Here is a 57,671-nt window from a genome sequence, read left to right on the forward strand (position 1 = left end):
GCCCCGGCCGGTCGCCCCGCCCGGCGACGGCCAGGCGGCGTTGTTCGACGCGCTGCCCGGTCCGCCGACCGTGGGGCTCGATGCGCTGGTACGCGTCTACGCCGACCAGCAGGACCGGATCGGGGCGATCGAGCAGGCCGGCCGGTTCCGACTGCTCACCGCAGCCGAGTCGGCCGGGGCACTGGTCGCCGTCGAGATGGCCGCCAGTGGACTGCCCTGGCGTGGCGACGTGCACGACGAGATCCTGCTCGACCTGTTGGGCGAGCCGTCGCCGGTGGGTGGGCCGCCGCGCCGGCTGGCCGACCTCGCCGTACGGATCGCCGAGGCGTTCGGCCTGCGGCAACTGCACGCCGACTCACCGGCCGAGGTGCTGCGCGCCTTCGCCCGCGCCGGGATCGAACTGCCCAACACCCGTAGCTGGGTGCTGCGCGAGGTGGATCATCCGGCGGTGCCGTTGCTGCTGGAGTACAAGGAGCTCTACCGCATCTGGACGGCGCATGGTTGGGCCTGGCGGGATGCCTGGGTCAGGGCCGGGCGGTTCCGGCCGGAGTACGTCCCCGGCGGGGTGGTCTCCGGCCGCTGGGCGACCCGGGGTGGCGGGGCGTTGCAGATTCCGAAGGTGATCCGGCGGGCGGTGGTGGCCGATCCGGGCTGGCGGTTCGTGGTGGCCGATGCCGGCCAGTTGGAGCCCCGGGTGCTGGCGGCCGTCTCCGGTGACGCCAGGCTGGCCGCCGCCGGCAGCACCGGTGATCTCTATGCGGCGCTGGCCAGGGACGCCTTCGGCGGTGACCGGGCCCGCGCCAAGCTGGCCCTGCTCGGGGCGATGTACGGCCAGACCGGTGGTGCCGCGATCCCGGCCCTCGCGGCCTTGCGTCGCAGCTACCCGGTCGCCTTCGACTACGTCGAGGCGGCTGCCCGTACCGGCGAGGGCGGTGGGCTGGTGCGTTCCTGGCTGGGGCGTACCTGCCCGCCGGCCTCGGTCGGATTCGGTGACCCGACCGGGGAGGGGGCCGACGTCGAGGTCGATGCGGCCAACGGGCCGTACGGGGCGCGGGCCAGGTCGGCGGCCCGGGCACGGGGTCGGTTCACCCGGAACTTCGTCATCCAGGCCACTGCCGCCGAGTGGGCGCTGGCGCTGCTGGCCACCCTGCGTGGGGTGCTGGCCGACAGCGCGGCGGAGCTGGTGTTCTTCCAGCACGACGAGGTCGTGGTGCACTGTCCCGAGGAGCAGGCCGAGCAGGTGGCCGGGCTGGTCACCGAGGCCGCCGTGCGCGCGGGCCGGCTGCTGTTCGGTGCCACCCAGGTGCGGTTTCCGCTCGACGTCTCGGTGGTCGACTGCTACGCCGATGCGACATAACGGACTAAATCGCTGCAATTGCCGACACCCCAGGCCGGAGCCGATCGTTGGGTCCGGTGTGCGTACGACGGGTTCGGCGCGACGCCTCCGCGTCCCGGACCGCGACCGGGACCGGACCGCGACCGCGACCGGGACCGGACCGCGACCGGGACCGGACCGGACCGGACCAGCCGGATCCGAACGCACCCTGTTCACCATCGGGCCGATCATCGGCCCGGTGGGGTGGTCCGACACCACGATGGGGGTGACACAACTGAGCCGCATTGCAGGAATGATCATCGCCGCGGGTGGGGGACGTCGCATCGGCGGCCCCGAGGCGTTGCTGCACCAGGGCGAGAAGCCACTGGTGAACCGGGTGCTGGGCACCATGCGCAAGGCTGGCTGCACACCACTCGTGGTGGTGCTCGGAGCTGCCGCCGACCAGGTGCGCCAGACCGCCGATCTGAGTGACGCGACCGTCGTCGTCAACCGGTCCTGGGGGACCGGCATCGGATCGTCGATGCGCAAGGGCCTCGACGCCCTCCGGGATCCGAGCATCGAGGCCGTCGTCGTGGTGCCGGTGGACATGCCGGGACTGAGTGTGGCGGCGATCCGACGGGTGACCGCGTTGCCCTATCCGGACGTACTGGTCTGCGCGACCTACGACGGGCTGCGTGGCTATCCGATGCTCTTCGGCCGGCGGCACTGGGCCGGCATCGCGACCCTGGCCAACGCAGACGTTGGGGCCCGGCCGTACCTGTTGGCCCACAAGAAGCAGATCGTCGACATCGCCTGTGACACGGTCGCCGACGGATGCCGGGTGGACACCCCCGAGTTGATGGCGCTGTGGGGGCTGAGCGTCCCGCCGCAGCGGGTCGGGGTGTGACCCGGGGCGCTAACGTGGCGTCGTGTCAGACACCGGGCTCATTCTCGTCGTCATCGTCTCCGTTGTGGTCGGTCTGCTGATCGGGGCCCTGTTCCGACGTCCCGGTCGGGACGTCAACCTCGTACCACCGGACCTGTCCGCCGGCCGGCCGGCGGCGGACCCGGCCGCTTCGGGAGTCGTGGCCGGTCAGGGCGTTCCTGCCGATCAGCGGACGCTGGCCGACGAGGTCGTGGCCCTGCTGCGGGCGGGTAGGAAGATCCAGGCGGTGAAGGTGGTCCGGGAGCGGACCGACCTGTCACTGCGGGAGGCGAAGGACGCCGTCGAGGAGATCGAACGGCACGGCCCGCAGGCGTCGTACGGGCTCGCGAAGATGCCGTCCCGGTCCGCCGACCGGCCCGGCAAGACGGCCCTGCCCCTACTGCCGCCCGACGTGGCGGACCAGGCACGGGTACTGGCGCAGCGGGGCCGGAAGATCGAAGCGATCAAGCTGGTGCGGCAGCACACCGGACTCGGCCTGCGAGAGGCCAAGGAAGCGGTGGAGCGGCTCTAACAGACTGCCTGTGCCGGCCGACGGACCCGGCTGGCACAGGCAGCGGCGGGCTCAGATTTCGATGTCGAACCGGCGCAGTACGGACGGGGCCAGCAACCCGGCCGCCGACAGTACCGACAGGGCGGTGAAGACGCTGCGCAGCACGAGCACCTCGACCTTGCCGCCGACCTTGACCGCGTACTTGTTCGGTATGCCGATCATGCGCCACATCCGCCGGCCGATCGGGATCGGCCAGAGGATCGGCACCCCGGCACTGGTCACCATGTCGCCGAGGATGTGCACGATGCAACCCACCCCGACCGCGAGGCCGAGCATCGGGTAACCCCGGTCGTCAGGCAGGTGCAGGTAGGTGAAGTAGGCCGCCACCAGGGACACGAGGGTGACGATCACCCAGCCGGCCCGCTTGGCCCACTCGTCGAACAGGCCACGCAGGGCCAAGCCGATCATGAAGAACAGGATGCCGATGACCGCCCACTTGCCGTACGCGGCGCACAGGGCCGTGGTGCCCCAGCCGACCAGCACGGTGAACGGGATGGTGTGGGTGAGCGTACGGTGTCCGTTGTTACGGTGTGGATCCTTGCTCAACTTCGTGGCGTGATAGACCCCGAGCGAGATCTTCTCCATCACCTCGGCGATGAACAGCGACACCACCCCGAAGGTACGGGCTACCGTCGCCCCGCCCTGGTTGCGTGTCACCTTGCCGGACAGGTCGAGATCGGGGAAGAGCGCCCCACCCGCGCAGACCGCGGTGCCGACAGCGATCATCAGTGGCGACTGCTCGTAGCCGGCAAAGTAGTCCAGCGCCAGGGATCCGGTAAGCCACACCGCGGCACCGGACAGCGCATGGGATGGCCCCATCATCGTCGTTCATCCTCCCCAAGATCTTTCCCGCAGGCTACGCCACTTTGTCAGAGTGGCCGGCTTCGGGCAATCAGCCACGCGTCCACAGTGGATGTCGGTGTCGTGACGCTGGGAAACCGCTCCTCCTCACGACGTCGTGGGCCGGAAACTCTGCCTGAGCATCGGCAGGTACGCACGATTGACCTGCCAGTCGAACTCCCTGGTCAGCCAGGACACGGCGTACGCACGGGTCGCGGAGGTGCTGAACAACAGGCGTACGGTGTGCACCGGCTCGCCCCGGGCACCGGTCCACCGGCATTCCCACTCCGCGCCGCCCCGGTAGAAGTCGATCGGCGTGATACCGATCTGCTGGTAGTCGGACATGCCGCCGCCAGCTCTGACCCGTCGCTCTTCGTCGTGCCAGTAACGGACGGCATCGTTCGCGTCGTCGGCCGGTGGTACGGATGCGTCGACACTCAGCACCCGGGCCCCCTCCGGTTCCTGGAAACAGGTGGTGGTCCCATCGGTGAAGCGCAACCAGCCAGCCGGCACCGCGATCCGGAACCCGCCCGCCGGATCCGTGTACCAGGTCCAGCCGGACACCAGGGCGAACCGCTCGCCGGGAGGAGGCGGTACGGAGGCGACCGGGGTGGCCGCAGCCGGGCCGGTCGGTGCCGTACAGGCGAACGGCCCGGGTCGACGGGCACTTGTCGTCGGCTGTCGGCCGGACGCAGTCGGATCGGGGCCGGGGCTGTCCCGGCCGCCGACCGTTCCAGCGGGGCGGTCCAGGTTGGCCGGGGTGCCGCCGTCGGCTGTGCCGTCCCGCTCCGTGCCGACGGGCGGCGTCGGGTCGTGCCACCCGCCGATGTGGACCGCCACGCCGAGCCCGAGGGCCAGGCCGGCGACCGGCATCAGGGCACCGGCGAGCCACCTCGTACCCCGGGACCGGCCCTGCGGTGACGGGCCGGTCGGCGGCGACGCGGTCACCGAGCCCGCTGTCCCGGTGGGTACCTCGTCCGTGGTGGCAGGCAGCTCTTCGAGATCCGGTACGCCATCGGCGAAGCTGGCCGAGAGTACGCGTAGCTCGTCGAACACGCTGATGCTGAGTGACCGGTGGCTGTCGGGACTGGTCGACACGTCAGGAACCGTCACTGAGGGTGGTCCGGTGGCCGGGCCGGACGGGGGCGGCCCGACGACTTCGCGCAGGAGACGTTCGACCTGGCCGGTGGCGAGGCGTCGCCGAGGGTCGCGGTGCAGCAGACCGGCCAGGACCGGCCGCAGCGGCCCGGCCAGTCGCATCGGATCCGGACCCTCGGTGGCCAGCGCGGTCAGGGTCGCCATAGCGGTGGGACGGGCATAGGGGGCGCGTCCCTCGACCGCGGTGTACAGGGTCGCCCCCAGCGACCAGAGGTCACTCTGCACGCTGGACGAGCCGTCAGCGGCTCGTTCGGGCGCGACGTACTGCGGGGAACCGAGCACCAGGCCGGGGCGGGTGGTGGCCCCGTCACCGCCGTCGAACTTGGCGAGTCCGAAGTCGGTGAGCACCACCCGGCCGTCGTCGGCTACCAGCACGTTGTGTGGCTTGACGTCGCGATGCAGCACCCCGGCGGAGTGCGCGGCGCGCAGCGCGGCGAGGACGGCCAACCCGATCTCAGCCGTACGCCGTGGCGGCAGTGGACCGGTGGAGGTGACAACCTGGTGCAGTGACCGGGATCGGACGTACTCCATGACGATCCACGACTTGTCGTCGGCATGCACCACGTCGTAGATCTGAACGACGTTCGGATGGCTGAGTCGGGCCGCCGTACGGGCCTCCCGTAGGGTCGCCAGATTCAGCTCGTCACGTTCGGATTCGGTCAGCCAGTCCGGTGGTCGGAGCTCCTTGACCGCGACATCGCGGTGCAGCATTTCGTCGCGGGCCAGCCAGACCCGTCCCATGCCACCGCTGCCGACCTGGTGTAGCAGCCGGTAACGCCTGGCGATCAGCACCTGGTGCACGGCCACGATCCCCCATCCGGCATACACGATAGTCAGTGGGGTGGTCAGTAAGGAAGCGCTCCGATTATCGCTTTCTGCATTGAAAGGTGTTATCGGTGCGGGAAAGGTCCATCGCGGTCGCCGAAGCGAACCCGGATTCGCGTTCCGGCCCGGTACGGCATCCGACCAGGTCGGACATCGTACGATTTGCTGATGGTGGGGTTCGCGCACGAGCACGGTGTGTGCGCGCCCATCGTCCCGGTCGCCTGCCTGACCTCGACGCCGGCCGAGGTCTTCACCATTCCGGGAACTGGCAACCCCGCCACTGGTACGCGAAACTGTCCACCGCCTGGTGGGAGTGCGACCTGCCCGGTCGTACGGAGTAGTCGAACTCGTCCGTCGCTCCCGTACGCCGCGCAGGTATCTTGGACCGGTGGCCAGCCGTCGTCACCGTGCGTGGGTGACGGTCCGGCGGGTGTCGAGCCACGCGATCAGGGCGGTGCGTACCCGGGGCGAACGTACGGCTTTCCCACGACGTCTGGCGCGTAGCTGGTCGACGAGCCACGCCGGGGCGGCGGCCTGCTCGATGGCCCGGGTCTTGTCGAGCAGCGCGCCGTTGCGCAACGCGTAGCGACCACGGGCCATCGAGGTGAGGCTGAGGTCCGCGACGACCGGGTTCAGCCACAGCCACGGCCGTCGGGCCGCCCAGGCCCAGTAACCGGTGAGTTCGGCCCGGGCCGCCTCACGTACGTCGTCATCGCTCATCGCCGGAAGGATGTCGTGCGGTGAGCGGCCGAAAACGGCGTATCCATGCCGTACCAGCTCGGCCCGGGTGATCCCGGAAAGAACACGATGGGTGAGTTGTCGGTGGGTCCATGTCGGATGCTTCGTGCGGCCGTCGAGGATCTGGGAATTGTCGACGTAGACGCATCCGAGGTCGAGGCCCGAGCCGACTCCGTCGTCAAGGTGACGGTGCAGGTCCGTGAGCACGGTCAGCCGAGCCGCATCGACCGGGTCGTCGACGATCGCGACCAGGTCGAGATCACTGATGCCGGGGACGTAGTCACCCGTTGCCAACGATCCCGCCACGAGTAGGTCGGTGACCCAGCCGAGCGCCGCCAGTCGGCTACCGAACTCCTCGACAACCGGCGGTGACGTCGCCATCATGGCAGCCTAGTGGGCTCCGGGCACCCGGACCAACGGCAGCCGACCGTCGATGCCACACACCGTCAGCCACTGGCTCTAGGCTCGGTTGGTGGTTCCATCGAGAAGGCTCGTGGAGCATCAACCATCAGGATCGTCGACGAAGGGGCTCGGCCAGGTGTCGCACATGGAGAAACTCGCGGGTGAGCTGGGTGCGTTGATGGCCGGGGTCGAGACCGCGCAGGAGCGGGCGGCTGCGGCTGACCGGCAGGCGCAGGAGGTGGCCGTACGGGCTGCCGGTGCGGGCTTCGCCGCGGTAGCGGCAGGCATGGTCCGGATACGGGATGCCATCTCGACCATCCAGAGCGGACTGGGTGGTCTCGCCGGCTCGATCGGTGAGGCGACGAAGGCCAGCGCTGCCGTGGCGCAGGGCGCGTCCCCGCAGGAGACGATCTCCGGGTTGCTGCCGGTGCAGGGGGCGGTGGACGGTGTCCGCGATGCGGCGGCCGGGACCATCACCCAGATCGGTCAGGCACAGCAGCTCGTGACGGTGGTCCTGCAGGGTGGGCAGCCGGGCCCGATGGTGCAGGCGTTGGAGGGGGTCAAACAGGTCGTGGTGCTGGTGGCGCAGCGTACGGGTGTCGCCCGCGAGAGCGTCGAAGCGGCGATCGCCGAGGCGAGGCGGTTGGGGTCGGCGGGAAACTAGCCGGGGCTGGCGGTCCGGTATCAACCAGCCCCACCCCTCTCGCCGACATCGGTTCCACCCCGACGGATCCCGCTGCGGGTGATGCTGCGCCCGCCGACCGTGATGCAGGGGTGCCGTGGACCAGACGTCCGACCGGTGTCCCCGGCGGCTCACCGACCGGACCACGAACCAGGATCTCGTTAAAGGACAAACCTCCACAACGGCGCGCACTGGAACTGGAGAACGAGTGCGCCGATACGGTAGCTGGCAGGGGATACCGACTCCACCAGAATCCCACAAGACAGGAGATCGCCGAAGCGCGTCTCGACACCGGAGACACTGGCGAACCGACAAGATCTCCGGATTACCTTATAGAGGGGCATGTCTTTGATTGCTATTCTCCCACTCCTGCTAAACAAGTTAGAGGTGTTTGGGATGAGGTCTCGAAAAAGGTCGATGAGGGGCAAGCTCAACGCGTGCAGATTGTGAAGCATGATTGAGAAAGGTTGTGGATGTGTCTATTGACTATCGGCTGACGCTTGCTGGGTCCGCTCCCCTCGAAGAGGTGGCAGAACTGGCTGGTTCGGACTTTGTCGAGAGGGGGACGCTGACCGGTAGGCGGATGCTCAGCGCTGATCTGTTCGAGAGCTGTGGATACGTTGTTGATATCACCGCCGGAAGTGATGGTTACTACGACGCTGAGGGTGATGGTGGCTCTTTGTGGGTATGGGAGCCTGAACGCTACGTTGACATCGACTTCCACATGCGAAAGGACGCGTTGGCGGAAATGGGCACCCCCAACATGTTGATGGCAGTTGCGAGGATTCTCGCCGGTTCGGCGGAGGATGCGGCGTTGGTGTTGAACGGCAACTGGCTGCTGCTGTCGCGGGTCGGCGGGATTCTCCGCAAGCACAACGTGGCTGACTGGTACGACGAGGAATACGACAAGATCCTTGGGCCGGTCTCGCCCGTATGAGCGATCAACTGTTGGCTGAGGCCCACCGATTCCTGGACTGGGCACGGGCCCAGGGAGCTGATCTGGACGGCACCGACGGGAGCGTCTGGTTCGTCGATCCGCAGGCCGACAACATCGGCTTCAAGTTCGCCGGGGCACTCGGTGACTTCGGTGAGCCCGAACGTGCGCGGGAGATGTACGCCCAGCTACAGAAGTACCACGAACTCGACGAACTTTGACGGTCAGTCGTCGCCCGGCTCGGCCCACCTCAGCCGTACTCAGGCGGTCCTCTTCTCACCGATCGGTACCGGGGCCAACGCCACAGGGGTTCCTCGAACGATCGCCACCGCGATCCGGCAGAACTCATCCATGTCGGGGGTGAAGTCCGGGGCGAGCTCGGACGGGAGCGCGAGTCGCGTCTCGGTCAGCAGTCGTCGGCAGACGTCCTCGACCGGCTCGCCCGAGTAGTCCGCGCGGACCAGATCGGTCGCTGACCGTAGGGCGAGGCGGAGCTGATCCTCCGATTGATCACGTACGTCCTGCCGGGCGGTTTCCGGCATGTTCCGGTCCAGCGAGATGGGCGAATCCGACATGTTTCTCCCTTCCTGGCAACCGTGGTCCTTCGTCGCCCCGGCGGGTTGAGCCCGGAGACGAGGGGTTCGGACCCGGATCAATCCGTGGTCGGTATGGCGGAAACTCGTACGAGATAGGACGTGTCCTCGGCGGGCTCCTCCCGGTAGGAGATGCGGTGGAGTTGCCGATCGTCGATGTAGAGAGCGACGTCGACGAGGACACCGAGATGCGTCATGCCCGTACTGGCCACCCGTCTCTTCTCCTGCAGCACGGCGCAGACGCCGCCGAGCACGGTGGAGGCGTCGGCCGTACGTTGTCCGGGTGGCCGGCGCAGGGTGACGTCGAGTTCGACCGGCCCGGTCAGTGGGGTCCAGCCACTGTGCTGAGCGGCCAGGCACGCGGCCTCGAGCAGGGTACGGACCCGGTTGGCCTGACGGTGCCCAGCAGCGAAGAGCGACAGTGCCTCGGTCTTGACCGGGGGTGGTCCGGTGACCTCGAACGACAGGGCGAGCGTGCGGGTGTCCGGCACGGCGGCACCTCCTCGTTGATGACGATCCTGCCGAACGGATCGCCGGGACGGGGCGTGTTTCGCCGATCAGCCACGCCGATCAGCGACACACCGGTCCGGGAGCGTGTCGGCATCGGTGGCGACGTGCTGTGAACTCAAGACCTCGACAACCGTAACTGACTCGCCGGCCTGCGGTACATGCCAAGTTCCGGCTGGCCGTGCGGTCGTGAAAGCCTCCCGCGTCCGGCTGCCCGTACCGCGGTTGAGCTGCGGAGATGTTGCTCCGGCGGGCACGGTTGGGCAGATTTCCGAGACCGGGGAAGGTTTGTCGCCCCGATCGACGGGTAGTCGCGGAGGCTTGTACCACCCGGGGCGGTGATTGTGATCGTTTGCGGCGGTACAAGGCCCGTACGAGATGGATGAGGGGACAGCTGATGGACGGCCGTACCAAGGCAGCGGTGATCTACTACAGCGCGACCGGAATCACCTACCAGATGGCCCGCGCCGCGGTCGATGGTGCCGAACAGGCCGGTGCCGAGGTGCGGCTGCGCAAGGTGCGCGAGCTGGCACCGGAGGAGGCGATCCGGTCGAATTCCGGCTGGCACGCCCACCGCCTGGAGACCCAGGACGTGATGGAGGTGGAACTGGACGACCTGACCTGGGCCGACGTGGTGATCTTCGGAACGCCCACCCGGTACGGCGTGATGTCCGCCCAGCTCAAGCAGTTCATCGACACCAGCGGGCCGCTGTGGAGCCAGGGTCTGCTGGCCAACAAGGTCTACTCCGGCTTCTGCTCGACCGCCACCCGCAACGGCGGTCAGGAGGCGACCCTGCTCTCCATGTTCAACGTCTTCTACCACTGGGGCGGCGTCGTGGTCACCCCCGGCTACGTGGACCCGAGCCAGTTCATCGCGGGCAACCCGTACGGCGCTTCGCACACCAGCAACAATGGCGAGACGATCCCCGACGACATCGCGTTGTCGGCGACGGCACTGACCGCCCGGCGGGCGGTGCAGATCGGCACCGCGCTGCGCCAGGGACTGGCGGCCGGCTGAGCCAGCCGTACGCGCTGACGGGGACCGGTGACCCGGGGAGGGTGGGTGCCGGTCCCCGCCAGCGCCGGCGCAGTCGCGGCGGGGGCGGTGCGGACTACGTCAACGTGGCGACGTGGTCGAGGCTGGCAGCAACTGGGGCAGCAGATCGGCCAGGACCAGCATGCCGTCCTGACTGAGTACCGATTCGGGGTGGAACTGCACGCCCGCGAAGGTCGGGCCGCGCAGGGCGTGCACGGTTCCGTCGACAGTGTCCCGGGCCAGCCGTACCGGGCCGTGGGCCGTGACGATCTCGTCGGTGTCGCCCAGGGCGGTGAACGTGGAGTAGAAACCGACCCGGCGGACCACCCCGAACAGGTCGATGTCGTGCTGCACCCCCTGGTAGGGCCGGTCCCGCCGGTGCAGACGCAGTCCGAGCAGCCCGGACAACAGTTGATGTCCCAGACAGATGGCGAGGGTGGGCCGGCCGTCGGCCAGCAGCTCGCTGAGCAGACCACGTAGCGCGGCCATCTTCGGGTCGTCCGGAAGGGTCGGGTCACCCGGCCCCGGTCCGACCACGGTCAGGTCGAAGCCGGCGGCGTCGCCGACCTCGTGCCAGAGCCGGAGCTCGGTGTCCAGGCCGAGCGCGCGGAGTTGATGCGTCAGCATCCCGGTGAAGGTGTCCTCGCCATCGATGATCAGCACCCGTCGGCCGGCCAGCGCCGGTACGGTCGTGTCCCCATCCGTACGCTGCTCCAACCAGAACCGGGCCAGCCGGTCGTTCCGGCTGGCCAGTGCGGACCGGACCGCCGGATCGTCGGCGAGGCGGGTGGCCGGCGCGCCCGAACGTACCGGTGCCCCGGTCGTCCGGACCCCGAGCGCGGCCAGCACCCCGGCCGCCTTGGCGTGGGTCTCGGCCACCTCACCTGCGGCGGTGGAGTGCCGTACCAGGGTCGCGCCGACCGATACCCGCAGTTCCCCGGCGGGCGAGATCTCCGCGGTACGGATCAGGATGGGCGCGTCGAGGGTCTGCCGGCCCTCCCCGTCCCGGCCGAGCAGGGCCAGCACCCCTGAGTAGTAGCGCCGGCCGGTCCGTTCGTGGCGGGCGATCACCCGGCAGGCGTTCTCCATCGGGCTGCCGGTGACGGTGGGGGCGAACATGGTCTCGCGCAGGACCTCGCGTACGTCCAGCGAGCCCCGCCCGGCCAGCAGGTACTCGGTGTGCGTCAGATGGGACATCTCCTTGAGGTACGGGCCGATCACCTGCCCACCCCGCTCCGCCACCGTCGCCATCATCTTCAGTTCCTCGTCGAGCACCATGTACAGCTCGTCGATCTCCTTCGGGTCGGCCAGGAAGCGCAGCAACGCCTCCCGGTCGGCAGGCCCGTCGGGATGCCGGAACGTGCCGCTGATCGGGTTCATCATCACCAGGCCGTCCTCGACGCTGACGTGCCGCTCCGGCGTGGCCCCGATCAGCGTGCGGTTGCCGGTGTGCACCAGGAACGTCCAGTAGGCGCCCCGCTCGCCGGTGATCAGCCGGCGTAGGGCGGACAGCACCGTGGCCAGCACCGGCCCGACCAGCTGTGCCCGGAAGGTGCGATGGATGACGAAGTTGGCCCCCGCCCCGTGCCCGATCTCGTCCCGGAGCACCCGTCCGACGATCTCGGCGTACTCCTGGTCGGAGATGTCGAAGTCCCCGCCCTCGGTGCGTACCGGCAGGTCGGGCAGGACGGCGAGGGCGTCGTCCAGCCGGATCAGCTCGTGGTTGTCGATGGTCAGGCACTCCAGCGGGGTGCCGTCGTCGATGTGGGCGAACCCCCGTTCGGCGACCTGTCGGAATGGCACCAGGGCCAGGGTTCCCGGGCGGCCCGGGGCGTCGGGCACGGGAACGTCGGCCAACCGGTCGACGGTGTGGGTCGTACCGGTGAAGACCTCGAGGTGGGCCGCACCCTCGCGACGGAGCAGGGCGAACGGGCCGGGGTCGGTGCCTTCACCCAGCATGGTGATCAGGCGGTGCAGCAGCGTCATGATCTCGTTTCCTCGCTCGGTCCGGGGGCCGTCCGGGTCGGAGAGGGGCCGGAATCCGTGGGGAAACGCTGACGGCCGCCTCACTGGGCGGCCGCGTGGGAGAGTTACGCGCGATGGTTGGCCGCCGCAGGGGCGGACCACCAGGAATTCAATCGCGCGAGCACCCCTCCACCCTACGGCGGCTGGGCCACCGTAGGTAGCCCGGGGCGCCGATCGTCCACCTGTTGGACGCCGTTCCGCGACCCCCCGGCGGGACGAGGCCGGACGATCGACCCGATGCCCGTGCTGACCTGGTCGTGGACCGGTGTTTCTACGGTACGGTGTGCCGGGATGAACATTCTCGCCCTCGACCTCGGGACCTCCTCGGTGCGTGGACTGGTCCTCGACGCCGACGCGGTGCCCCGGCCCGGTGCCCTGGCCCGCCGTCGGGTGACCGTGCTGGCCACGGCCGAGGGAGCCGCGACCCTGGACGGGCCCGGCTATCTCACCGCGCTGATCGAGTGCCTCGACGAGTTGGCCGCGGCCGGTCACCTGGACGACGTCGGACTGGTCGCCACCGCCGCGCAGTGGCACTCCGTGGTGCCGTTGGGTGCCGGTGGTGCGCCACTCGGCCCGGTGCTGACGTGGCTGGACACCCGCCCCGAGCCGTTGCCGGGAGCCACCGGCCCCGCCGATCCGGTCACCTTCCACCAGCGCACCGGCACCTGGTGGCACCGGTTCTACTGGAGTGTCCGGTTGCCCTGGTTGCGGGCCCGCTCCGGAGGCGTCTCGGCGCGGTTCGCCGGGCTGGTGGAGTACGTCTTCAGCCGGTTGCTCGACGAGGCACCGATGTCGGTGTCCCAGGCGTCCGGCACCGGGCTGCTCGACATCCGTACCCTCGAGTGGGACGCCGAGGCGTGCGAGCTGGCCGGCGTACGCCCGGGCGAGCTGTTGCCGCTGGCCCCGCAGGGCTGGACCGGCCGGCTGCGACCCGATCTTGCCCGGCGCTGGCCCGCACTACGGGCCGCCACCTGGGCGCCCCCGATCGGTGATGGTGCCGCCTCCAACGTCGGAGCCGGCTGCGTCGACCCCAGCCGGGCGGCGGTCACGGTGGGGACGTCGGCAGCGGTACGGCTGGCCCAGCGGATACCGGCCGGTGAACCCCTGCCGCCGCTACCGGACCGGTTGTGGCGCTACCGGGTGGACCGGGACTACGTCGTCACCGGGACCGCCTATTCGGCCGGGGGCAACCTGTTCGCCTGGGCGAACCGGGAACTGCGCCTGCCGCAGGGGCCGGCGCTGGATGCGGCGCTGGCCGCCCGGGTGCCCGGCAGCGGCACACCGGCCGACGTCCGGCTCGGTGGCGACCGGCCGCCCGGACTGGCCCCGGCCGGCTGCGGCCAGTTCACCGGCGTCAGTTTCGGCACCACTGCGGTGGACCTGTTGGCCGGCCTGATGAGCGCGCTGTCCTATCAGGTCGCTGCGGATCTGGCCCACATCGAATCTACTGTGGAGCATCCGGTCGAGGTCGTCCTCGGAGGCGGAGCCATCGCGGCGTCCTCGTGGTGGCGGCGTACCTTCGCCGTGGCGCTGGCCCCCCGCGAGGTCCAGCATGTGCCCAACCCGGAAATCGGCGCGACCGGTGCGGCGCTGGTGGCGATCGGTCGAATCGATGCCACGGCCGGCCCGGACCCCATCGGCCGGACGGACGATCAAGAGTTGGAGGCAACGACAGAAGAGCCGCCTCCACAGTATCCTGCCTGAGTCGAACCGAAGGCCGGGCCATCGGCGGCGATGCCGTTTCTGATTTGGGCAGACGCCTTGGAGGCATGGTGAGTGCTGGCCCGGACCAACCCCACGATGAGACGTCGGACCAGCGCCGACGTCGTCTCGATGTCCGGGTCGTGACCCATCGGCGACGCTCACCGCTTCGCCTTCGCGACTGGCGGATGCGGACCAAGCTCGCCGCTGTCCTGATCATTCCCTCCGTGGCGTTCCTGGTGCTCGCCGGGATACAGACCAGCACGTTGGCCGGGCAGAGCAACCGGTTGAGCGAGTTCGCCGAGCAGGTCGAGATCGGCCGTCCGATCACGACGCTGGTGCACGAACTGCAACAGGAACGGGCCCGGACCGCCGGGGAGCTCGCTGGACTACGGTTCGCCCTGCCGGGTCGGGCCGACTCCGGAGCCGCGGTCGCCGCGCTCAACCCGCTGTACGCGGTGACCGACCAGGCGATCACCCAGTTCCGTACCGCCGCGGAACCGCTGTTGAACGCCGACGTGTCGTGGCGGGTGGCCTACTCCCGGGCCGACGAGGCGCTCAACCTGCTGTCCGATGTCCGTGCCGCGGTGCCGGCCGTCATGCTCAGCACCGAGACCGTGCTCGGTAACTACAACCGGGCGATCGACGCGTTGCTGTCCCTGTTGGCTGAGCCGTCGCCCGGCCTCGAACAGCCGGAACTCACCGAGGCGGTGCTGCGGTACGTGCAGTTCGCCCGGTCCAAGGAGGTCGGCTCCCGGATCCGGGCGCAGCTCTACAGCGCCGGTCGGGCCCGCGCCTACGGCCCGGAGGACCAGATCAACCTCACCGACCTACGGGCCCAGCAGCTTGCCGCGTTGGCCGAGTTCCGGATGGCGGCGACCCGGGAGCAGATCCGCCGGTACGAGGAGATCTCGGTCCGGTCGGACTTCCTGTCGGCGCTGCGGATGGAGGAGAGCACGATCCCCTCCGATGCCGCCGAGCCGGCGGTGTTGGACCCGGCGACCTGGTGGTTGGCCAGCGAGCAGCGGGCCGACCTGCTCCGCGAGGTCGAGGCTGACGTACTGACCGACGCGATCGATCAGGCGGACGCCCGCAGCGTCGCCCAGTTGCGGGAAACCCTGCTGGTTGCGGGCGCGGTGCTGACCGTGCTGCTCTGCGCCGTGCTGGCCTCGGTCATGATCGGCCGATCCATTGCCCAGTCGTTGAAGATGCTGCGGAGCCAGGCCCTACGGGTTGCGCAGGTCGAGTTGCCCGATGCGCTGGAACGACTGCGTCGGGTGGACTCCGGGGTGTCCAGTATCGAGGTGCCACCGGCCGACCTGCGGTCCATGGACGAGGTCGGTGAGGTGGCCGAGGCGTTCGTCGCGGTGCACCGCAGTGCGGTTTCAGTCGCCGTCGAGATGGCCATGATGCGCCGAAACGTCAACGCCATGTTCGTCAATCTTGCCCGGCGTAGCCAGGTGCTGGTCGAGCGTCAGTTGGAGCTGCTCGACGACCTGGAACGGGAAGAAGAGGATCCCGACCAGCTGGACAACCTGTTCAAGATCGATCATCTGGCGGCCCGGATGCGGCGCAACGACCAGAGCCTTCTGGTGCTGGCCGGCTCCGATCCGGTACGGCGGCGGAGCCGGCCGGTCCCGCTCTCCACCGTCATGCTGGCCGCCACCGCCGAGATCGAGCAGTATCAGCGTGTCCGGCATGCCAGCAGCGGAAACCTCCACGTCGTCGGCCACGCGGCTGCCGACCTCGTCCACCTGTTGGCCGAACTGTTGGAGAACGCCTCGGCATTCTCGCCACCGGACACGCTCGTACGGATCTCCGGGCATGCGCACGGGCGGGACCGGGCGATCGTCGAGATCACCGACGAGGGCCTGGGCATGAGCCCGGCCGCCCTGGCGGAGGCCAACCAACTGCTGGAGTCCCCACCTGCGGCGAGCGTGGCGGCCTCCGAGCGGATGGGTCTGTTCGTGGTCAGCCACCTGGCCGCCCGGCAGGACGTACGGGTGCAGTTGCGGGCCGCCGGACGTGGCGTGACCGCAGCCGTGTGGCTGCCCGCCGCGATGCTGGCCCCGGCCGACCAGCAGGACCCGGACCATCAGCCACCCCGGCGGGTGCTGGCCGCGTTGGCCGGAACACCCGATGGGGAGCAGTCGACCGGTGCGGTCGGGGCGGCCGTGCGAGGCGCCGCTGCCAGCCGTCCGGCCTCCGGTGGTCCGCCTGCGTCGGAACTGCCGGTGGCCGGGCGGGCCCCGACTACCGCCGTACCGTCCGCACCCGCGTCGGTGCGATGGACCGTGCCGGTACGGGCCGAGGACATCCTTCCCCCGGCCTCCGGTACCGCCACCACCGGCAGCACCTGGTGGTCGCGGCAGGGGAACCGTCCCGCCTCGGGCCCGGGGCAGCGCACCGGTGCGGTGTCGGCTGGTGGTGCGGCGTCGGCTGGTGGCGCGGCGTCGGCTGGTGGCGCGGCGTCGGCTGGTGGCGCGGCGGCGGAGCGTTCGGACGGCCCAGCGGCGAATCCGGTCGGACCGGACCGGGCGGTAGCGTCGGCACCGGTGCGGGCCGGTGGCGTCAACGCCAGGGGGCTGCCGGTACGCGTACCGATGGCCCAGTTGCCGATGGTGACCCAGTCGGCGACCCCACCCGTGCCCGTACAGCGGGAGGATCCTGACCCGGAGGCCGTGGGCGGCATGCTGTCCCGGTTCTACGGTGGGTTACGTCGAGCGGAAGCCGAAGATTCCACCGAGATAGTCGTGCCGCCACCCGGCGCACGCATCGAGAAGGAGTGACAGTGAAGACGCTCAGCCAAGAGGCGCGGGACCTGAGCTGGTTGGTCAACGCGTTCACCGAGCGGGTGCCCGGTGTGTCCCACGCCATCGTGGTCTCGTCCGACGGGTTGCTGGTCGCGATCTCCGACCATCTGCCCCGGGACCACGCGGACAAGCTGTCCGCAGTGACCTCCGGCCTGATGAGCATCACCGCGGGTGCGGCCCAGATGTTCGATGGTGACGTGGTCAAGCAGACCGTGGTGGAGATGGGGCGGGGGTACTTCCTCGTCATGCAGATCCGGGACGGGTCGATCCTCGCCACCCTGGCCGGCAGCGACGCGGACATCGGCGTGGTCGGCTACGAGATGGCCCGGTTGGCCAAGCAGGCCGGCGAGATGCTGACCCCGGCGCTGCGGGCCGAGTTGCAGCAGGCGTTGCCCCGCTGACCGGGCCGCCGGACGGCCCGACCTCGTGCCGATAGGTGCCGGATGCGCCGGGACACCTATCGGCACGAGGTCAGGCGATTGGCGTCAACCAGTGGTCAGACGGTGTCGTTGGCGATGACCCGGCGGTACCAGTGCGCGCTGCGCTTCAGGATCCGCTGCTGGGTGGCGTAGTCCACGTAGATCAGTCCCCACCGTTCGGCGTACCCCTGGTCCCACTCGAAGTTGTCCATCAGCGACCAGACGTGGTAGCTCTCGAGCGGCACCCCGTCGGCGATGGCCCGATGGGCCGCCGCGAAGTGGTCGCGTAGGAAGCTGATCCGGCTCGGGTCGTCGACCGTGCCGTCCTCGTCGACCACGTCGGGGGTGGGCAACCCGTTCTCGGTGATCGTCAGCGGCACCCTGCCGTAGTCCCGGGTGACCCGGGTGAGGATGTCGTACATCCCGTCCGGGAAGATCTGTTGCCAGCTGGCCTGCGAAGTGGGCCACCGGTTCTCGGTGTCGCCGTCGCGGGTGACGTAGTACGGCGTGTAGTACTGCACGGCCAGCAGATCCACGGGAGTGGAGATGACGGCCAGGTCGCCGTCCCGGATGCCCTGCACCATCCGGCTCTGCGGACCCAGATCGTCGAGTACGTCGTCCGGGTAGCGGCCCTTGAAGATCGAGTCCAGGTAGAGGCGGTTCTCGTAGCCGTCGTACAGCCGGGTGGCCGATCGGGCCTCGGCGCTGTCGTCAGCGGGGTAACAGGGGTGCAGGTTCAGTGCGGCACCGATCCGGCCGGGGATGCCGGCCGCCCGGAACGCCTGCACGCCGAGCCCGTGGGCGAGTTGGAGGTGGTGTGCCACCAGGTAGGCCGCTGGCCGGTCCTTCTTCCCGGGTGCGTGGTGTCCGTGCAGGTAGCCGTTCTGTACCACGGTCTTGGGCTCGTTGACGGTGAGCCAGGTGGGGACGTCGGTGCCGAGTCCCTGGAACACCGCATCGGCGTACTCGGCGAACCGGTATGCCACCTCGCGTGACTCCCAGCCGCCGACGTCCTGGAGGGCCTGGGGGAGGTCCCAGTGGTAGAGGGTGGCCATCGGGGCGATGCCGCGTTCGTGCAGCCCGGCCACCAGGCGACGGTAGAAGTCCAGGCCACGCTGGTTGGGTTTGCCGGTGCCGTCGGCCTGGATCCGGGGCCAGGAGATGGAGAAGCGGTACGTCCGCAGCCCCAGGTCCTTCATCAGGTCGAGGTCCGCCAGGTAGCGGTGGTAGTGGTCGGCGGCGACGTCGCCGGTGTCACCGCCGTGGACCCGACCGGGGGTGTGGCTGAACGTGTCCCAGATGGATTCACCGCGACCGTCGTCCTTGGCCGCCCCCTCGATCTGGTACGCCGAGGTGGCCGCACCCCAGCCGAAGCCGTCGGGGAAGCGCAGTCCGAGCGGTGTCTCGGGTTCCGGTTCGCCACCGGGCCCTGAGCCGTCACCAGTCCCGGCGTCGTGGCCGGTTCCGGCGTCGCCACCGGTGCCGGAGTCGCAGCTGGCGAGGGCGCCAGCCCCGCCGCTGATCGCGGCCTTCGTGATCATCCGCGGTTCTGCGGCAGCGGTTGCGGACAGTGCGGCACGGCGGAGCAGATGCCGCCGGGTCAGTACGGACATGTGGCTTGTCTCCTCGTAAGTGGACGGTCATCCACGGCTGCGGCTTGTCCGACCGACCCGGGCGCGTCCGTCCCGCCGGAGGACGAGGCCTCCGCGGTGCGGAACCGGGCGGGCCGGGAGCGCTCCCACGTCTAGGGTAGCGGTAGCCTGTAGCGAACGCCGATTCCCTTGGTTGGCTAAGGGTTTTAGCGTGGGGACGGGGAGGGCAACCCCGTCCCCACCGTGGATGACGCGCACGCCGGAGCGGATTCAGGTGTCCAGTCGTGCGTGTCTGCGGGAGCCGGGCCACGCGAGTGGCTCTGGTGCCACCTCCTTTCACGGACGGTGGGTCGGTGGGTGGCGGGGTCCGGGCTGGTCCCGCCGCCCACCGTACGGCTGATCGATGGTGCAGCGTCCTGGTTGGAGCGCGGCACCAGACCTTCGTCGGAAGGCCGCTGTCGCCTTCATGGGAAGGCCACTGTCGATGGAAGCGCTCCCATCGACGGCGGTGTCTGGACTGTAGTCGGTGTCACGCTTTTGTGAAAGGTCTGGAACGTCGCCGAAACATTTAATCGGCCGGTATCGCATCTCGGATCGCGTCGAGGTTGCTGCGGGAGCGCTCCCATGGCACACTGTCGACGGGTCGTGGACGGGAGTCACACCGCGCGACCGGCGGACCGTCGAGGGGCATCCGGATCTCGGATACGACGTTCCCGCACCGACCGGAGCGCCATGCGGCGTGCTCCGGTCGTTCGTCGACCCCGATCCGGGACGGGGCCACCACCCTTTCACCGCGCCTTCGCCCAGGTGGCGTCGACCAGGCGGCAGTCAGAGAGCCAACCCTGTCGACGCCTGCCACACCGGCGACCGGCGCTCGGCTGGGCGTCGTACGGCCCCGGCCCGGTCCGGCGAGGAGACATCGACCAAATGAGACTCAAGGCAAGAAGACGTCGGGTGGCGATGCTGGCCGCCGGCGTACTGGTGGCGGGTGGGCTGAGCCTGCCCGGAGCAGCCGCGTACGCCGCCACCTCCTGCGAGGTGGTCTACGCGACCAACGACTGGGGCACCGGATTCACCGCCAACCTGACCATCAGGAACCTCGGTGATCCGATCAACGGCTGGACGTTGCGCTTCGGATTCGCCGGGAACCAGCAGATCACCCAGGGCTGGTCGGCCAACTGGACCCAGTCGGGCAACCAGGTGACCGCCACGAACATGTCGTACAACGGGAACCTGGGCACCGGGGCGACGGCCAACATCGGCTTCAACGCCTCCTACAGCGGCCCCAACGCCAAACCCACCTCGTTCTCGGTCAACGGCGTGACCTGCGGCGGCGGCGGCCAACAACCACCGACGGTGAGTCTGAGCGTGCCCGCCGGCCCGTTCGAGGCCCCAGCCGACGTACCGCTGACCGCCACCGCCAGCGACCCGGACGGGACCATCGCCAAGGTGGAGTTCTACCGCAACGGCCTGCTGGTCAACACCGACACCACCGCGCCGTACAGCTATCTGCTGGAGGACCAGCCCGCCGGTAGCTACACGGTGCAGGCCAAGGCGTACGACAACGCCAACCTCAGCGCCATCGACGAGAAGTCGTTCACCGTGACACCCGCCTCCGGGCCGGTCCTGGTGGCCACCCCGTCCTCGGTCAGCGTGGCCGAGGGGGGCACGTCGACGGTGAAGCTCAGGCTCAGTGCCGCCCCGACCGGCAACGTGCCGGTGACCCTCACCCGCAGCGGCGACACCGACGTCAGTGTCTCCCCGACGCAGGTCACGCTCGGCACGGGTAACTGGAGTGCCGGTGTCGACGTCACCGTCTCGGCCGCCGAGGACGCCGACACCGTCGGCGGAACCGCCACCGTCACCGCCTCCGCCACCGGATACGCCCCACTGTCGATCGTCGTCACCGAGATCGACAACGACGTACCGGGTGGCGACAACATCTACACCGCCCGGTTCCTGGAGCAGTACGGGAAGATCAAGAACTCGGGTTACTTCAGCCCCGAGGGCGTGCCGTACCACTCCATCGAGACGCTGATCGTCGAGGCGCCCGACCACGGCCACGAGACCACCTCCGAGGCGTTCAGCTTCTGGATCTGGCTCGAGGCGCAGTACGGCCGGGTGACCCAGAACTGGGCGCCGTTCAACAACGCCTGGACGGTGATGGAGAACTACATCATCCCGTCGCACGCCGACCAGCCGACCGCCGGTGTCAACGGCACCGCCCAGTACGCCGCCGAGTACAACCTGCCCAGCCAGTACCCGTCCCAGTTGCAGCCGAACGTGGCTGTCGGCCAGGACCCGCTACGTAACGAGTTGCAGACCACGTACGGCACCGGCGACATCTACGGCATGCACTGGCTGCTGGACGTGGACAACACGTACGGCTTCGGTCGGTGCGGCGACGGCACCACCCGCCCGGCGTACATCAACACCTTCCAGCGTGGCCCGCAGGAGTCGGTGTGGGAGACCGTGCCGCAACCGTCCTGCGACACCTTCCGGCACGGCGGCCAGTACGGCTTCCTGGACATCTCCGTGAAGGAGAACAACGCCCCGGCGAAGCAGTGGAAGTACACCAACGCGCCGGACGCCGACGCCCGCGCCATCCAGGCCGCCTACTGGGCGCTGACCTGGGCGAAGGCGCAGGGCAAGGCGGGTGAGGTAGCGGCCACCGTGGCCAAGGCGGCCAAGATGGGCGACTACCTGCGGTACGCGATGTTCGACAAGTACTTCAAGAAGATCGGCAACTGTGTCGGGGCGACCACCTGCCCGGCCGGCACCGGCAAGGACTCGGCGCACTACCTGATGTCGTGGTACTACGCGTGGGGCGGCGCGACCGACACGTCGGCCGGCTGGTCCTGGCGGATCGGCTCCAGCCACAACCACTTCGGATACCAGAACCCGTTCACCGCCTGGGCGTTGACCAATGTCGCGGAGCTGCGGCCCCAGTCACCGACCGCGGTGACGGACTGGACCAACAGCTTCAACCGGCAGCTCGAGCTGTACCAGTGGCTCCAGTCGGCCGAGGGGGCGATCGCCGGTGGGGCGACCAACAGCTGGGATGGCGCGTACGGCCAGCCACCGGCGGGTAAGTCGACCTTCTACGGCATGTTCTACGACGACCACCCGGTGTACGAGGATCCGGGCAGCAACCAGTGGTTCGGTATGCAGGTCTGGTCGCTGCAACGGGTCGCGGAACTGTACTACGTGACCGGCAACGCCAAGGCCAAGACCATCCTCGACAAGTGGGTGCCGTGGGCGATCGCCAACACCACGATCGGCACCGGTGGCAACTTCGAGATCCCGTCGGACATGCGGTGGACCGGGCAGCCGGAGGTCTGGGACCCGGTCAACCCGCTACCGAACGACAACCTGCACGTCGAGGTCATCAACAAGGGCCGGGACGTCGGTGTCGGCGCGGCGTACGCCCGTACCCTCATGTGGTACGCGGCCAAGTCGGGCCACGCGGGGGCGAAGACCACGGCCAAGGGCCTGCTCGACGCGATGTACGCGAACGCCGAGGCGAAGGGCATCTCCACCGTCGAGACCCGGGCAGACTACAACCGGTTCGACGACGTCTACAACGCCACCACCGGGCAGGGCCTCTACCTGCCGCCGGGCTGGACCGGGCGGATGCCCAACGGCGACACCATCACCGCGGGTAAGAGCTTCGTGGACATCCGTTCCTTCTACCGCAACGACCCGGACTGGCCGAAGGTCCAGGCGTACCTGGACGGCGGTCCCGTACCGCAGTTCCGGTACCACCGGTTCTGGGCGCAGTCGGACATCGCGATGGCGTTCGCCGACTTCGGGCACCTGTTCCCGAACGGCTGACCCGTCAGGAGGGGCCTCTTTCCAAGGCAGCGAGAAACGACAGGAAGGGGCCCTTCCTCACCCCGTTGCGTCGGGCTTGCCCGGCGGGGCGGCCGGCACCGGCGCCGGTTCGAGAGGGTGCCGCAGGCCCGGGTGCCCCGCCGGCAGCGAACGGCGGATCACCCACCAACTGCCCGCCAGGCAGGCCGCCACCAGCGGCCAGGTCAGGGCGGCCCGGGCGGTGACCAGCGCCAACACCTGGTCGGCCAGATAGAGCGGGATGAACACGGCCAGCCGTAGGACGTACTGCCCGACCCAGACCCAGCTGCCCCGACCGTACGCCCGCAGCAGCGCCGGGTCGCGTCGCCACCGCCCGCGCTGGCGGAGCATGACGCCGACCACCACCCCGAGCAACGGCCAGCGCACCGCGATACTGACCGTCCAGGCCAGTGCGCTGGCCGCGTTGGAGACGAGCTGGAGCAGGAAGAAGTCACTGGCCCGGCCGGTACGCAGGGCGATGATGGCGGCCAGGCAGACGGCCAGCAGGCCGACGAGCACGGAACGGGGGCGGTGTCCGCGTCCCAGGCGCCAGCCGGCGACCCCGATCCCGATCAGCAACGCGGCGATCACGCCGCCCCACACGGAGTGGCCGCTGATCCACCAGCCGATGCCGAAGCCGACGGGCGGGAGGGTGGCGTCGATCGCGCCCCGGCGACCGCCGAGCAGACCGGTCAGGGATTCCGGCTGGTTACGGTCCGGTGCCGACGACATCTTCACCTCCGGTAGCTGTCTTAGGCGAGCCTAACCGCAGGCCCGGGGCCTGGTCAGGTCGCCCTCGCCGGGCGGTCCGGTACGGGTCCGCCGGAAGCTCGTCCACGCCGGCGTGCGCTGCCGAGCGAGGTGACCCGTGCGGGACTACGGTGATGTCATGCAGGGGCGGACAAGGGGCCGGACAGCCGGTTGGCTGGTGCTGCTGGCCATCGTCCAGGGCCTGGCCTTCGTCGCGCTCTGGTGGGTCGCGGTGCGTACCGGGCGCGGCCAGTCGCTCGACACGATCGCGCTGGCCGGCAACACCATCGGCCAGCATCGCATCGAGGACCTGGTCGACACGGTGCTCAATGCCATGTCGGTGCTCTCCCTGCTGGCCGCCACCGCCGTCATCGGGTTCATCGCGCTGATCCGGGGCCGGATCGCCCTGGCTCTCGTGACCACCCTGCTGATCGCCGGTGCCAACGTGACGACGCAGCTGCTCAAACACGGTCTCTACCGACCGGACCTCGGCATCGACCCGGAACGGGCGGCGGTCGGTAACACCCTGCCCAGTGGCCACACCACCGTCGCAGCCTCGGTCGCGGTCGCCCTGGTGCTGGTGCTTCCGGCCCGGGTACGTGGCTGGGGTGCGTTGCTGGCCGCCGGATACGCCGCGTTGGCCGGCGTCGGCACCCTGTCGGCAGGTTGGCACCGGCCGAGCGACGCCGCGGCGGCCATGCTGGTGGTGGGTGTCTGGGCGGCCCTGGCCGGAATCCTGCTCCTGTTGTCGCAGCACGAGGATGCCCAGGTGGAGCCGCAGGATGCCCACCACACGGCGCTGACCGTGTTGGGGCTGGGCGGTCTGGCCCTGGTGACGGTGGCCGCGCTCGCCGTCTATCTCACCAACGACGTGTTGTTGATTCCACCGGAGTCGCTGAGTCGCCGTCGGCTCTTCGTCGCGTACGCCGGCAGCGCAGCCGGAATCGCCGGGGTCGCCAGCCTCGTCATGGCCCTGGTGCTGACCACTGTGCACCGGGTCGTTCCACGACACAACGGCTGACGGCTGACGGTGGGTGGCCGGCCGGCCGGGGTAGCCGGGTAGCGGCTGACCGGGTAGCCAGGTAGCCGGGTAGCCGGGTAGCCAGGTAGCCAGGTAGCCGGAGGATCTTGCCGTCGGACCCATTGGCCAGGCACGATCGATCGGTGACGACACGCTGGGGGATGACGGTACCGCTGGGCGGGGTTCCGCTGGCCGACCACGCCTCGGTCTACGCGGCGCTGGCACAGGCGGGCTTCACCGACCTGTGGTCCGCCGAGGTCAACGGCACCGACGCGTTCACCCCGTTGGCGCTGGCCGCAGCCTGGCAACCGAGGCTGCGGCTCGGCACCGCCATCGCCACGGTCTACACCCGGGGACCGGGACTGCTGGCGATGAGCGCGGCGGCACTGGCCGAGGCCGCACCCGGCCGGTTCGCGCTGGGTATCGGCGCATCCTCCCCGGTGCTCGTCCGGGACTGGAACGCCACCCGGTTCACCGAGCCCTACCGACGTACCCGCGACATGCTGCGATTCCTGCGGGCGGCGCTGCGCGGCGACACGGTCGACGAGGTGTACGACACCTTCACCGTACGGCGGTTCCGATTGGAACGGACCCCGGCCGTACCACCACCGATCCTGCTGGCCGCGTTGCGTCCCCGGATGCTGCGGCTGGCCAGCGCCGAGGCCGACGGCACGATCCTCAACTGGTTGGCCGCTGCCGACGTACCCCGGGTGCTGGCCGAGGTGGGGCACCGGCGGCCGGGTTTCGAGGTGGCCGCCCGGGTGTTCGTCTGCCCGACCGAGGACGCCGCACATGCTCGCGCGCTGGGCCGCCGGCTGATCACCAACTACCTCACGGTGCCCGCGTACGCCGAGTTCCACCGCTGGCTCGGCCGGGAACCGGTGCTCGATCCGATGTGGCGGGCCTGGGCGGCGGGGGACCGGAGCGGGGCGGCGGCTGCGGTACCGGACGAACTGGTCGACGCGCTGGTACTGCACGGTGCTCCCGACGTCTGCCGGGCCGGAGTACGCCGGTACGTCGCGGCCGGAGTGGACACACCGGTGATCGCCCTCCTGCCGACGCCGGAGATCGCCGCCGGTGGGGCAGCCGCACTGGCCACCGTGATCGCCCAGCTCGGTCCCGGCACCCGGAACTGACCGCTGCCACATCGATCAGTGTCGTCACTGATCGTGTGGTGGCCTGCACCGATACCTGCCTGGTGAGTGGCGGGAAACCGTCACTATTCGATCTTCACAGGCTGCCGGGGCTGCGGTAGCTTTCGATCAATTACGCCAGGAGGTGTCAATGTCTGCTGTGCGGTTCCCCCGTGCTCTCCTCGCCGCAGCCACCGCCGCAACCCTCGTCCTGACCTCGGTGCAGATCGCGTTGGCCGCACCGGCTCCGCCACCCTCACCCGCCACCTCGCCAGCCACCGACCCCAACCCGCCCGATCCGAACGAGATCGGCACGCATCGGGTGCCGCTGCTCACCGGCGACGTCGTCACCGTGACCACCGGGGCCGACGGTCGCTCGACCTACGCCGTCGACGCCGCCGACGATCCGGTGCGGGCGGTCACCTTCACCGTCCACGGCAACGGCGACGACCTGTACGTCATTCCGTCCGACGCCGCGCTGTACGTCACCGCCGGCGTACTCGAACGCGACCTGTTCAACGTCCGCGAACTGGTCCGCCAGGGCATCACCGGTACGGCGAAGGACGTACCGGTGATCGTCACCTTCCGCGGTGATTCGGCCGCCAGGACCCTCACCCGGCAGGCCGACGCGCTGCCCGCCAGTGAGAACGTCCGTACGTTGACCAGCATCGGTGGTGCGGCCCTGCGCGTTTCGACGGCGAACGCCCGGGAGTTCTGGGACGCGCTCACCCCGGAGTCCGACGCCGGCTCGGCCCGTGCCGCCCTCGCCGGTGGCGTCGAGAAGGTCTGGCTGGACCGCAGGTTCAAGGTCGACCTGGCCGAGAGCGTGCCGCAGGTCGGTGCGCCGACCGCCTGGGCAGCCGGTGTCACCGGCACCGGCGTCAAGGTCGCCGTGATCGACACCGGCATCGACCCGACCCACCCCGACCTGGCCGGCAGCATCGCCGGCATCGCGAACTTCACCGGCGAGCCGGACGGCGTGGACCGCCACGGCCACGGCACGCACGTGGCGTCCACCGTCGCCGGATCCGGCGCGGCGCTGGGCGGACGCTACCGGGGCGTGGCACCGGGTGCCCGGGTGCTGTCGGCCAAGGCCCTCGACGCCAGCGGCTCCGGGCAGAACTCCTGGATCATCGCCGGCATGGAGTGGGCCGCGGCCCAGGGGGCCGACGTGGTCAACATGAGCCTGTCGTCGCCCGAGACCACCGACGGCACCGACCCGATGAGCGAGGCGGTCAACACGTTGACCGCCACCACCGGCACGCTGTTCGTGGTCGCGGCCGGGAACAACTACGGCGACCTGGCGATCGGCAGCCCGGGCGCGGCCACCTCGGCGCTGACCGTCGGCGCGGTGGACAACCGCGACGCGCTGGCCGGATTCTCCAACCGCGGCCCGCGCTACGGTGACGCGGCGGTCAAGCCGGAGATGACGGCACCGGGCGCGGCGATCGTGGCAGCCCGGGCCGCCGGCACCGCACTCGGTCCGATCGTGGACGGCCAGTACGTCCGGATCGGCGGGACCTCGATGGCCACACCGCACGTCGCCGGTGCCGCCGCGCTGCTGGCCCAGGCCAATCCGGACTGGACCCCGGCGCAGCTGAAGGACGCGCTGGTGACCACGACCCGGGCCGGCAGCTACGCCTGGTGGCAGGGTGGCACCGGACGGCTGGACGTACCACGAGCCCTCAACCAGCGCGTCTACGGCCCGGCGACGGTCAACGTCGGCCGGTTCGCCGACGCTGGACAGACGCCGAGCGTGCAGAAGGTCGCCTACCGCAACACCGGTGACGCGTCGGTCACGCTCGACCTCGCGCTCGACGTGCGGGCGTTCGACGGCAGGCCGGTGCCCGCCGGTGCCGCCGTTCTCTCCGCGACCACGGTCGAGGTGCCGGCCCGGGGCAGCGCCGAGGTGACCCTCACCGTCGACCCCAGACTCGGCCCGACCGGAGGCTACGGCGGACTGCTGCTGGCGAACTCCGCCGACGGTTCCGTGGCGGTACGGACCGGTGTCTCCTGGTACCGGGAGACCGCGACCCATCCGGTGACCGTCCGGCTGATCGGGTCACGGGGCAACACACCCCGTCCCGAGACGGTCGGCGCGATCCGGATCGACAACCCGGTCGACAACGACCCGATGACCCGACCGGCGTACTACGAGACCGCCCGCAACGGTGTGGTGACCATGCGCCTGCCGGTCGGCGTGTACGACATCCAGGTGGCGTTGAACGAGCACGAGGAGGACATCCGGCGGGTCACCCTGATGACCGAGACCGAGGTGGACGTCGCCGGGCCGACCGAGGTGACGTTGGACGCCCGCAGGGGAGTCGACATCCGTCCGCCGACGTCGTCGCCGACGGACATGCCGAGCGTCACCTTCGGCACCCTGCGCGGACTGGCGGACGGCTCGGTGCTGCCCTACTCGGTGCTGATCGGCGGCAGCCGGTACGGGGGGGTACGCCACCCCGACCAGACCGGTACGACTGGGCTTCTTCCAGTTCAACAACCAGTGGACGTTGTCGGAGTCCCTCGTGGACCTGCGGGTCAGGGGCGGTCAGCGACTCCGGCCGGACTACGACCTCCTCGCCGCCTCGAAGCACCTCGACGGCAGGAAACGTGACCTGCCCATGGTCTTCGCCGGTGCCGGCACACCGCAGGAGTTGGCGGCGGCCGGAGTCCGGGACCGGGCGGCGTTGATCCGCGTCCAGGTCCCGGACGACCTGGTCTGGCCGTGGCGGCACGCGTACGCGCAGAACGCGGCGCGGACGGCGCGGGACAACGCCTCGGCGGCCGGGGCGAAACTTGCCCTGATCTACGTGGATGTCGCCGGTGCCCCCGCGCTGTTGGGCAACTTCGTGTCGAGCACCGACGCGATGCTCACCCTGACGCTGTCCCGGGACGAGGGCGAGGCGCTTCGTACACGTACCCGGACGACCCTGACCCTGGGCGGCAACAGCAACCCGTCCTACGTCTACCACCTGCGTCGGGATCATCCGGGCGGCGTGCCGGCCAGGCCGGAGCGACCGGTGGACCCGAAGGCGATGGTGAAACTGGAGACGAAGTACCACGCCGACCGGCCGCACATGTTCGACTCGATCTGGGCGCCACTGGGCCCGAAGGACCCGTGGTCGTCCCAGTCGACCTGGCGGTTCCCCGGGCCGACCGCCCGTACCGAGTACGTCGGTGAAGGGGACGACCTGCGGTGGCTGCGGCAGATCGTGCAGGTCGGCAGGACCGCGCAGGGCACGGACGAGCAGTTCTGGTGGGGGTCGGACGACTACTTCCGTAAGGGCCAGCGTCGACCGGCCGAGAACTGGTTCGGAGCGCCGCTGCGGATCGGTGCGATCGAGGTGACGACCCCGGTCGTACGGGAGAACACCTGCGGATTCTGTCGCGACGGTGACGTCCTTCTCGCCGGGCAGTACTGGCTGGACGGCGCCACCGGACACAACATGGTGGCGGCCACCGGCAACAGCACCTGGAAACTGACCCGGGACGGCACGGTGATCCCGCCGCTGTCCTCGTCGCCACGGCGGTTCCAGTTGCCGGCCGGGCCGGGGGTCTACCGGCTGGAGACCACGGACACGGCGTACGGCCTCGACTCCGTCCGGACCCTGGCTCCGAGGGTCGACACGGTCTACACCTTCCGTTCCGACACCCCGACCCCGGGTCGACCCGCCGGATACGTCTGTCCGATCAACACGGGTTCCTGTTCCTTCCAGCCGGTGCTGCAACTCGACTACGACCTGAACCTGGACCTGTCCAACCAGGCCGGGGCCGGTCGGTTGCATCACTTCACGGTCACCGCCGCCGCGCACGGGCTCACCCCGAACCGGGCCAGGGTCCAGGGGATGACCGTCTGGACCTCGACCGACGGCGGGACTTCCTGGCACCACGCACTGGCGGTCCCCACCGGTAACGGTCGGTTCGAGGTGGTGACCAACCACCCGGCCCGGTCCCGTACCGACGGCTTCGTCTGGCTTCGGGTGCATGCCTGGGACGCGGACGGCAACCGTACGGAACAGACCATCCAACGGGCGTACGCCCTGAGGTAACCGGCCGTGGAGTAGCCGAGATCAGGTCGTGGGGTGCGGGCGGGACAACGCCCGCACCCACGACCGTGTCGTTGCCACACCCGCCGCCGACGTTGGTGGCGGCGAACCGCGAGTACGACCGGCCGGGTATGCGTGCCGTCAGCGCCGCCAGCGCAGCGGGCCGGGATGCGTCGACCAGAGCAGTCGCCGCCACCAGGAACGCCGGGCGCGTAACGCGGTCGCGTATGCCACCGCATGGTCACCCGCCCGCCGGGCCTGCTCCTCGGTGGTCGCGCCGGGAGCGAAGCCGGACAGGTTGACCAACTCGGCCAGTTCCTCGATCGGTGGCACCGACGGCCGCAGCATCGCGGTGTCGGGGGCGGTGTCGGTCGGTCCCGGTGCACCGTCGAGCACGGAGCGGGCGTGGGTCACCACCTCACCGGCCGCCAGGTGTTCGGAGACCGGCGCTCCGGCCAGCCGCAACGCATCGGTCACCTCCCGCCACGCCCCGGCCACCCGGTCCTGTGGCGCTCCGACGGTGAGTCGTCGACGCCGCTGGGCCCGGCGCAGTGCCACGATCGACAGCATCGACCCGGCAACGAGCAGGATCAGCGTGGCACTGCCCCCGCCGGCCAGCACCGGCACCGGGATTCCGCCGTCCCGCTGCGGTGGGGCGGCCTGGCCGGGGGAGGTGGGCTCGGTCGGTTCGGCACTCGGTACGGCCTCGTCCGGCGTCGGTGGCGGCTCCTCCGGACGCGGCCGGAAATCCTCCTCCACCGGGCGGGGATCGGTGTCCGGCTGCGGCATCGGATCGAACGCCACCCAACCGAGCTCGTCGAAGAGGACCTCCGGCCAGGCGAACGCGTCGGCAGCGCGGACCGGGCCGTTGCCGGTGGCCGAGCTGAACCCGACCACCACCCGGGTCGGCAGACCCATCAGTCGGCCGAGCACCGCGAACGCGGCGGCGAACTGTTCCGAGGTGCCCCGCTGGCCACCACCGTTGCGTGGTCCGAACAGGAAGAAACCGAGGTTGGGGTAGGCGTGCCCGCTGGGGGCGTCGGCCACCACCCGATAGTGCTCGGCCAGGAACTGCTCGATCGCCAGCGCCCGCGAATAGGGCGCACCGTTCTCGGCGGCCAGCTGTTCGGCCAGTCGACGTAGCTGTTCGGGTGCGCCGTCGGCGACCCGCAGCACCCGGGCCACCGCGTTGCCGGACGGCACGTTGGCGGCGGTCAGCAGGCTGAGGTCGGGCTGCTCCCGAGCCGAGGTGACCTCGTACCGCAGCCCGGGGGAGAGCCCTTCCGGCCGGATCAGCGTGCCACTGTCCGGGTCGTACGCGACCCGCGCCCCGGTGACCTGCCGTGGGGCCGGTACGGCCGGCAGCAGCCGTCCGGAGAGGTCACCGACGACGATCTCCTGCTGGACCGTGACCACGCTGGCCAAGGGGTTCTGTGGCACGGTGGGCAGCACCCGGCCGGCGTTGCGGTAGGTGGCGCCGACCCGCCAGGTCGCCCCGTCGTAGTCGCTCAGTACGGCAAGCCGGATCCGTACCGGGTCGGACCGACCACCGTCCGGGGCGGCCTCGCCGGGCTGCGGTGCGTCGTCGGCCGGCCCGCCCACGGTGGTCCGTACGTCGAAGAGCTTCTGACCGGGGTTCAACGCCCAGCCGGAGATCCTGATCAGCGGGTTCTCGTCCAGGCTGTCGACCTGGGGTGGCTGCACGTAGCGTCGCGGGTCGACCGGTACCCCGCCGACCTGCCCGGCCACCACCGGGGCCACCACCGTGACCAGACCGATGACCCCGACCAGCCCGGCGGCGCTGCCCGCGGCCATGCGGGCCCGGACGGCGGCCGGCACGGCTGCGGCGGAGGCATCGGATGTGGCCCCCGTCGGCGTGGTACCGGCTCGACCGTTCGTCGCCAGCCCGATGGCTACGGCCCCGGCGAACGCCACGGTCGGCCAGATCGCGGGATCGGCGTTCGGACCCACGACGTAGAGCGAACCGACATAGAGCAGCGCGGCGGGCAGGTAGCCGAGCAGCACCCGGCCGGCCCGCATGGCCACCTCCGCACCGGCCAGCCCGGCCAGCCAGGCCGCCACCAGCGGGACGATCACGGTGTCCGGTACCGGTTCGGCCGGGATCATCGCGGTGAGCAGTCGCGGTATGCCGTTGCGGATCGCGTCGAGCGCCACCGTGCCGAACGATCCGGGTAGCTCGGCACGCTGGGCGGTGAACCACAGCGCGAATGCGGCGTACCCGGCCAGGGCGACCACCGACAGGGGGGCGACCAGCCAGGAGGGCAGCCGGCGGGCAGCGAGGCTGACCGCCACCGAGCCGATGGCCGCGCCGACGACGAGCTGCGTCAGCAGCTGATCGGAATAGACCTGCCCGAGCACCACCCCGGCCAGCCCGATCATCACGATCATGGTCAGGGGAACTGGAACGATCCGGAGCAGTCTCACCATCGCTGTATGCCATCCCATTCGGCGGCGAACTCGGTGCCGTCGGCGGCGTCGATGACGACCATGCCGGCAGCGCCGGCCGGGGTCCGCCGGTCCGCGCCGAAGACCCCGACGACCACCGAGGGGTACGCCCCGCGCAGAGCGCCGAGGTGACCCAGGTCGGCCTGGGCACCCGGCCCGGTGAGGAAGACCAGGGTGTCGCCGTGTCGTTCCTGACGGAGCCGGCGGGTGACGGCCAGCAGCGGACCGCCGTCGTCGCCCCGGCCGCCGGGCTGCGGGGGTTCGACCTGGTCAGCGGGTCGCGGAGGGCCGCCCCGGTCAGCGGGCTGTAGCGTGACGACGGCCAGCCGGTCCAGGAAGTGCGGGCTGCCGCCGCCCTGGCCACCGTCGTACGGCTCGACGACCAGGAGCAGACTGACCGGCAGGTCCTCGCGTAACGCGGCGGCCACCACCGAGGCGGCTGCCTCGCAGGCGGACTCGAACGTCTCGGCGACGCCGTCGCTCACCCGGGGATGGGCCCCAGCCCGGTTGTCGAGCAGTACGACGATCCGGGGCAGGCTGGTGTCAAGGTGTTCACGCACCATCAGCTCACCCACCTTGGCGCTGGTACGCCAGTGCACCCGACGCAGTTCGTCACCCACGACGTACTCACGCAACGAGTCGAAGGTGATCGAGCCGTGTGGTACCCGGTCGATCCGGCCGTCCAGGCTGCGGACGACACCGGCCGGAACCGCAGCCAGCGGATGGATGCGCGGGTAGACCCAGACCTGAGCGGCGTCGCCGTGCGAGCGGGCCAGGGTCACCAGCCCGAGCACGTCCCGGCCGACGATCCGCAACGGGCCGATCGGGATCACGCCCCGGCGATGGGTCGGCACCGGATAGCTGACCGTCGTGTCGTGGCCGGGCCGCAGCCGTAGCAGCGGTACCGCCACCGGCTGGCTACCGCAGCGGTCCTCGGCGATCAGGTTGGCCGAGCGCAGCCGACCGGTGTTGCGCACGGTCAGCGTCATGACGGCCGACTCGCCCCGGGCGACCCGGTCCGGTTCGGCGACCCGGGTGACGTCGAGGCGCGGACGCCAGGCGGCGTAGCCGACGGCGCAGGCGGTCGCGAGAGCTGAGGCGGTGCCCAGCAGGGCCAGCTCGGCGTAACCGAACCAGAACCCGGTCAGGAGGAGGACGGCAGCGCCGGACAGCAGGCCGACGCCCCGGGCGGTGATCGTCATGGTCGGATGGTCAGCCCCGGGCGCGGGCGGGCTGGGCCGAGGGAAGCGGTACGGGCACCGACGCCACCGTTTCCTGTAGTACCTGGGTGGCGGTCGCGCCCCGTACCTGGGCGTCGGGGGAGAGCAGGATCCGGTGGGCGAAGACCGGTTCGATCAGTGCCTTGAGGTCCTCGGGCTGCACCCAACCCCGTCCGTCGATCAGGGCGTACGCACACGCCGCCCGGGTCAGGGCGATGACACCCCGGGGGCTCACCCCGACCCGTACCTGCGGATGGGCCCGGGTGGCCGCCGCCAGCCGGACGGCGTACGCGTAGAGCGGATCGGCGATGTGCACCTGCTGCGCCATCCGTGCCATCTCGCCGATGACGGTGGTGTCGGTGACCGCCTCGAGCGCCTCCGGGGAGCGTACGGTCGCCCCGCGCAGCACCTCGATCTCCACCGCCTCGTCGGGGTAGCCGACGGAGAGTTTCATCAGGAACCGGTCGAGTTGCGCCTCGGGCAGCCGGTAGGTGCCGTCCATCTCGACCGGGTTCTGCGTGGCCACGACGAGGAACGGCTGCGGCACCGGGTGGCGGGTGCCGTCGACGGTGACGGTACGTTCCTCCATCACCTCCAGCAGCGCCGACTGGGTCTTCGGCGAGGCCCGGTTGATCTCGTCGGCGATGACGATGTTGGCGAAGATCGGCCCCGGGTGGAACTCGAAGCCCCGGGTGGCCTGGTTGAAGATGGTCACCCCGACCACGTCGGCGGGCAGCAGGTCGGGGGTGAACTGGATGCGCCGCCACTGTCCGCGTACGACTGCGGCGATGGCCCGGGCCAGGGTGGTCTTGCCGACCCCGGGCACATCCTCCAGCAGGATGTGCCCCTGGGCGAACAGTGCCGTCAGCGCCAACCGTACGACGTGCGGCTTGCCGAGCACGATCGAGCTGACCTTGTCGCCGAGCCGGGCGGCCAGGGCGGCGAAGCCCTGCACGTGGTGTTGGGAGAGCGGCTCACGACTGTTCACAGTGAATGGTGCTCCTTGCCGTAACGGGTGGGGTCAGCAGGTGGGAAGTGCGCTGATGTTGTCCCCACCGTCGAGGTTCAGCCAGGCCCACGGGATGTAGTTGCGGCCCTTGTACTCCACCCGCACCCACCAGGTGCTGGCCTTCTGGTCGTTGTAGATGTACGAGTCGATGTGCTCGCCCGACGCCTTGCAGTACGCCTTCAGCCGGGTGCCCGGCTTGGCCCAGCCGACCTGCTTGTCGTTGTCCTGCCGGGTCACCGAGAAGATCTCGTTGCCGTTGCGGCCGTCCCGGTCCCTGTCGCAGTAGGTGGCGGTGTCACCGGATGCGCCGTTGTTGCAGGTCGCCGTGCCCCACAGGTCGGTGGTCGTCCCGGTGCCGGTTGCCGTGCCGTTACCAGCCGCGTTGCGGGCGGTGACGGTGAAGGTGTACTTGGTGCTCGGCGTCAGGCCGGTGACCCGGAGGCTGGAGCAGTTCGGGGCGTTGACCGCGCTCTTGCCGCTCGGGGTGACCGTGCACGTCGGCTCCCCGCCGCCGGCGTCCACCGTGAAGCGGATGGTGGCGGAGGTGGCGTCGACGGTGACCCCGGTGACGGTGACCTGGGGTTGCGCCACCGTACGGGCGGTGTCGGTGGCCGCCGGTCCGGAGCCGGCCTCGTTCACCGCCTGGACCTTGACCGTGACGTTCTGACCGTCGCCCAGCCCGGTCACCGTCGCCCGGGTGTCGGTCACCTCGATCTTGCGGCCGTTCGCCTCGACCACGTACTTGGTGATCTCCCGCCCGTTCTCCTTCGCCGGGGACCAGACCACGGAGATCGCACCGGGCTGGCCGGCCACGGTCGTCGCCCTGAGGTTGGTCGGCGCATCCGGCTTGTTGAACGGAACGACACTGTTGCTGATCGGCGACGACTTGGAACCAGCCCCGGTACGGCTCACCGCGACCACGGTGAAGGCGTACTGGGTGCCGTACTCCAGTTCGCCGGCCGGGACGACCAGTTCGGTCCTGGTCGACTCGCCGGCCGGGGCATTGGCCCCGGGTGACACGGCGGTCACCGAGTACTTGGCGATCTTGTGGCCCTGACCGTCGGCGGCCGGCCACTTGACCAGCACCGTGCCGTCCGGCCGCGGCTGGGCGGTCACACTCGCCGGTGCGTCCGGGACCTCCGAGGTCGGCACCACCGGGTTGCTGGTCGCCTCCGGACCCGCACCCTTGGCGTTGACCGCATGCACCGAGAAGCGGTAGGTCTCGCCGTTGACCAGACCGGTGACCTCCAGGGAGCGCTGGTTCGCGCCGACCTCGAAGGTCCGGTCCGCGCCCTTCACCACGTACTTGGTGATCGCCGCGCCGTTGGCCGACGCCGGCCGCCAGCTGACCCGGGCCTGCGCGTCGCCAGCGGCGGCGGTGACACCGCGAGGTGCGCTCGGCTTACCGACCGTCGGCTTCCTCGGTGGGGCCGGCGGGGCCGGCGGTGGCGGGTCACCACCGAGGATGTCGTTCGTGTACTTGTCGACCACCCGCACCTGGTGCTTGTCGTCGACCACGTGGGCGGTGGCGGAGTTCGGTGCGTTGACGAAGAGGTGGTTCTCCCGGACCTCCAGCTCCAGCGGCCCGTTTGCGTTACGTACCTCGATCTTGTCGGCCGGTTGACCGGTGGCCGTGTCGAGCGAGTAGATGACGCCGGTGGTCGGGTCGCTGCAGTAGATCCGGCCGGCCCAGGCGACTGCCGGGCTCAGTTGCGTGCCCTCGCCGGGCACCTTGAACTGCCGTACGCCGCCGTCGGCGCCGACCAGGAGGACCTGGCGGTCCTCGGCGACGGTGACCGCCACCACCGGTCCGGTGGTCCTGGCCGGCAGTGTGCCCGGCCCGGACAGGGTGAGTGGCACCTTGCGCTGCTCGTCACCACGCACCGTGGTCAGCGTGTTGGTCGTCCGGTCGAGCACCGCGACGCCGTTGTCGAGGGTGGAGACGACGAGGTCGTGACTGGGTTCGGCGACGGCCACGGTACGCACCTGCTTGGGGCTCAGTCCGCCCCCGCCGCCTCCGCCGTTGTTCGTCGCGGGCAGCGGGCCGGCGGTGATCGCGGAGACCGTGCCCTCACTGGGCACCGCGATCCACAGTTGGCCGTCGCCGTCGAACGAGCCGCCGGTGATGCCCGGTGGGTAGTGGACCGGCTCGCCGATCGGCGTCAGCGAGCGGGGGTCCAGTTGCCGGACGACACCCTGGACCGCGTCGACGACGAAGGCGGCATCGCCCTGTAGGGCGACGTTGACACCGAGGCCGGGGGTCGTCTTCGTCGTCGCGACGATCTGGAGGGTGGCCAGGTCGAGTGAGCTGACCTGACCGGTGTTGAGATCGCGCAGGAGCAGCATCCGGTCGGTCTGGACCACCTGCATCGGATGGCTGCGGGCACCGGGCACCTGTGTCCGCGTGTCGACCCGTCCGGTGATGCCGTTGACCCGGGCGAGTTCGCTCTTTGCCGCGCTCCACAGCCAGGCGCTGGCGTCGTGGCTGGCCACGGCGTTGTCCGCGGCACCGAGCCCGAGCACGGTCAGGCCCATCGCGACGACCAGGACACCCACCGTGCCGATCGTGACCAGTCCGCCGCGTAGCCGGGACCGGCGGCGCGGTGTGGTGGTCGGTCCCGAACCAACGGATTCGTCGCTGTTGTGATTGTCGCCCATGGTGCCGTTGTCTGTGGTGGCCACAGCCGGCCGCCTCCCCACCCACTCGCGAACGTCTCTGGCCGGCGCCGTCATCTGCATTCCGCCCCGGAGCCGGAGGCAATCATATGGCCTGCTGAGCGCCGGTGGGAAACCGCTGTGTCGGCCTGTGGACACAGTCGACGGGGCCTGTGGACGGCCGGCCTTGCCACTGCCGTAACCGCAGGTCAGCGATTGGACGTTGCGATTACGACAGTGGCGGCGATCAACGCGGTGACGGGCTCGTGGAACGGCTCGTGCAGACCTGACTCGAGGTGACGTAGTTTTCGGTCGAATAGACCGCCAACACGGTGAAGCAGTAGTCGAGCTTGGGATTCAGTCCGTTGACCGTGAAACTGGTTTCGCCGGGATCGGTGGTGGCCATCGCGCCGAGCGTCTGCCCGGCCCGCCCACCGGCGATGATGAACGGCACGGTGCCGTCGGTCGGATCCGTCCAGCTGATCGTGATGGTGGTCTGGTCGTCGCGTAGTCGCAGGTCCGTCGGTGGGTTTCCACCGGCTGTCGGAGCGGGGGAGTTGCCCGGCTCGTTCGGCGGCGCCGACCTGTCCCCGAGTACGGCGACCACCACCAGCGAGGCGGCCACCACGGCGGCGACGGCGGCCACCGCCGCGACGATCGCGGCGATCGTCGGCCCGCGCCCCCTGGGGGAGGCGTCCGGCGCTGCCGGTTGCGGTCCGGCCGTCGGTTGCGGCGTGATCGGAGGGTACGTCGCAGCCGGGTAGCCGGGGGGTGAGGAATTCGGCGCGGTCGGCGGTGACGAGACCGGCAAGCTGCTCGGTGGCGACGAGACGGGGAAGGTGACGGGGGGCGACGAGACCGGGAAGGTGACCGGTGCCGGCGGTACCAATGGTGTCTGCAGTGGTGGAGGCGGTGGTAACGGGACGTTTTGCGGTGGGGGCGGCAGCGGTGGGGTGCCCTCCGGCGGGGCCGGCACGGGGGGCGTGGCGATCGGGATGGTGGAGATCGGTGTGGTTGGCGGCTCGATCTGTGGTGGGGGCGGCAGTGGTGGCGAACTCGCCGGTGCGGCGGCAGTGTCCCCACCCGTGGTCGCGATGCCGAGGTAGTCGCGGGCTGCCCGTACCGTCCAGTTGTCCTCACCGAGCACGCCTGGCCCGGCGGTGGCCACCCGGGTGAAGTTACGGCGGGCCTCGTGTCGGTTGCCCAGCTCCTCGGCGACCAGGGCCAACTCGAAGGAGATCGCCAACATCACGGGGTGGGCATCACCCCATTTCCGCTGTCCGTCGTCCAGCGCCACTTCGAGGATCCTGCGGGCCGCTGTCGGATCGTCCGCCTCGCGGTGCAGGCGAGCCAGCAGGTGCGCGGTGGCCAGCACCTCCGGCTCGTCCGCGCCGTACGCCGAACGACCGGCCTCTAGTGCCTGTGTGAGCAGTGCGCGGGCGGCCGGTGGATCGCCCGCGTCGTGGATTGCCTGAGCGTTCTGCCGCACGGCGGCAAGAGGTGGCGGCTGGGACACGTAGGCCATGCTGCCTTCCCGGCCGGGCAGAGCGCCACCCGACCCGCCTGTGACGATTGCGGGCACTTCGTCCCGCGTACCGATTGCCTCGGTCGGTACGGTTCGGCACCGTCCCCGAGAACCTCTCCGCAACCGGTGGATCGGGCGCGGTTGTCGGTGGCCGTGGCTACGATCCCGCACATGATCCAGGACCTGGTGGCGGCGGCATCGACCGGCGACGACGACGCGGTGTACGAGTTGGCGCGGATCGCCGCCGCCGACCCCACCCGACTGGCGGCCCACCTGCCGGAGCTGTTGGATCGTGGTGTGCTGTGGCCGCCGACCCTGTTCCGGGCGGCTGACCGGGAGGTCGTCGAAAGCATCGTCGGACGCGTCGACGCGGGCGTCGCCTCCAGCCTCGAACTGAACCACCTGCTGGTCGTCCTCGCCCATACGCGGAGCGAACTCGCCGAAGCAGCGCTGCGTCGCTGGCAGGAGACCCCGCCCACGTTCATGGACGGGTTGTCCGTGAGTTCCCTGGGCTACGCCAGACAGGGTGGCTGGACCGTACGGCCGGACGGAAGTCGCCGCGAACTGTGCGGGCCGGTCGCGTACGAGTTGGTGATGCGGGAGGTGCCGGAGGTCCCAGACGGTCCGGTGTGCCCCTGGTGCGCGTCACCGCTGTGGACTGTGCTGGATCTCGACACCGGGGCGCCCGAGGTCCGGCAGGCACTCGCCCACACCGGGTGGTCCGGGCGTCTACGGATCACCACCTGTTTCCTGTGCGTCAACTACACCACGCTGTACGCCGACGTGACGCCCGACGGTGGCTCCTCGTGGTCGTCGCGAAACCAGCGGCCGGACTACCTACGCTGCTCGACCGAGGAGCCCCCGCCCCTGTTGCCCGTCGTCGGGCCACCGCGCTCCTCCCCCTACCTGGCCAGTGCCTGGGACGAGGGAGGATCGACGCTCGGCGGGACACCCGACTGGATCCAGGACGCGGAGTACGTCGACTGCGCGGCCTGCGGTCGACCGATGGACTACCTCGGGCTGGTCGGGGGTGCTGACCTGGGGTGGGGCGAGGGCGCCGACTACCTCTTCCTGCACGCCGCCTGCGGGCTGGCGGCGGTGTCCTACCAGCAGAGCTGAGCTGTCCCACCGGCAGAGCTGGGCTCGCGCGGCTGGCCCGGCCGGACGGCCACCCGCCGGGGCTGCCCGTAGCCCCGGTTGCGACCGGTGGCCGGGGACCGGGGGCGGTTGGTACTACGCGGTCGATAGGTCTGCCGGCGGATAATCTGCCACGGAACAAATCGGTATCCTGGGGGCATGACCGCCATGGCTCCTGCCCGTACCGAACCTGATCTGTCCTTCCTGCTGGACCACACCAGCCACGTCCTGCGGACGAGGATGGCTGCGGCACTGGCCGAGATCGGCCTCACGGCCCGCATGCACTGCGTACTGGTCCACGCTCTGGAGGAGGAACGCACCCAGATCCAGTTGGCCGAGATCGGCGACATGGACAAGACCACGATGGTCGTGACGGTCGACGCCCTGGAAGAGTCCGGCCTCGCCGAGCGCCGCCCGTCGACCCGGGACCGGCGGGCCCGGATCATCGCGGTGACCGAGGAGGGTGCCCGGCTGGCCGCGCGGAGCCAGGAGATCGTCGATCGCGTGCATGAAGAGGCGCTGGGGGCGCTGCCCACGGAGGAGCGGGCGGTGCTCCTGCGAGCGTTGAATCGCCTGGTGGACGGCCACCTGGCCACCCCGGTCGACAGCTCCCAGCCGGCTCGGCGGGCGCGTCAACGGGGAAGGTGAGCCCGTGGCGGGTCGGAGCAGCTCCAACCCGCCACGGTCCGTACGAACGGTCCCGTCAGCCGAGCCGGTCGACCCGGCCGAGCAGGTATCTCTGCTCGACCCTGTTGTCCGTCAGAGCGGCTGCCTCGCGGTACAGCGTGGTCGCGCCCGCCGCGTCGCCGGTCATCTCCAGCAGGTGGGCCCGCACGGCCCGTTCCCGTTGCCGGGCCAGCCGCTCCTCGTCCAGCCGATAGCGCCGGTTCAGGTCGTCGAGCAGCGCCAGTCCTCGGGCCGGCCCGTACGCCTGGGCCACCGCCACCACCCGGCTCAGCCGTACCGGCGGGGTGGGGCTGAGTCGTTCCAGCCACAGGTACAGCGCCGCGATCTGCGGCCAGTCCGTCTGCTCCGGCGACGTGGCCGTGGCATGTACGGCCGCAATCGCCGCCTGCAACTGGTACGGTCCCACCTCACGCCGGCTCCAGACGCTGTCGATCAGCTCGGTGCCCTCGCGGATCAGCTCATGATTCCACTGTCTCCGGTCCTGCTCGTCCAGCGGTACCAGTTGGCCGTCCTCGGTACGGGCAGCGCGCCGTGACTCGGTGAGCAGCATCAGCGCCAGCAGGCCGGTCACTTCGGCGTCGTCCGGCAGGGAATCGCGGAGCATACGGGTCAGCCGGATCGCTTCGCGGGTCAGGGCGACGCGGGCGAGTTCGTCGCCGGTGGAGGCGGTGTAGCCCTCGTTGTAGATCAGGTAGAGCACCTGCATCACGGCGACCATCCGACTGCCCCGGTCGGCATCGGTCGGCGGGGTGAAGCGGGCGCCGGCGCGGGCCAGTTGCTGTTTGGCGCGGCTGATTCGCGTACCCATGGTGGTTTCGGTCATGCCGTACGCGTGTGCGATCTCAGCGGTCGTCAGCGCGCCCACCGCGCGCAGCGTGAGCGCCACCTGGGAGGTGGTGCTCAGGGCCGGGTGGCAGCAGAGCAGCAGCAGGGTGAGGCTGTCGTCGGTCTCCTGCGCGGGGTACGCCTGGCGGGCCGGTTCCTGCATCGCCAGTTCGGCCATGCCGGCTTCCTGCTCACGTCGGCGCCGGGCCTGGTCGGAGCGGAGCAGATCGACCATCCGCCGATAGCCGATCCGGATCAGCCAACTGCGCGGGTTCTCCGGCACACCGTTCGTCGGCCACGCCCGGCTCGCGGCCAGCAGGGCCTCCTGCACCGCATCCTCGGCGATGTCGAAGTGGCCGAAGCGCCGTACCAACGCGCCGAGCACCTGCGGCGCTTCCGTACGCAGCAGGTGCTCGACGTCCGCGGTCATGCCGAGTCTGCCTTCCGCACGCTTTCCCGGCCCTCCGCTTCCGCTGAACGTCCTTCGGTGGAGTCGGTCACGTGCACTCCTCGCCCATGATCGGCCGGATCTCGATCGGTTCCCCCAACGCCCCGACGATCCGCGAGACGATCTCGACGGCTCGTTCGTGGCTGGCCACGTCGATCACCGCGAAACTGGCCAGGACCTCCTTGAGCTCGGCGAACGGTCCGTCGGTCGCCACCACGCCGTCCGGGGTCCTGCGGATGGTGGTGCTGACGGCGGGGTGGCCGAGGCCCTCGCTGCTGACGAACTCGCCCGTCTCAATCAGTTCCTGCTCGAATCTCTGGTATGTGGCGAACGCGGCAAGGGCCTCCGGGGACGGGGTGTCGGCGGTCGCGGCGTCCCAGGCGGCGGCCGGCGTGTAGCCGAGCAGCAGATACTTCATGGTCGGTCCCCTTCCTGGTCGTGATGGGGTCACGGTACGTCGGGGCGGGCAGCGCGGCGCAGGGACAGCGCGAGGACGGTTGTCCAGCTGAAGGCGACCAGGCCGTTCACGGCGATCTGGATGCTCATGTGGTCCGGCGACACGGGCAGCAGCAGGACCAGCGCGGCGGTTCCGCTCAGCACGGCGGGCAGTACGGCCCGGCGGCGGACACAGCGGACGGTCAGCATGACGGCGGCGCCGGCCAGCAGCAGGCGGTCGGACGAGCGGCGCACGGTGGGTACGGCGACGGTGGCCATGGGTTTCTCCCTGGTGAGTTCCTGCCGCTACCTCGTGGCCGGACCGGGGATCTCGACCCTCCGGCGATGTGACCTGAGTCATAGGTTGTAGGTGTCGAGGTGCGGGCGTCGCCTCCGAGGTATCGGCGAGCCACCCATCAAGGAGGAAGAGATGTCCGAGAACACCCAGCCGAGCGCTGAACTGAAGGCACTCGACCGCTTGGTCGGCACCTGGTCCGTGACCGGCGGAGCCGAGGGAACCGTGCGGTACGAGTGGATGCGCGGCGGGTACTTCCTGCTCCAGCACGTTGAACTCACCCAGTACGACCAGCCGGTCAGTGGCCTGGAGGTGATCGGGAACCTGCATCCGTTCGGCGAGCCGGTCGGCGCGGACGTGGTGTCGCGGTTCTACGACGCGGTCGGCAACACCTTCGACTACGTCTACGAACTCACCGGCGACAGGCTGACCATCTGGGCGGGTGCGAAGGGCAGCCCGGCGTACTACGAGGGTGTGTTCAGCGCCGACGACACCACGGTCACCGGCGGATGGACCTACCCCGGCGGGGGCGGCTACGAATCGACCATGGTCCGGATCTGAGGACGGCCGTCCTCGCCGTGAACGGACCCCTGGCGAGGTGATCGCGTACCGACCGGTCGTCGCTTCGGGGGCGACGACCGGTCGGTACGGCCCGACACCTCAGTACGTGTCGACCGGTCGGTGCGGGTCGGCCGACGCCGCGTCGAGGATCCGTACGAACCGGTCGCACCAGCCGGCCACCGTGCGCTCGTCGTACCGGTCCGTGGCGTACTCGACGGCACCGAGCAACCCGTCCTCCACCGGTCTCAACATCATCGCGAAGTCGCGACGGGCACAGGCCAACGGCTGGTCCACCACGTGGGTGACAAGGCCCGGCAGGTTCAGCTCGGGCGTACCCGGGTTCCAGGCGAACAGCGCCGTCCCGACCGGCGGGAGCGTACCGGGCCGCCAGTCCGGGTCGAGTTCCCGGTAGACCAGTGCCACGGGTGCGGGCTGATGACGTACGGCGTCACGGATGGTCGCGTCGGTGGCCGCCACGAGGTCGGCGAAGGACGCACTGGCCGCCGGTCGTAGCCGGATGTGCATCGGGCTGCTGAACAGGCCGACGACGGTCTCGTACGCCCGGCCCGCGCGGTGGGCGTACGGGCAGGCCAGCACGATGTCGTCGCTGCCGGTCAGCCGGGACAGCAGCACCGCGTAGGCGCTGGCGACGACCGGGAATACGGTGGTCCCGGCCGCCCGCGCCAGTTCCGCCACCCGACCAGCGGTCGGGGCGGGAACGGCGAACGGGAACTCGGCTCCCGCCCGCGACCGCGCCGGCCCGGGCCGGTCGCCGGGCAGTGTCAGCCCGGTCGGTGCCCCGGCCAACTGGTCCCGCCAGTACTTTCGTACGCCCTCGTCGACGGTGGTACCCCGCTGGCTGCGGGCGTAGTCGGCGTAGCTGGCCTCGAGCGGAGGCAGGTCGGCCGCCCGACCGGCCAGTGCGGCCGGGTAGGTCTCCGCCAACTCCGTCAGTAGACGCAGGACCGACCAGCCGTCGGCGACCAGGTGATGGATCACCACCAACAGCGACCACCGGTCCGGGGCGACGCGGGCCAGCGCCGCCCGCAGCAGCGGAGGGTCGTCGTCGACGAACGGTTCACGCCCGGCCGTGACCGCCCATGCGCCGACGTCCTGCCGGGCCACGTCGGACACCGCGAGCCTGACGGGCCGGTGCGCCACCACCTGCTGGACCAACCCGCCGGCCCGCTCCACCAGCCGGGTACGCAGCGCCGGATGCCGCCGTACGAGGGTGTCGAGTGCCTCGGTCAACGCCGGCACCGACAACCGCCCGGTCAGGTCCACCCGCAGCGCGATGTGCACCGACGGTGGATCAGGTACGTGACGCTGCCGCCACCACATCTGCTCCTGCTGGTACGTGGCCGGTGCCTCGTCCTCGATCCGCCGATCGTTGCTGCTCGGTGCTGGCCGGTCGGCGGCCAGTGCCGCTGCCATCGCCCGGATACCGGGTGCCTGTAGCACCCGGTACACCGGAAACTCGGTGTCGAGTAGCGTGGCCAGCCGGTTGGCCAGGCGTACCGAGGCCAGCGAATGTCCACCCGCCTCGAAGAAGGTCCGGTCCAGCGGCACCCGGTCGACCCCGAGTTCTGCACACCACGCATCGTGGATCAGCCGTTCCAACTCGCTCAGGCTGTCGCTGTCGTCGGCGCTGCCGGCGGTCACGTCCTGGTTGGCCGAGGGGGCCGGTAGTGCGGCCGTATCCACCTTGCCGGTGCCGCCCAGCGGCAGTTCCGCGAGGAACACCCAGGAGCGGGGAACCAGGTACGGCGGCAGGGCCCGGGACAGCTCGGCGACGAGTGGGTCCGGCCGCTGTGCTGTAGCGTCGCCATCGAAATCCGCCGGCACCACGTACCCGACCAGGTACGGCTCGGCATGCTGGTCGTACCGGGCCACGACGACGGCCTGCCGGACGCCGGGTAGTCGTAACAGGGCTGCCTCGACCTCCGCCGGTTCGATCCGGTGGCCGGCGATCTTCACCTGGTCGTCGACCCGGCCCAGGAACTCGACCGTGCCGTCCCCGCGCAGTCGGACCCGGTCACCCGTGCGGTACATCCGCGCACCGACCGCCGCCAGAGGATCGGTGACGAACGGATCGGCGACGAAGGCAGTCGCGGTCTCCTCGTCCCGACCGAGGTAGCCGATGGCCAGGCTGCGGCCCGCGACGTGCAGTTCACCGGCTGCGCCGGGCGGCACCGGATGGCCCGACCGGTCCAGCACGTACAACCGCACGTTGTCGATCGGCCTACCGATGTCGATCACATCGCGGTCACCGCAAGCGGTGTCGGGGTTGGTGACGGCATCGGCGCTGGCCGGAGCGACCGGTCCGGCGGTGGTGACGATGGCATTCTCGGTTGGACCGTAGACGTTGAGGACCCTGGCCGGGAAGTCCGCTGGCGGCCGGCGACGCAGGACGCTGCCACCGACCACGAGTACGCGAAGCCTGCTGTCCGGCGTGGCCGGCAGCGCGAACACGACCTCGGCCAGCGGGGCGGGTAGGAACGCCACCGTGATCGCCTGCCGGGCCCACCAGGTGGTCAACGCCGCCGGGTCGGCGCGTGTCTCCTCCGGAGCCATTTGGACGCTGGCACCGGCGGCCAGGGCCGGATGGATCTCGCTCAGGTTCGCGTCGAAACCGAGGGCGAGCGCGTGTCCGACGACGTCCGATGTGGACAGATCCAACGCCCGTACGTGCCAGCCGACGGCGTTCACCGCAGCGCGATGGGAGACCAGTACCCCCTTGGGGCGGCCGGTGGATCCGGACGTGTAGACACACCAGGCGGCCTGCTCCGGCGTCGGCCGAAGCACCGGCAACGTATCCGTCGTTGGCAACGCATCCGCCGCCGACAGGGCGTCGCGTGGCGTTGCCGGTGCGTCCTCGACCAGGAGGCGTGGCACGTCGGACGGGAGGTCGACGCCGGCGGTGGTGACCACCAGACGGGCGGCGCTGTCGGTCAGCAGGGTGGCCAGACGGCCCGTCGGATGCGACGGATCCAGCGGCAGGAACGCGGCACCGGCCATCAGCACCCCGAGCTGGGCGGCGACCAGCTCCGGTCGGCGGGGCAGGAGTACGGCCACGACGTCGCCCGGGCCGGCACCGGTGGCAGCGATCATCCGGGCCAGTCCGTCCACCCGGTCGCGCAGCTCGCGGTAGCTCCACCGGATGTCACCGGCCACGACGGCCACCGCTTCGGGCGTACGGGCCGCCTGACCGAGGAACAGGTCGTGCAGCAGTTCACCGGAGTCGGCGGTGGCCGGACCGCGTAACCCGTCACCGGGCTGGTCCACCTCGGCGGTGAGGCGGGACAGGGGCGACGTCGCATCCTCGGTGGCCCGATCGAGCACCCGATGGAAGTGGTCGAGGAAGCGTCGGACGGTCGTCTCGTCGAAGACGTCGGTACGGAACTCGACATGGCAGCGGATCTGCCGCTCGTGCGACAGGTACACCATCAGGTCGACCGGAGCCTTGTCCAGGCCCTGCTGAAGCGGAGTGGCGGTGATCCCTGGTAGATCGAACGCGAACGCCCCGCCGCTTTCGTACTCGATGGCGACGTCGAAGAACGGGTGCCGGCCCGCCTCCCGCTCCGGGGCCAGCGTGCGTACCAGGTCGTCGAAGGGGAGCCCGGTGTGCGGGTAACTGTCGGCGGCGTCCCGTTGCACCCGGACGGCCAGCTCGGTGAAGGTCGGATCCCCGTGCAGGTCGAGTCGCAGGGGTACGGTGTCGACGAAGAACCCGACCAGATCCGCGCTTCGTTCGTCACGGCTGGCCACGCCGGTGCCGATGACGAAGTCCCGCTGCCCACTGAACCGGCTGGCCATCACGGCGAACGCGGTCAACAGGGTGGTGAAGACCGTGACCCTGGCCGAGCGGCTGAACTGGCGTATCCGGTCGGTGAGTTCCGCCGGGATCACCTCGAACACGCTCCGGCCGGCCGCCGACGGTACGGCGGGCCGGGGCAGGTCGGAGGGGAGCACCAGGCGCGGTGGGGCCGGTTCCAGCCGCTTCCGCCAGTACCGCAGGTCGGCCGCCCGCTGTGCCTCGTCCGGTAGCCGGGTCCGGCTCAGCTCCGGGTAGGTGACCGGCAGCTGGGGCAGTGCCGGCGGGATGCCGGCCACCCGCGCCCGGTAGCAGGCGGAGACGTCCCGGGTGAAGATCGCGTACGAGTGGCCGTCGCTGGCGAGGTGGTGGAAGGCGGTGACGAGTACGTGGTGCGTGTCGGAGAACCGCAGCAGCCGGAGCGCGAAGACCGGTCCCTCGGCGAGGTCGAACCTTCGTCGGCTCTCCTCGGCCAGCGCCTGCCGGACGGCGTCCTGCTCATCCCAGCCGGTCCGGTCGACGACCGGACAGTCCACCGGCACCCGCTGGTGCACCACCTGCGTCGGCTGGCCGTCCACGATCCGGTACGAGGTACGTAGCGGCGCGTGCCGGTCGACCACATCGCGGAGCGCGCCCCGGAGTGCGGCCACGTCGAGTGGGCCACGCAGGCTGGTGGCCGCCGCCTCGTTGTAGGCCGGTCCACCGGGGTGCATCTGCTCCACCAGCCAGAGCCGCCGTTGGGCCGGTGACAGTGGAGCCAGCTCCGGCTGCGGCTCGGCCGGTGACGACGACACCGGTGCCCGCTGCGGCTGGGCGGGGGCGGAACCCGCACGTCGCCGGGTCGGTGTCGACCGGCGCAGTACGTCGATGAACGGCAACCCGTCGCGTACGGCCTCTGCCGGCAGGCCGAAGTCGACGAAACAGGCGATCTCGTCAGCTCCCGCGTCGAGAACCGCCTCCACCACACCCCGGGTGCTGTCCGGGGAGCCGATCAGCGCCCGTTGCCGGCAGTAGCGCTCGTACGCCTGCGACAGGAGGAACCGCAGGTCGTCCTCCGGGGTGTTGGCCAGGTCGATGTTGATGCCGAGACTGTTCGTGACCTGGCCGAGCAGGCTGAACGAGGAGCGCAGGTATGCGCAGAACGGCTCGAATGCCCGCTGGCGTACCTCGACGGCGTCCGCGCCGAGATAGGTGTGTAGCAGCACCACGACCCGCCCACCCGCCGGGTCCAGCCCGTGTTCGGCCCGGGTACGCCGGTAGAGCGCGACGTTCTCGGCCAACTGCGCGACGTCCTGGGTCATCAGGTTGGTGACCACCCCGATGTCGCGGCGCGCCGCCTCCCGGTAGCTGTCGGGGTTGCCGACGATCGCGGTGAACACCGGCGGCATCTCCTGCACCGGTCGGGGGAACAGGCGTACCTCGATCTCCTCGCCGCTGCCGGACCGGGCCGCCACCGCATCCCCGCGCCACAGTTGCCGGACGGTGTCGAGGTGCTCGTACATCACCTTCCTGTGCCGGCCGAAGTGGTCGGGGAAGAAGACGAAGTCGTTGGCGTGCCAGCCGGGGGCACAACCGAGCCCCACCCGCCCCCGGGACAGGTTGTCGACCATCGACCATTCCTCGGCGACCCGGATCGGGTGGTGCAGTGGGAGGACCACCGAGCCCGCGTTGATCCGGATCCGTTCCGTACGGCTGGCAATCGCGGCGGCCAGCACCGACGGGTTGGGAAAGATGCCGCCGAACGAGTGGAAGTGCCGTTCCGGGATCCACACCGCATGCAGACCGTGCGTGTCGGCGTACTCGGCCGCGTCGAGGATCAGCCCGTACCTGTCCTGGTCGGCCGAGGCCGGATAGTCGCCGAAGAAGTACAGGCTGAAGTCGGCGGTCGGGGAGGATGGTGTCGCCTCGGCCGACGCGACGGGTGGGGTGGTCGTCGGCACCGGGGGAGACGCCGGCGTGGTCGCCGGGAACGGCGGCACCGGTGCGGTGCCGCCCAGCAGTTCGAGCTGCTGACGCATCAGATCGAGCTGCCGATGGACGATCTCGCTGATCGCGGGCGATACGTCGACCGCCGGCGGCGCGGACACTACCGACGTTGCCGGCGGTGTGGCCACTACCGACGTGGCCGGCTGGGATGCGATCGGCGTGCTACCCGCACCGGCAGCGAGGGTGATCGCCTCGGCCAGCCGACGAGGAGTGCCGAGATCCCCGAACAGCTCACGTACGGGTATCCGGACACCGAACTCCCGCTCGACCTCACGCGACATGGTGAGCAGCAGGAGGGAGTCCGCGCCGAGACCGAAGAAGCTCTCGTCCGGGGCGATGTCCGAGGCCGTGACGCCGAGCCGGGCTGCGGTCATGGCGCAGACACCCTCCAGGACACCGGCCACAGCCACATCACCTTCTGTCAGTTGGGGGGCGGCAGCACCGGTCGGCCCGGCTATCCAGTGTCTACGTCGTTGGAACGGGTACTTCGGCAGCGGGACGCGTCGCCCGCCGCTGCCCGCCGCGAGGGCGGACCAGTCCACTGCGACGCCCGAGCAGTACAGGGTGGCGGTGGCCCGCCAGATGCCGGCCACCGGCTGGTGACCGAAGGGCTGCGCCGGTACCCACACCGACGCTGGCGCCACCGCCCGGGACATCCGGGTCAGCGCGGTGTCCGGGCCCGCCTCGAGGACCAGCTGCACATCCGTGTCGGCCAGCCGCCGTACCGCCGTGTCGAACAGGACCGCCTGGCGTGCCTGCCGGCACAGGTAGTCCGCGTCCGGCAGCCAGCCCGGCTGGTGGAGTTGGCCGTCGAGGGTGCTGACGAAGGGCAGTTGGATCGGCCGGATGGCGACCGCGGCGATCGCCTCGCGGTAGTCGGCCAGCATCGTCTCGACGGCCCTGGTGTGGAAGGCCCGGGTGATGGCCAGTCTACGTGCGGTGATGCCGAGCAGATCCGCCTGACGTGCCGCCTGCTCGACCGACCCGGGCGGGCCCGCCAGGACGTACCGCGCCGGGCCGTTGACGGCGGCGACCTCCAGATCGGGTACGGATCCGAGAAGTCGATCCACGGCCGGTCGTTCGGCCGCTACCGCCAGCGCCGCCCCCGGCTCGACGAGCTGCTGCATGAGTCCACCCCGCCGGGCAGCCAGCCGGATCGCGTCGGCTGCCGACAGGGCGCCGGCGGCGGCGAGCGCGGCCAGTTCCCCGACGCTGTGTCCGAGTACGTAGGACGGTCGTACCCCCCAGGATCGCCACAGCTCGTGTAGCCCGAGTCCGAGAGCGACCAGGGTCGGCTGGGTCACGTCGGTGGGCGGACCGTTGGGGTGCGTCTCGCGCAGCCGGTCGTACAGCCGACCGCCGACCGCCTCGTGGTGGCTGACGGCGGCCTGGGCCAGCATCTCGCGTACGGGATGGAACCGCTCGGCCAGCGCCAGCACCGGTTGCAGGGTGCCGCCCTGGCCGGGGAAGGCGATGGCCAGCGGCCCCGCGCCCCGGGGCGGAACCGAACCGGTCACCACGTCTTCGGTCGACGCGCTGCCGGCTGCCGTCCCCTCAGCCATTGCCCCGTCGGCCGCTGCCCCGTCGGTGTACCTGCCGAGCGCCGTGGCCAGGTCGCCGGGGGAGTCGCCCAGGGCGACCAGCCGGTGGCGCAGGTGGCGCCGGCCCCGACCCGTGGTCACGACGAGATCGGCCAGGCCCGGTGGATCCTGCCCGGCCAGCCGGTCGTGGTACGCCCCGGCGAGCTGGCACAGCGCCGTCGGGTCGGCGGCCGACAGCGGAAGCAGACCCGGTGCCAGCGACGCGCCGGGCGTAGGCGGTGTCACCGGTGGCGGTGGCTCCTCGATGATCACGTGTGCGTTCGTGCCGCCGACGCCGAGGGCACTGATACCGGCCCGGCGGGGCATGGCCGCCACCGGCCATGCGGTCAGGGCGGTGGCGATCCGGAACGGACCGGCGGTCAGGTCGATTGCCGGATGCGGCCGGTCGAAGTTCACCTGCGGTGGGATCTGCCCGGTACGCACCGCCAGCACGGCCTTGATCAGCCCGGCCATCCCCGCGCAGCTGTCCAGGTGCCCGATGTTGGCCTTGACCGAGCCGAGATAGCGGGTGCCGGTCGGGTAGGCCTGGGCGAGCGCCGCGTGCTCGATCGGATCGCCGAGCGCGGTGCCGGTGCCGTGCGCCTCGACGTACCCGATGGACGCGGCCGGCACCCCGGCGGCCCGCAACGCACGGTTCACCACATCGACCTGCCCGGCGACGGCGGGGGCGGTGAAGCCCACCTTGCCGGCACCGTCGTTGTTGACCGCGGTGCCGAGGACGACCGAGTGGATCGTGTCCCCGTCGGCCAGTGCCCGGTCGAGGGGCTTGAGTACGACGGCCGCGACCCCGTTGCCGCCGACCGTGCCGTCCGCGTCGGCAGCGAATGGTCGGCATCGACCACTTCGGGACAGGATCGACCCTTCGGTGTGGTGGTAGCCGGTCACCTGCGGGACGTGTACGGCCACCGCGCCGGCCAGGGCGACCTCGGCGTCGCCGTCGAGTAGCGACTGCACGGCCAGGTGCAGCGCGACCAGCGACGTCGAGCAGGCCGTCTGTACGTTGATCGCCGGGCCGGTGAGCCCCAGCCGGTACGCCACCCGGGTGGCGAGGAAGTCGGGCTGGTTGCCCAGCGCCACCCCCATCGTGGTCGCCGGGTCGGCCGATCCGCTGGCCGTAGCGAGGTTGTTGCGCAGGTAGGTGTGGTGCGAGTAGAGGTTCATCCCGCTGCCGGCGAAGATCCCGATGCGGGGAGTCGCGGCAGGGCTGGTGCCGTCACCTGTGCCCGCGTAACCGGCGTCCTCCAGGGCGTGGTGACAGGTTTCGAGGAACAGCCGATGCTGCGGATCCAGCAGTTCGGCTTCCTTGGCACTGATGCCGAAGAACTCGGCGTCGAAGCCCGTGACGTCGTCGAGGACCCCGCTGACCGGCACGAAGTTGCTGTCCCGGGCCGTCGCCTCGGGTACTCCCGCGTCGACGAGTTCGGCCGAGGTGAACCGGTGCAGGCTCGCCACCCCGGCGGTGAGGTTGGCCCAGTACTCGTCGACCGTGGCGGCACCGGGCAGCCTGGCCGCCATCCCGATGATGGCGATCCGGCGGTCCCGGGGCACCGGCGGGTCGAAGTGGGCCTCCGACTCCGTCGCCCCACTGAGGAAGGTGGCCAGCGCGTCCACGGTCGGATGGGCGAAGAGGGCCGGCTGCGGAATGTCCCGGCCGAGTGCGGATTCGAGCCGGGCACGAAGTTGGACGATCTGGACGGAGCCCATTCCGGATTCGTAGAAGGGCCGGGTCGGATCCACCTGTCTACCGGTGAGATCGGTGACCGCGTCGAGCACCACCTGACGTACGGCGGCGACCCGGGTCACCTCGGCAGCGGCGCGGCCACCGGTCGCCGAGGTCGGCCGGTCCACTGCCCCGATGGGCGGCGGCGAGCCCGGTGTCTGCTGCGCTTCGGCGACGTACCGCTGCCGGAGCAGCGCCCGCTGGACCTTTCCGCCGCTGGTCCTCGGGAACTGCGCCTCCGGTACGGCGACGACGGCACCGACGGCGAGCTGTAGCCGCTGGCCGATGGCGGCGACGACATCCCGTTCGATCCGTGACCGGTCGACCCCGGCGTCCGGGTCGGGTGCGTAGAAGACGACGAGTGTCTCGGTTCCCGAGGCGGAATCCGGTACGCCGCAGGCAGCCACGAGACCTGGCACGATGCCGGCGGTTCCCGCGACGGCCCGCTCGACGTCGTGACAGGGGTAGTTGTGGCCGTTGAGGATGATCACGTCCTTCTCACGTCCGGTGACGGTGATCTGACCGTCGACCATGAAGGCGAGGTCACCGGTGTCCAGCCAACCCGGCTCCGGGAAGGCGGCCCGGCTGGCCTCCGGATCGCCCAGGTAGCCCGGGGTGACGCGAGCGGAACGGACCTGGAGCCGACCGATCCGCCCCTCGGGCAGCACCCGGTTGGTGCCGTCCACGATGCGTAGCGTGGTCCCCGGTGCGGGTGGGCCGACCGACAGGAACGTGGTGGCCTCCTCGTGTTCCCGGGCCCATTCGAGCTGGCCGGCGAGGCTCCCGGTGCTTACCCGCTGCCAACAGCGGGGGTCGCCGAGCGAGGCGAAGGTGATCCCGGTGCAGGTCTCCGACATGCCCCAGGCCGGGGCCAGCACGGCGGCGGTGACCCCGGCCGGTGCGGTCACGTCGAGGAACGCCTGGAACGTCTCCCACGTGCACTGCTCGCCGCCGCTGACCAGGCGTCGGACCGTACGCAGATCCCAGGTTCGGCCGGGGGACCGGGCCGCCACGTCGGCGACCATCCGGTACGCGAAGTTCGGCGCCCAGCCGTGGGTGACGGCGTACTCCTGCATCAGGTCCAGCCAGCGCAGCGGATCGGCCAGCACGAACGGGGTCGCCACCTGGATGCTGGTCGCCCCGAGGAACACCCCACCGAGGTGGTAGAGCATCAGCCCGGCGACGTGGTCCAACGGCAGCCAGTTGAGCAGTACGTCGGCGGGCCGGATGCCCAGCATCTCCCGAGCACCGACGGCGTACTCGCTGACGCCCCGATGGGTGATCTGGATGATCTTCGGTGTGCCGGTGCTGCCCGAGGAGAGCTGGAGCATCGCCACGGAATCCGGGTCGACCTCGAACTGCGGTGCCTCCTCGGGTGCGGCGGTGACCAACTCCGCCACGTCCACCACCGCGCCGGCCAGCGGCAGGCCACGCAGACCGTCGAGGTCGGCCCCGTCGCTGATGACGACGGGTCGCCCCAGCGCCTCCCAGGTGTGGGTGATGGCCCGCAGCGCCGGGCTGTCCATCTGGTACGACTGCACCGCGCCGGTGGCGACCGGCACGATCCCGCCGAGCAGGCAACCCCAGAACGTGGGGAAGAACTCCGCGTCGGAGAGCCGGAGCACGGCGTACTGCCCGGCCCGTACGCCGTGCCGGTGCAGCCCGCCGAGCACGGACCGGGCCCGGGCCAGCAGTTGCGGATAGCTGACGAACCGGCGCTCGCCGGTTCCGGTGACCAGGTGTACGCCCGAGTCCGGGAACCGCTGCGCCGCCCGGATCAGGGCGTCCGGCATGGTCGGTGGGTGGTCCGGGTCGATCGGCAGCTCTCCTCCGAAGCTGACGGCAAGTGGACGGTCAGGCGTCACTGAGCTCACGGGCCACCTCTGCGGTCTGTGGGCGTGGGGCGGTCCGGCGGCGGCCGGCCAGCATGGTTCGGGCATGGACGACGAGGAAGAAGATCGCCGCCGCCAGCGCCGCCGTGTGGGCGGTGGCGACCACGGCGAACGGGGTGAACACTTCGAGCAGCGCGGCGCAGCCGACCATGCCGAGGCCGAACCCGGTGTTCTGTGCGGAACTCGCGAAGCCCAGCACCCGGGCCCGCATCGCGTCCGGTACCCCCTGCAACCGCGCGGTATAGGTGATCTCCGCGGAGCCGTCCGCCGCGCCGGCCGCACCGGCCAGCACGACCAGCAGCCATAGCGGCGGGTCGGCGAACGAGAGGACGAAGAAGACCGACATCAGGCAGGTGGCGATTCCGAAGGTCAGTTCCGGACGGACCGGTTCTCCGCTGCGGCGACCCCGCCAGCTCAGCCAGCCACCGGCGGTCAGACTGCCGACGGCCCAGGCGGTCATGAACGTCGCGGCGTACGAGGCCGGGTTTTCCGGCCAGACCGTACTGGAATAGATGGGCAGCCCGACGTTGTGCGATGCCGACCCGAACGCGTCGGCGCTGCGTACCGCGATCATCGACAGCAGTACCAACGACAGGCCACGCACCGCGCCGACCGCCCGTGGCCCGGTGCGGCCCGACCTTCCACGCGGCTCGGCCGCACGACCCAGCGGTACGCGGAGGAGCAGCAGCGCGCAGAGGACGTACGACGCCGCGTCGATCAGGAAGGCGCGCTGGAAACCCCATTGGGCGACGAGCACACCGGCGGAGGCGAAGCCGAGCAGCATCGCGATCGAACGTGCGGTGACGAGTTGACTGTTCGCCCGGGTACGTCGATCAGGGCCGACGAGATCGGGCACGCTGGCCCGCATCGCCACCCCCCACTGGGTCTGGGTGACGCCGAGCACGACGGCCAGCGCGTACAACAGGACCTGTTGCGCCGTTGCCGGTACCAGCGCAAACGTGGTGATCGTGCCCGCCGACAGCAGATCGCTGCCGATCATCAGTACGCGCCGGGGGTAGCGGGTGGCCAGGGTCCCGGCGGCGACCCCGGCGACGATGCCGGAGCCCAGCCGTAATGCCATGAACAGCCCGGTCTGCAAGCCGGAACCGGTGAGCTGGAACGCGAACAGGCTCAGCGCCACCATGTTGAGATAGCTTCCGTACGATGACACTGCGTAAGCGGCGGTGAGCAGGCTCAGCCTGGATGGTGGAATCCCAGGCGAGCTTGCGTCGGTCATTGCGCTCCGGACGAGAATCGGCCATCGATGAAGTTTCGATCATCATTGTCTGGCTGGTGTCGCATTTCAACTTTGCGTTCATGTCCGATCTATCTCGTCAAATCGCGAGTCCATGGAGGAAAGTTGATGTTGCTGCGCCCGGTACGACCAGGCAGTTCGTGGAGAGTTGCGCTGAGCGCCAGAACAGGAAACCGGTGGTGAGGGGGACGTGGGTTTGCCGCAATTCCCCGGTACGGACGTGGGGCACGAGGGTCGCCCCGAGCAGGTCGCAGCCGAATGACCGAGGAGGGCAGCCGGCCGCAGTGGCCTGCCGACAAGTTGCACGCACTGCGCCTCGGCCGGCGTCTGGTGGCCGAAGTACCAGCCTCCGGGCCAGGCCGGCGAGCATTCGTCGAGATCCGGCCTCGCACGACCCCTGCCGACGCTGAGGCGCGTCGACAGGGGTGGAGCCGAAGCGACCGTGATCGTGCCTTCGAGTTGGAGCACTGGGACTACGACGCCGGTCGGATTACCGGCTTCGACTACGACATCGGCGCAGTCCTCGTGCAAGCCATGACGACCATCGGCGAAGCCCACCTCGTCGCGGCCCTCGGGGCCTGGAACCTACGGCCGGAGCAGTTCCGTTACCCCTGGCAGACCGACGACCCGAAATAGCCGGTCTCAGGCGCCCGCCACTCACCCCCGTGGCAGGAAAGCAGAACAGTTACGCGCCTGAGACCGGCCGGTGAACCCATCGGGTAGCCGGCCCGGAACCGGGTGAAGTGGCGGCCGACGAGCAGTCTCGAAACCCAATCGCACCGTACGGTGCCGGGTGACTCCTCTGTTGAAGCGCGAACCAGTCGAGTGGTGGCTGCCCCTGGCCTGTTGCCTGAGCATCCTGTCGAGCTGGGTGCGCCAGCGGGGCAGCCACGGTGCCATCGACGGTCAGAGCCCACCGGAGCTGTCGGTAACCGGGTGACCCTGTCGGAAACGGCGTGGCCGAGGAGGCATCCGTGTGGTCCTGCCGGTAACCGGGTGGCCGAGGAGGCATCCGTGTGGTCCTGCCGGTAACCGGGTGGCCGAGGAGGTATCCGTGGTCCTGCCGGTAACCGGGTGGCCGAGGAGGTATCCGTGGTCCTGCCGGTAACCGGGTGGCCGAGAAGGTATCGGCTCGGGGCCAACTTCGCGACCGGGCGCACAGGCGGGGCAGCTCGACAGCAACGACTCAGACTCGTCCACCGGCGGCCACCACGGCGACGATCTCGTCCAGAGTGTCCAGTCGGCGTCCCGGGGCCTGGAACTCGACCTCGACGCCGTACTCCAGCTCGATGGCGTCGACGAGACGTAGCAGGCCGAGCGAGTCGACGCCCAGGGCGACCATCGAGTCGCCGGCCAGCACGGCGGAGACGGCGACCTCGCCGCCGGTGGCGTTGCTGATCAGCTCGGCGACCCGCTGTCGCAGCTTCTCGGTGGTACCCATCAGTGTTCTCCTCGGGCCTGTCGAATGAACTCGGCGATCTCGGCAATTGTCGGCGTATCGAAGAAGACGTCCAACGGCACCTCGACACCGAGCCGCTGCTGGATGCGGCTGCCGATCCGGGTGATGGTCAGCGAGTGACCCCCGAGGTCGAACAGATCCTCGTGTGGGCCGATGTCGTCGATGCGCAGCACGTCCTGCCAGATCACCGTCAGCTGCTCGACCACCGGGTCGGCCGCGTCCGGTGCGTCACTGGACGCCGTTGCCGCATGGCGTGCTCCGGGGGCCGGTACCGGCAACGCGGCACGGTCCAGCTTGCCGTTCGGACTCAACGGCAGCCGGTCCAGGACGACCCAGTCGGCCGGCAACATGGCCGGCGGCAGGCTCTGTGCCAGATGCTGACGCAGGTCGGCCGGCTCCGGTGCCGTGCCACGTGGCACCAGGTAGGCGACCAGCCGGGGCTCCTCGGTGCCGGAGTCGGCGTCGTGCAGCAGTACGGCCGCCTCGGCGACACCGGGATGTTGCAGCAGGACGGCCACGATCTCGCCCAACTCGATCCGGTGCCCACGGATCTTCACCTGGTCGTCGGTACGGCCGAGGAAGTCGATCCGGCCGTCCGGCAGCCACCGGCACCGGTCGCCGGTGCGGTAGAGCCGCCGCTGCGGGTCCGAGATCGGGTCCGAGAACGGGTCCGAGAACGGGTCGGGCACGAAGCGGTCGTCGGTCAGCTCGGGACGCCCGAGATAGCCGGCGGCCAACCCCGGCCCACCGAGATACAGCTCGCCGGGTACGCCGACCGGCACCGGCCGCAACGCGTCGTC

General features: G+C 70.3%; 40 protein-coding genes and 1 pseudogene (1 of these 41 running past the window's edge). 21 read left to right on the plus strand and 20 right to left on the minus strand.

Translation table 11 applies throughout. The features are described 5' to 3' along the window. From ACFQ4H_RS19540 to ACFQ4H_RS19550, 3 genes are all read left to right on the plus strand, one after another. Window positions 1-1,357, plus strand: a 1,357-nt coding sequence (locus ACFQ4H_RS19540; RefSeq protein WP_377572436.1) for a bifunctional 3'-5' exonuclease/DNA polymerase, incomplete at its 5' end; no start/stop codon positions are given. A 271-nt stretch (window positions 1,358-1,628) separates the two neighbouring features. Further along, entirely contained in the window at window positions 1,629-2,222 is a 594-nt protein-coding gene (locus ACFQ4H_RS19545) for a nucleotidyltransferase family protein (protein ID WP_377572493.1), read from the plus strand. 22 nt (window positions 2,223-2,244) lie between these two features. Next, window positions 2,245-2,772, plus strand: coding sequence for a ribosomal protein L7/L12 (locus ACFQ4H_RS19550; protein WP_377572437.1), 528 nt, complete (start codon window positions 2,245-2,247; stop codon window positions 2,770-2,772). Between the two features lie 51 nt (window positions 2,773-2,823). Here ACFQ4H_RS19550 and ACFQ4H_RS19555 read toward each other — a convergent pair whose 3' ends face one another. The 3 genes from ACFQ4H_RS19555 to ACFQ4H_RS19565 form a co-directional block, all read right to left on the minus strand. Next, window positions 2,824-3,633 carry a metal-dependent hydrolase gene (locus tag ACFQ4H_RS19555; protein ID WP_377572438.1) on the minus strand — a complete coding sequence of 270 codons (810 nt, stop codon included), beginning with the start codon at window positions 3,631-3,633 and terminating at the stop codon, window positions 2,824-2,826. Between the two features lie 126 nt (window positions 3,634-3,759). Further along, window positions 3,760-5,616: a serine/threonine-protein kinase gene (locus ACFQ4H_RS19560; protein WP_449289027.1), complete on the minus strand. Its 1,857-nt coding sequence runs from the start codon at window positions 5,614-5,616 to the stop codon at window positions 3,760-3,762. Window positions 5,617-6,036: 420 nt separating this feature from the next. Then, window positions 6,037-6,753: a nucleotidyltransferase domain-containing protein gene (locus ACFQ4H_RS19565; RefSeq protein ID WP_377572440.1), complete on the minus strand. Its 717-nt coding sequence runs from the start codon at window positions 6,751-6,753 to the stop codon at window positions 6,037-6,039. Window positions 6,754-6,910: 157 nt separating this feature from the next. Between ACFQ4H_RS19565 and ACFQ4H_RS19570 the strand changes: the two genes are divergently transcribed. From ACFQ4H_RS19570 to ACFQ4H_RS19585, 4 genes and pseudogenes are all read left to right on the plus strand, one after another. Further along, complete coding sequence (locus ACFQ4H_RS19570) at window positions 6,911-7,438, plus strand: DUF6244 family protein (RefSeq protein ID WP_377572494.1); 528 nt, start codon at window positions 6,911-6,913, stop codon at window positions 7,436-7,438. Between the two features lie 173 nt (window positions 7,439-7,611). Further along, window positions 7,612-7,896 (plus strand): annotated as a pseudogene (locus ACFQ4H_RS19575) (CdiA C-terminal domain-containing protein); the annotation flags it as partial. A 35-nt stretch (window positions 7,897-7,931) separates the two neighbouring features. Beyond that, window positions 7,932-8,393 carry a SitI3 family protein gene (locus tag ACFQ4H_RS19580; protein ID WP_377572441.1) on the plus strand — a complete coding sequence of 154 codons (462 nt, stop codon included), beginning with the start codon at window positions 7,932-7,934 and terminating at the stop codon, window positions 8,391-8,393. Continuing rightward, window positions 8,390-8,611: a hypothetical protein gene (locus ACFQ4H_RS19585; protein ID WP_377572442.1), complete on the plus strand. Its 222-nt coding sequence runs from the start codon at window positions 8,390-8,392 to the stop codon at window positions 8,609-8,611. The genes ACFQ4H_RS19580 and ACFQ4H_RS19585 overlap by 4 nt, the downstream gene beginning before the upstream one ends. Window positions 8,612-8,650: 39 nt before the next feature. On the opposite strand, the gene ACFQ4H_RS19590 is transcribed toward ACFQ4H_RS19585, so the two are convergent. Both ACFQ4H_RS19590 and ACFQ4H_RS19595 read right to left on the minus strand, forming a co-directional pair. Next, window positions 8,651-8,932, minus strand: coding sequence for a hypothetical protein (locus ACFQ4H_RS19590; RefSeq protein ID WP_377572495.1), 282 nt, complete (start codon window positions 8,930-8,932; stop codon window positions 8,651-8,653). Window positions 8,933-9,042: 110 nt separating this feature from the next. Continuing rightward, window positions 9,043-9,474 (minus strand): RusA family crossover junction endodeoxyribonuclease, encoded by a 432-nt coding sequence (locus ACFQ4H_RS19595; protein WP_377572443.1) that lies wholly within the window; start codon window positions 9,472-9,474, stop codon window positions 9,043-9,045. A 413-nt stretch (window positions 9,475-9,887) separates the two neighbouring features. On the opposite strand from ACFQ4H_RS19595, the gene wrbA reads away from it, so the two are divergent. Further along, the gene (wrbA, locus tag ACFQ4H_RS19600; RefSeq protein WP_377572444.1) at window positions 9,888-10,508 is read left to right on the plus strand and encodes an NAD(P)H:quinone oxidoreductase; all 621 of its coding nucleotides are present in this window, start codon (window positions 9,888-9,890) and stop codon (window positions 10,506-10,508) included. A gap of 99 nt (window positions 10,509-10,607) precedes the next feature. Here wrbA and ACFQ4H_RS19605 read toward each other — a convergent pair whose 3' ends face one another. After that, on the minus strand, window positions 10,608-12,512 hold the full coding sequence (locus ACFQ4H_RS19605) for a chorismate-binding protein (RefSeq protein WP_377572445.1): 1,905 nt from the start codon (window positions 12,510-12,512) through the stop codon (window positions 10,608-10,610). Between the two features lie 330 nt (window positions 12,513-12,842). Here ACFQ4H_RS19605 and ACFQ4H_RS19610 point away from each other — a divergent pair, with 330 nt between their 5' ends. The 3 genes from ACFQ4H_RS19610 to ACFQ4H_RS19620 all read left to right on the plus strand — a co-directional run bounded on the left by ACFQ4H_RS19610 (window position 12,843) and on the right by ACFQ4H_RS19620 (window position 17,466). Next, on the plus strand, window positions 12,843-14,255 hold the full coding sequence (locus ACFQ4H_RS19610) for an FGGY family carbohydrate kinase (protein ID WP_377572446.1): 1,413 nt from the start codon (window positions 12,843-12,845) through the stop codon (window positions 14,253-14,255). A gap of 185 nt (window positions 14,256-14,440) precedes the next feature. Continuing rightward, on the plus strand, window positions 14,441-17,041 hold the full coding sequence (locus ACFQ4H_RS19615; protein ID WP_377572447.1) for a nitrate- and nitrite sensing domain-containing protein: 2,601 nt from the start codon (window positions 14,441-14,443) through the stop codon (window positions 17,039-17,041). A 2-nt stretch (window positions 17,042-17,043) separates the two neighbouring features. Further along, entirely contained in the window at window positions 17,044-17,466 is a 423-nt protein-coding gene (locus ACFQ4H_RS19620) for a roadblock/LC7 domain-containing protein (protein WP_377572448.1), read from the plus strand. A 95-nt stretch (window positions 17,467-17,561) separates the two neighbouring features. Here the strand turns inward: ACFQ4H_RS19620 and ACFQ4H_RS19625 are convergent, their stop codons facing one another. Beyond that, the gene (locus ACFQ4H_RS19625; protein WP_377572449.1) at window positions 17,562-19,097 is read right to left on the minus strand and encodes a GH1 family beta-glucosidase; all 1,536 of its coding nucleotides are present in this window, start codon (window positions 19,095-19,097) and stop codon (window positions 17,562-17,564) included. 906 nt (window positions 19,098-20,003) lie between these two features. Between ACFQ4H_RS19625 and ACFQ4H_RS19630 the strand changes: the two genes are divergently transcribed. After that, on the plus strand, window positions 20,004-22,910 hold the full coding sequence (locus ACFQ4H_RS19630) for a glycoside hydrolase family 48 protein (RefSeq protein ID WP_377572450.1): 2,907 nt from the start codon (window positions 20,004-20,006) through the stop codon (window positions 22,908-22,910). A 57-nt stretch (window positions 22,911-22,967) separates the two neighbouring features. On the opposite strand, the gene ACFQ4H_RS19635 is transcribed toward ACFQ4H_RS19630, so the two are convergent. Further along, window positions 22,968-23,660 (minus strand): DUF3159 domain-containing protein, encoded by a 693-nt coding sequence (locus ACFQ4H_RS19635; protein WP_377572451.1) that lies wholly within the window; start codon window positions 23,658-23,660, stop codon window positions 22,968-22,970. Window positions 23,661-23,817: 157 nt separating this feature from the next. Here ACFQ4H_RS19635 and ACFQ4H_RS19640 point away from each other — a divergent pair, with 157 nt between their 5' ends. From ACFQ4H_RS19640 to ACFQ4H_RS19655, 4 genes are all read left to right on the plus strand, one after another. Continuing rightward, window positions 23,818-24,699, plus strand: a complete 882-nt coding sequence (locus ACFQ4H_RS19640; protein ID WP_377572452.1) for a phosphatase PAP2 family protein — start codon at window positions 23,818-23,820, stop codon at window positions 24,697-24,699. 161 nt (window positions 24,700-24,860) lie between these two features. After that, on the plus strand, window positions 24,861-25,835 hold the full coding sequence (locus ACFQ4H_RS19645) for an LLM class F420-dependent oxidoreductase (RefSeq protein WP_377572496.1): 975 nt from the start codon (window positions 24,861-24,863) through the stop codon (window positions 25,833-25,835). Between the two features lie 148 nt (window positions 25,836-25,983). Then, complete coding sequence (locus tag ACFQ4H_RS19650) at window positions 25,984-28,449, plus strand: S8 family peptidase (RefSeq protein ID WP_377572453.1); 2,466 nt, start codon at window positions 25,984-25,986, stop codon at window positions 28,447-28,449. Next, on the plus strand, window positions 28,361-29,884 hold the full coding sequence (locus ACFQ4H_RS19655; RefSeq protein ID WP_377572454.1) for a protease-associated domain-containing protein: 1,524 nt from the start codon (window positions 28,361-28,363) through the stop codon (window positions 29,882-29,884). The genes ACFQ4H_RS19650 and ACFQ4H_RS19655 overlap by 89 nt, the downstream gene beginning before the upstream one ends. A 138-nt stretch (window positions 29,885-30,022) precedes the next feature. Here the strand turns inward: ACFQ4H_RS19655 and ACFQ4H_RS19660 are convergent, their stop codons facing one another. The 5 genes from ACFQ4H_RS19660 to ACFQ4H_RS19680 all read right to left on the minus strand — a co-directional run bounded on the left by ACFQ4H_RS19660 (window position 30,023) and on the right by ACFQ4H_RS19680 (window position 38,756). Next, complete coding sequence (locus tag ACFQ4H_RS19660; RefSeq protein ID WP_377572455.1) at window positions 30,023-32,329, minus strand: transglutaminaseTgpA domain-containing protein; 2,307 nt, start codon at window positions 32,327-32,329, stop codon at window positions 30,023-30,025. Then, window positions 32,323-33,549 (minus strand): DUF58 domain-containing protein, encoded by a 1,227-nt coding sequence (locus tag ACFQ4H_RS19665; protein ID WP_377572456.1) that lies wholly within the window; start codon window positions 33,547-33,549, stop codon window positions 32,323-32,325. The genes ACFQ4H_RS19660 and ACFQ4H_RS19665 overlap by 7 nt, the downstream gene beginning before the upstream one ends. A 10-nt stretch (window positions 33,550-33,559) precedes the next feature. Then, window positions 33,560-34,555: an AAA family ATPase gene (locus ACFQ4H_RS19670; RefSeq protein WP_377572457.1), complete on the minus strand. Its 996-nt coding sequence runs from the start codon at window positions 34,553-34,555 to the stop codon at window positions 33,560-33,562. Window positions 34,556-34,588: 33 nt separating this feature from the next. Then, window positions 34,589-37,234, minus strand: a complete 2,646-nt coding sequence (locus ACFQ4H_RS19675; RefSeq protein WP_377572497.1) for a fibronectin type III domain-containing protein — start codon at window positions 37,232-37,234, stop codon at window positions 34,589-34,591. A gap of 244 nt (window positions 37,235-37,478) precedes the next feature. Next, window positions 37,479-38,756, minus strand: coding sequence for a fibronectin type III domain-containing protein (locus tag ACFQ4H_RS19680; RefSeq protein WP_377572458.1), 1,278 nt, complete (start codon window positions 38,754-38,756; stop codon window positions 37,479-37,481). A gap of 171 nt (window positions 38,757-38,927) precedes the next feature. Here ACFQ4H_RS19680 and ACFQ4H_RS19685 point away from each other — a divergent pair, with 171 nt between their 5' ends. Further along, window positions 38,928-39,875, plus strand: coding sequence for a hypothetical protein (locus tag ACFQ4H_RS19685; RefSeq protein WP_377572459.1), 948 nt, complete (start codon window positions 38,928-38,930; stop codon window positions 39,873-39,875). Between the two features lie 177 nt (window positions 39,876-40,052). Next, entirely contained in the window at window positions 40,053-40,541 is a 489-nt protein-coding gene (locus tag ACFQ4H_RS19690) for a MarR family winged helix-turn-helix transcriptional regulator (RefSeq protein WP_377572460.1), read from the plus strand. 55 nt (window positions 40,542-40,596) lie between these two features. On the opposite strand, the gene ACFQ4H_RS19695 is transcribed toward ACFQ4H_RS19690, so the two are convergent. The 3 genes from ACFQ4H_RS19695 to ACFQ4H_RS19705 all read right to left on the minus strand — a co-directional run bounded on the left by ACFQ4H_RS19695 (window position 40,597) and on the right by ACFQ4H_RS19705 (window position 42,567). After that, window positions 40,597-41,835, minus strand: coding sequence for an RNA polymerase sigma factor (locus tag ACFQ4H_RS19695; protein WP_377572461.1), 1,239 nt, complete (start codon window positions 41,833-41,835; stop codon window positions 40,597-40,599). Window positions 41,836-41,902: 67 nt separating this feature from the next. Continuing rightward, window positions 41,903-42,271, minus strand: coding sequence for a YciI family protein (locus tag ACFQ4H_RS19700; protein WP_377572462.1), 369 nt, complete (start codon window positions 42,269-42,271; stop codon window positions 41,903-41,905). Window positions 42,272-42,300: 29 nt separating this feature from the next. Continuing rightward, complete coding sequence (locus ACFQ4H_RS19705) at window positions 42,301-42,567, minus strand: hypothetical protein (protein ID WP_377572463.1); 267 nt, start codon at window positions 42,565-42,567, stop codon at window positions 42,301-42,303. Between the two features lie 151 nt (window positions 42,568-42,718). Here ACFQ4H_RS19705 and ACFQ4H_RS19710 point away from each other — a divergent pair, with 151 nt between their 5' ends. Next, window positions 42,719-43,144, plus strand: a complete 426-nt coding sequence (locus ACFQ4H_RS19710) for a hypothetical protein (protein ID WP_377572464.1) — start codon at window positions 42,719-42,721, stop codon at window positions 43,142-43,144. Window positions 43,145-43,243: 99 nt separating this feature from the next. Here the strand turns inward: ACFQ4H_RS19710 and ACFQ4H_RS19715 are convergent, their stop codons facing one another. Together ACFQ4H_RS19715 and ACFQ4H_RS19720 are read right to left on the minus strand one after the other, a co-directional pair. Next, a complete protein-coding gene (locus tag ACFQ4H_RS19715; RefSeq protein WP_377572465.1) occupies window positions 43,244-54,139 on the minus strand; it encodes an amino acid adenylation domain-containing protein in 10,896 nt (3,631 codons plus the stop codon). Then, on the minus strand, window positions 54,120-55,394 hold the full coding sequence (locus ACFQ4H_RS19720) for an MFS transporter (protein ID WP_377572466.1): 1,275 nt from the start codon (window positions 55,392-55,394) through the stop codon (window positions 54,120-54,122). The genes ACFQ4H_RS19715 and ACFQ4H_RS19720 overlap by 20 nt, the downstream gene beginning before the upstream one ends. A gap of 276 nt (window positions 55,395-55,670) precedes the next feature. On the opposite strand from ACFQ4H_RS19720, the gene ACFQ4H_RS19725 reads away from it, so the two are divergent. After that, window positions 55,671-56,048, plus strand: coding sequence for a hypothetical protein (locus ACFQ4H_RS19725; protein WP_377572467.1), 378 nt, complete (start codon window positions 55,671-55,673; stop codon window positions 56,046-56,048). A 169-nt stretch (window positions 56,049-56,217) separates the two neighbouring features. Next, window positions 56,218-56,352 carry a hypothetical protein gene (locus ACFQ4H_RS19730; protein WP_377572468.1) on the plus strand — a complete coding sequence of 45 codons (135 nt, stop codon included), beginning with the start codon at window positions 56,218-56,220 and terminating at the stop codon, window positions 56,350-56,352. A 246-nt stretch (window positions 56,353-56,598) separates the two neighbouring features. Here ACFQ4H_RS19730 and ACFQ4H_RS19735 read toward each other — a convergent pair whose 3' ends face one another. Next, a complete protein-coding gene (locus ACFQ4H_RS19735; RefSeq protein WP_377572469.1) occupies window positions 56,599-56,853 on the minus strand; it encodes an acyl carrier protein in 255 nt (84 codons plus the stop codon). Further along, window positions 56,853-57,671, minus strand: the 3' end of a protein-coding gene (locus ACFQ4H_RS19740) for a non-ribosomal peptide synthetase (protein WP_377572470.1). It continues 2,352 nt past the right edge of the window; the window shows 819 of its 3,171 coding nt (coding positions 2,353-3,171); its start codon lies off the right edge, out of view; it ends in the stop codon at window positions 56,853-56,855. Before ACFQ4H_RS19740 ends, ACFQ4H_RS19735 begins: the two co-directional genes overlap by 1 nt.

This window comes from Micromonospora sonneratiae (assembly GCF_042679305.1).
GTDB lineage: Bacteria > Actinomycetota > Actinomycetes > Mycobacteriales > Micromonosporaceae > Micromonospora_H > Micromonospora_H sonneratiae.

Coding starts and splice junctions, on each gene's coding strand:
- ACFQ4H_RS19680 (WP_377572458.1), bottom strand. CDS start 38,756: ATGGCCTACGTGTCCCAGCCGCCACCTCTTGCCGCCGTGCGGCAGAAC.
- wrbA (WP_377572444.1), top strand. CDS start 9,888: ATGGACGGCCGTACCAAGGCAGCGGTGATCTACTACAGCGCGACCGGA.
- ACFQ4H_RS19725 (WP_377572467.1), top strand. CDS start 55,671: ATGACCGAGGAGGGCAGCCGGCCGCAGTGGCCTGCCGACAAGTTGCAC.
- ACFQ4H_RS19630 (WP_377572450.1), top strand. CDS start 20,004: ATGAGACTCAAGGCAAGAAGACGTCGGGTGGCGATGCTGGCCGCCGGC.
- ACFQ4H_RS19565 (WP_377572440.1), bottom strand. CDS start 6,753: ATGGCGACGTCACCGCCGGTTGTCGAGGAGTTCGGTAGCCGACTGGCG.
- ACFQ4H_RS19545 (WP_377572493.1), top strand. CDS start 1,629: ATGATCATCGCCGCGGGTGGGGGACGTCGCATCGGCGGCCCCGAGGCG.
- ACFQ4H_RS19555 (WP_377572438.1), bottom strand. CDS start 3,633: ATGATGGGGCCATCCCATGCGCTGTCCGGTGCCGCGGTGTGGCTTACC.
- ACFQ4H_RS19705 (WP_377572463.1), bottom strand. CDS start 42,567: ATGGCCACCGTCGCCGTACCCACCGTGCGCCGCTCGTCCGACCGCCTG.
- ACFQ4H_RS19625 (WP_377572449.1), bottom strand. CDS start 19,097: ATGTCCGTACTGACCCGGCGGCATCTGCTCCGCCGTGCCGCACTGTCC.
- ACFQ4H_RS19690 (WP_377572460.1), top strand. CDS start 40,053: ATGACCGCCATGGCTCCTGCCCGTACCGAACCTGATCTGTCCTTCCTG.
- ACFQ4H_RS19665 (WP_377572456.1), bottom strand. CDS start 33,549: ATGACGATCACCGCCCGGGGCGTCGGCCTGCTGTCCGGCGCTGCCGTC.
- ACFQ4H_RS19695 (WP_377572461.1), bottom strand. CDS start 41,835: ATGACCGCGGACGTCGAGCACCTGCTGCGTACGGAAGCGCCGCAGGTG.
- ACFQ4H_RS19735 (WP_377572469.1), bottom strand. CDS start 56,853: ATGGGTACCACCGAGAAGCTGCGACAGCGGGTCGCCGAGCTGATCAGC.
- ACFQ4H_RS19650 (WP_377572453.1), top strand. CDS start 25,984: ATGTCTGCTGTGCGGTTCCCCCGTGCTCTCCTCGCCGCAGCCACCGCC.
- ACFQ4H_RS19720 (WP_377572466.1), bottom strand. CDS start 55,394: ATGACCGACGCAAGCTCGCCTGGGATTCCACCATCCAGGCTGAGCCTG.
- ACFQ4H_RS19700 (WP_377572462.1), bottom strand. CDS start 42,271: ATGAAGTATCTGCTGCTCGGCTACACGCCGGCCGCCGCCTGGGACGCC.
- ACFQ4H_RS19675 (WP_377572497.1), bottom strand. CDS start 37,234: ATGGGCGACAATCACAACAGCGACGAATCCGTTGGTTCGGGACCGACC.
- ACFQ4H_RS19585 (WP_377572442.1), top strand. CDS start 8,390: ATGAGCGATCAACTGTTGGCTGAGGCCCACCGATTCCTGGACTGGGCA.
- ACFQ4H_RS19610 (WP_377572446.1), top strand. CDS start 12,843: ATGAACATTCTCGCCCTCGACCTCGGGACCTCCTCGGTGCGTGGACTG.
- ACFQ4H_RS19710 (WP_377572464.1), top strand. CDS start 42,719: ATGTCCGAGAACACCCAGCCGAGCGCTGAACTGAAGGCACTCGACCGC.
- ACFQ4H_RS19605 (WP_377572445.1), bottom strand. CDS start 12,512: ATGACGCTGCTGCACCGCCTGATCACCATGCTGGGTGAAGGCACCGAC.
- ACFQ4H_RS19590 (WP_377572495.1), bottom strand. CDS start 8,932: ATGCCGGAAACCGCCCGGCAGGACGTACGTGATCAATCGGAGGATCAG.
- ACFQ4H_RS19645 (WP_377572496.1), top strand. CDS start 24,861: ATGACGGTACCGCTGGGCGGGGTTCCGCTGGCCGACCACGCCTCGGTC.
- ACFQ4H_RS19685 (WP_377572459.1), top strand. CDS start 38,928: ATGATCCAGGACCTGGTGGCGGCGGCATCGACCGGCGACGACGACGCG.
- ACFQ4H_RS19640 (WP_377572452.1), top strand. CDS start 23,818: ATGCAGGGGCGGACAAGGGGCCGGACAGCCGGTTGGCTGGTGCTGCTG.
- ACFQ4H_RS19635 (WP_377572451.1), bottom strand. CDS start 23,660: ATGTCGTCGGCACCGGACCGTAACCAGCCGGAATCCCTGACCGGTCTG.
- ACFQ4H_RS19615 (WP_377572447.1), top strand. CDS start 14,441: ATGCGGACCAAGCTCGCCGCTGTCCTGATCATTCCCTCCGTGGCGTTC.
- ACFQ4H_RS19660 (WP_377572455.1), bottom strand. CDS start 32,329: ATGGTGAGACTGCTCCGGATCGTTCCAGTTCCCCTGACCATGATCGTG.